The organism is Candidatus Neomicrothrix sp., assembly GCF_035329545.1.
Taxonomy (GTDB): Bacteria; Actinomycetota; Acidimicrobiia; order Acidimicrobiales; family Microtrichaceae; genus Microthrix; species Microthrix subdominans.
Genome location: NZ_DAOLGP010000022.1, coordinates 4,786 through 62,456 on the forward strand (window position 1 = coordinate 4,786; position 57,671 = coordinate 62,456).

Genomic DNA, 57,671 nt, shown 5'->3' on the forward strand with positions numbered 1-57,671 from the left:
CGGCGAGCCGATCGGCGTCGGGGTCGTTGGCCAGCACCAGGTCGGCTCCGCGCTCAGCCGCCAGGGCGATGGCGGCGTCGAGGACGCCCGGCTCCTCCGGGTTGGGGAACGGGACGGTGGGGAAGTCCGGGTCGGGCTCCTGCTGGGAGGCCACCGGCGTGACATCGGTGTACCCGGCGGAGGTCAGCAGCTGAACCAGCGGGGCCCCTCCCACGCCGTGAAGGGCGGTGGTGACCACGCTGAGTTTGGCGTCACCGGTGGTGCCCACCTGGTCGAGCGTGTCGGCCAGGTAACGATCGAGCAGCAGCCGTCGGGTGTCGATGCCGCCCGAACCGGGTTGCGGCGCCACCCGGCGGTCGCGGGCGGCGGCCTCGATGGCGCTGGCGATACGGGCATCGATGGGCGGGATGATCTGGGCGCCGTCGCTCCAGTACACCTTGAGCCCGTTGTCGGCGGCGGGGTTGTGGCTGGCGGTCACCATCAGGCCCGCGCCCAGCGACTGTTTGGCGACCGCCCAGGGGATCACGGGCGTGGGGACCGGCCCGTTGGGCACGGTCACCGTGATGCCGTGCGCCTCCAACACCTCGATGGCGTCGGCGGCAAACTCCGCTGAGCGGTGGCGGGCGTCGTGCCCAACGATTGCGCGTTTGGGCGCCCCCTCCTCGATGATCACCCGGGCGATGCCGGCTGCGCTCTGTCGAACGAGCAGTCGGTTCATGCGGTTGGGCCCCGGGCCCATCGGGGCTCGCAGCCCGGCGGTGCCGAACGCCAGTCGCCGACCGAAGTGATCGGCCAGCGCATCCCCCTGGCCGGGCTGGAGCAGTCGGTTGGTTGCCTCTCGTGTCACCGGATCCGGGTCGAGGGCCATCCAGGTGCGCGCCGCGGCCCGCAAACCGGCGGTGTCGAGTGTGAGAGATGCGTCGCCCATCGGCCACGACGGTACTCACCGGGGCGCTGCCGGGCGTGACAAGGCCCGCAGCGGGGTGGCGGCGACGCGCCTGGATGGCCAAGCTGGACCATGGCGTTTTTCGATCATCACTGCCACCTGTCCGGGCTCGACGACGGCCCGGCCCTGTGGGAGGCCGCCCGTGCCGCAGGCGTCGACGCCATGATCGATGTGGGCGTCAGCGTCGAGTCGTCCCGGGCAGCGCTGGCCTTCGCCGCCGGGCGCGAGGCAACGTGGGCCACTGCGGGTGTCCACCCCCACGATGCGGCCGACCATGGGACCGCCGACGATGCGACCGGGGCCCGCGTACTCGACGATCGTGCCCTCGCCGGGATGGTCGCCGGGTTGGAGGAGCTGGTGGACGCCGGGGCGATCGCGGTGGGGGAGTGCGGCCTAGACTACCACTACGACCATTCCCCCCGCCCCATCCAGCGGGAGGTGTTTGCCGCTCAGGTTCGCCTGGCCCACCGCCGCCGTCTGCCCCTGGTGATCCACACCCGGGAGGCATGGGCAGACACCTTCGCCATCCTCGACGAGGAGGGCTGGCCGACCAGCACCGTGCTGCACTGCTTCACCGGAGGGCCGGAGGAGGCCGAACGGTGCCTTGCCGCCGGGGCGGTGCTGTCATTCTCAGGCATCGTGACGTTCAAGGGTGCGACCGACGTCCGGGCAGCCGCCGGGCTGGTTCCCGCCGGGCGGTATCTAGTCGAGACCGACAGCCCGTATCTGGCGCCGGTGCCGCACCGGGGACGCCCCAACCAGCCGGCGTGGGTGGTCGATGTCGTGGCCGGGCTGGCCGAGGTTCGTGGTGAGGACCCCGCCGAGGTGGAGGCCGCGGCGTGGGCCGCCACCCACTGCGCCTATCGGCTGGAGCTTCCCAACACCTGAGGGACGGTCAGCCCTCTGGCTAGCCCTCGACGTTGATGTCGAAGCTCACGTTGTCGCCGTCGACCTTGGTGACCTTCACCGCCACGTCGTAGTCCTCGCCGTCGGCGGTCAGGGTGCAGGTTTCCTCTTCGCCGACCTCGGCCTTGAGATCGTTGGGACAGTCGACCGAATCAATGGTCTGATCGATCTGCTTGCCGAGTTCGCTGGAGATCTGTTTCTCAACGTCGCTGGACTCGACCGACGAGCCGCCGCACCCGCTCAGGCCGAGCGTGAGCGCAAGGGCGGCCGCGCCCATCGTAAGAGCCGAACGGTGAGTCGACATGGACTACTCCTCTGAATCCGATGGCGGCCGGTGGCCGCCGGGTACCGGGAACCTAGCGCGAGAGGATCGGGCACGTGTGAGCTGCGACCCGGGTGTCTGGGGTTGCTCGACGCCCTCGACCCCCGGCCCCAACGGCGCGCCGCTAGCCTCCTCCGGCTGATGGATACCGCCCGCACCACGCCCACGCGCATCCGGATCGCCGCCATCCTGACCGGGGTGATCGTGGCGCTGCTGGCGTTCAGCTTCGTGCTCAGACTCGGGGGCAATGAGGACGAGGCGGCCACGACGACGACCGCCACCACGACGACCGGCGTCCCGATGCCCCCACCGCTCTTCGAGCTCGACCCGTCCTGGAATCTGCGTGGGCACTCCCGATTCGCCGGGGCGGAGCGCAACAAGCGTCGGGCCGGTGGGTCGGGCAACTTGGTCGAAGGGGTCGAGAACGTGCCTCCCGCTCGGGTGAACATCACGACGACGACCATCGAACAACGGGTGATCAGCCTGGAGGAGTCCGGTGCGGTCACCAGTGCGCCACCCACATCTGCTTCGCGCAGGTCCAGCTCGCCCACCTCGTCGGGGACACGAACGTCGGGTCTGGGCCGCGGGTGAGCGCAACCGCCCCACGTCCACTGCTCACCCGGTCGTCGATCGCCGAGCTGCTCGCCCGCTATCGCCACCTGCCCCGCAAGACCCTGGGTCAGAATTTCGTCGCCGACCCCAACACGATCCGCCGCATCGTGGCGTTGGCCGGGGTCACCGGCTCGTCGTCGGTCGTCGAGATCGGCCCGGGCCTGGGTTCGCTCACCCTCGGCCTGGCGGAGACCGCCCGGCGCGTCGTGGCCATCGAGGCCGACCGTTCGTTGCTCGAGCCGCTGGCCGAGGTCACCGAGGGCACCGGCGTCGAGATCGTCGGTGCCGACGCATTGGAAGTGGACTGGGACGCCACGCTCGATGCCGCCCCGGACGGCTGGGACCTGGTCGCCAACCTGCCCTACTCGGTGGCGACCACGCTGCTGCTCGACGTCGCCCAGCGAGCGCCGATGGTGGAGCGGGGCCTGGTGATGGTGCAGCGGGAGGTCGGCGAGCGCTGGGAGGCCGGGCCGGGATCGCGCACCTACGGTATCCCCACCGTGTTGCTGGCCCGGTGGGGTACGGCGGCCATCGTCGGCGAGGTGCCCCGCGCGGTGTTCGTGCCCGAGCCCCGGGTCGATTCGGTGCTGGTGCGCTTTACCCGCCACACGAGCTCGCCGATCCCAGCCGACGGTGTGGGCGATGCCCGCCTGGAGCGGGTGGTGCGCACCTCCTTCGCCGGCCGCCGCAAGATGCTGCGGCGTTCGCTGGTCGGGCTGATCGATGCCGCCGCCTTCGAAGCGGCGGGCGTGTCGCCCACCGACCGGCCCGAACAGCTCGGGCTGGCCGAGTTCGCCCGCCTCGCCGCCCAGCTCCCCGCCGGCCAGTCCACCGAGGACGCCGCCTCGCACAGGACCGGTCCGTCATGAACGGGCCCGTCGTGCTGGCAGCCCCGGCCAAGCTCACGCTGAGCCTTCGCATTACGGGCGTGCGCCGGGACGGGTTCCATACCCTCGATGCCGAGATGGTCACCCTGTCGCTGGCCGACCGCCTGGAGGTGTCGCCCGGCGATGGTCTCACCGTCGCTGGTCTCAGTATCGATGGCACAGTGGGCAGGGTGGGAGGGACCCACGACAACCTGGTCACCAGGGCGCTGGCGCTCACCGGACGCACCGCTGCGGTGCGTCTCACCAAAAACATCCCGGCCGGGGCCGGGCTGGGGGGCGGTTCGGCCGACGCTGCGGCCATCCTGCGCTGGGCGGGCTGGGCCGACCTGGAGGCGGCCGCCCGCCTGGGCGCCGACGTACCCTTCTGCCTGGTCGGTGGCCGGGCACGGGTGCGGGGCATCGGCGAAGAGATCGACCCGCTGCCGTTTCTCGCTGCGGACCTGACGTTGCTGACGCCGCCGGTCGGGGCATCCACGCCGGCGGTCTACGCCCGTTGGGACGCGCTGGGCGGACCGGTGGGAGAGCATGGCAACGATCTGGAGCCGGCGGCTCTGGCCGAAGTGCCCGAACTCGCGAAATGGCGTCACCGCTTGGGTGACGCCACGGGTCAGCTACCTCGCTTGGCCGGAAGTGGCTCGACCTGGTTTGTCGAGGGCCACCATCCCGGCGATGGCCACCGCTTGGTCAGCACCGTACCTGCCCCGACGAGCTGACGCTCTGAACAGGGCAGGCTGAGGGGCCGATGCGGGGGAAGGTGAGAGCTACTTCTTGGAACGACGCTGGTGGCGCGTCTTCCTCAACAGCTTCTTGTGCTTCTTCTTGCGCATGCGCTTGCGGCGCTTCTTAATCAAAGATCCCATGAGGGAGAACAGCGTAATGGGCCCTGACGATGCGGACCAAGGCGACACCGAACCTAGGCGCCCGGTAGCGTGGGAGCGCCAGAGCGATGGCGGGTAGTTCAATCGGCAGAACGCCTGACTTTGGATCAGGAGGTTGCAGGTTCGATCCCTGCCCCGCCAGCTCATGTGGGTCCCGACCGCCGAACGACCTCGCCAACGACAACCCCAACGACAATGACGGCCCCCCCGGGTCGAAGGGAGACAAACGCGGTGGAGCTGGTCACCAAAAAGAAGCTGTTGCTAGTCGCCGGGCGGGTTCACCCCGAGCTGGCCACCGAAATCTCCGAACGCCTCGGCGTGCCGCTGGGCCAGATCGAACTGGCCAGCTTCCCCAACGGCGAGCGTCACTGCCGCTACGGCGAGTCGATCCGCGGCGCCGACCTGTTCATCCTGCAGACCCACGACACGATCGAGGGCTGCACGATCAATGACGCCATCATGGAACAGCTGATCATGGTCGACGCCGCCCGCCGGGCCTCCGCCAAGCGGATCACGGTGGTGGCGCCGTTCTTCGGATACTCCCGCCAGGACCGTAAGGCGACCGGGCGTGAGCCGATCACCGCCAAGCTGATCGCCAACCTGTTCGCCACCGCCGGCGCCAAGCGCCTGGTGTCGATCGACCTGCACTCCGGTCAGATCCAGGGCTTCTTCGACGGTCCGGTCGACCACCTCACCGCCATGCCGGTGCTCGTCGACTGGATGAAGGCCAACCTGCCCTCCAACGTGGTCGTCGTCAGCCCGGACTCCGGGCGGGTGCGGGTGGCCGAGCGCTACGGCAACCACCTCAACACCGACATCGCCATGGTGCACAAGCGCCGGGTGAAGGTGGAGGGCGCCGGGCCCGACGGCGAGCAGAGCACCGTCGAGGCCAAAGGCGTCGTCGGCCAGGTCGAGGGTCGGCCCTGCGTGATCATCGACGACATGATCGACACCGCCGGCACGATCTGCGCCGCTGCCGAGCAGCTCAAGGCCGAGGGCGCCACCGAGGTCTACGCGGCGGCCACCCACGGGGTGCTGTCCGGCCCGGCGGTCGACCGCCTGAAGAACGCGCCGATCGAAAAGCTGGTGATCACCAACACCCTGCCGATCCCGCCGGAGAAAGACTTCGACAAGCTGGTGGTGCTGTCGGTGGCCGAGATCCTCGCCGACGCCCTCGACGCGGTGTTCGAGGATCAGTCGGTGTCGGACATCTTCGCCGGCCAAAACCACAGCTGACCGGTCTCGACTGGTCATTCACGGCTGATCGGCCTCGGCTGATCAGCACTGCTGACTGGCCCGTCACGGCTGATCGGCGACCGGCGTCGCCCCGGCGGTTCTGCCGGTACGAGACCTGCGAAAGCCTCACCGGTGGCTTATGCATGACTGTCATGCATAACCCTCCGGTGAGGCTTTTGCATGACCGCTTTCGAGCGGTTCTACCGCCGAGCGGCCGGGCTGAGTTGTTCGGGGGCTCGCTGCGAGGCCGGACGCCGGACGCCGGACGCCGCTCAGGTTTCGCCGGTTGGCAGCGCCTGGACCCAGCGGCCGTGGAAGTCGGCGTGGGCGAGCAGCGTGCCCGATCCGCCGGGCCAACGCCGGGCGTGCACGGCCACCCGGTCGCGCCGGAACTCGTCGGGTTCGAAGCTCACCCGGACCAGCCGGGCGGCAGCGCTGGCCCGCTCGCCGGCCGATTCGATCGCCCGGGTGATGTCCCAGCGAGCCCCGGTGGCGACGTACTGCCACATGATCGACTGGAACACCAGCGTCGGCTTGGTGCCTACCCGGTCGGCGAGCACCTGGGTGAGGGTGGCCGCGGTGTCGGCGCTGGCGATCAGCTCGGCGGGCACCTCACCGGCCAGTGCGATCGCCCCGTCCAAGCGCACCCGGCGTTCGTTCTGGTCGGGCCACAGATAGCTGCGCAGGCGCAGGGCAACGGTCTCGTCGGTTGGGTCGGCTGGGTGCGGGTCGATGCCGACCCGGTCGTCGACCTCCCAGCGTTGCAGCGTCGGCGGCCCGCCCAGCCAAGTGGGGTTCAGCCGCACCGGCGAGGCGGGGTCGCCGCCCAGCAACCGGTCGCCGTCGAGGTAGGCGAAGCGGTCGAACCGCAGGTTCAATCCTGCCGAGGTGCCCACCTCGACCAGCGAGATCGGTCCGCACGGGCCGGACGCGGCGTTCGTCGCGGCTGCCCCGGCCAGGGCCGACAGCCCCAGGACGAGCGCGGCGGAGCGACCGGTCTCGTTGGTCTGCACCGCTCGGCGCAGGTAGTCGGCGGTGACGTCGTCGTGACCGAGCAGTTCGTCGAGCAGCGACTCGGCGAGGGCGTCGGTCGGGATCGGGTCGGGCACCGTCCCGCCACACGACGGGTAAGCCGCAGCCAGCGTGGGTGCGGCGCCGGACAGGGCCAGGAAGTGGGCGGCCCCCATCACGCGCAGGGGCATCGCATCACCAAAGCGCCACCGGTCGATCGGCGCCAACAGGGCGTCGTAGCGACCGGCGCGCACGTGCTCGCCCACCGCCGGAAACAGGTTGGCGTAGAGCGGCGAGCCCAGCGCTGCGCAGCTGGTCCCCTGGGCGTCGAACCAGTCGCCGAGCGTCGAGCGGATCTCAGCGGAGGTGGCCATCACCGCATCCTTCCATGAGCGTCCGCTCCCGATGCCGCCAGGGAGCGGGACCGTGATGAGTGCCCGTCGCCGGTGTGCGTCTAGCATGACCGACGGCCCGAGGACGCTCGGGAGTCCCCGGAACCCCCCGGGGAACTACCTGGAGGAGACGTCTCCGCTATGTCACAGCAAGAAGAAACCATCCCGCTCGCCGCCACGGTTCGCACCGAGACCGGGTCGGGTGCCGCCATCCGCGAACGCCTCGAAGGCCGAATCCCCGGCATCCTCTACGGCGCGGACAAGGATCCGGTGGCGATCAGCGTCGAGCGGGCCGACCTCCGCACCGCCCTGTCGACCGAACACGGCGAGAACGCCCTGCTGACGCTGACCGCCGGCGACGAAACCGTTCCGGTCATCGTCAAGGACCTGCAGCGCCACACCGTGCGCCGCACCGTCACCCACATCGACCTCCAGCGGGTGGTGGCCGCCCAGAAGATCACCGTCGACGTGCCGCTGTACCTCGTCGGGACCGCCAAGGACGTCGTCGCCGAGGGCGGCATGGTGGAACGTCACCTGTCCTACATCAAGGTGAAGGTGCGGGCGGACTCGATCCCCGAGCGCATCGAGGCCGACATCTCCGGGCTGAGCATCGGCAAGTCGCTCCAGGTGAAGGACCTCGATCTTGGCGACTCGATCAAGGTGCTGACCGAGGGGCGCAAGGCGGTCGCCTCCGCCGACCTCACCCGTGCGGCGGTCGTTGCGCAGAACGTTACCGAGGGCGATGACGAGGCCGGCGACGCCGAAGGCGCCGACGAGACCTCGGCCTGAGCCGACGCGGCCCGTCCGTGATCCGTCCGGCCCGCCGGGGCACGCCCTCGGAGTTGGTCGTCGTCGGGCTGGGCAACCCCGGGTCCAGATACGAGGGCACGCGGCACAACGTCGGCGCCGACGCTGTGGCCCTGCTGGCCGAGCGGGCCGGCGATCGGTTGCGACCATCGAAGGACGAGGCGCTGGTCAGCGAGTCGCGCCTTGTTGGGCATCGGGTGCTGCTCGCCTTCCCGACCACCTACATGAACGAGTCGGGCCGATCGGTCGTGCGGCTGTGGCGCCGCGGAGGTCAGGACGACCCCACCCGCCTCGTCATCGTCCACGACGAACTGGATCTGCCTCCGGGCCGGGTGAAGGTGAAGGTGGGCGGTGGCCTGGCCGGGCACAACGGCCTGCGCTCGGTCGAAGCCCACCTGCACACCCGGGACTTCACCCGGGTTCGCATCGGGGTGGGGAAACCCCCCGGCGGCAAGGAGCGGGGCGTGGGCCATGTCCTCAGCCGGGTGTCGGGCGCCACCAAGGAGCTGTTGGCGGTGGCGGTCGCCGAGGCAGCCGATGCCGTCGAGCTGATCCTCACCGATGGCGTGGACGCAGCGATGGCCCGAGTGAACGCTCGATCGTGAGTGCTGTGCCGACGTGCTGAGTGCTGCGCCGACGGTCCAGTTGGCTGCTCCGGTGATGAGCACGCGGTGAGTGGCACGGCGTGCTGAGCCGCCGCTGGTACGCATTCGTGATCGTCGTTGCCGTGGCGGCGATCGCGCTCGCGCTCGCAGGCCTGTTGCGAAGCCCCGGGGACCGACGAGCAGATGCCGACCGATGGGGCACCGGGGAGCTGATCGAGACCGACGATGTCCCCGTGGTGACCGACGCCGGCCTGGAGGCGTCGACGACCAACGACGAGGTGATGGAGCGCCGCCTGGTCACCGTCCCCACCGTCGGTGTGGAACCGACCGCCAAGGGGTTCCGGCTGGGCTGGGAGGAACCGGCGGCGTGCCGAGGGGTGAGGATCGTCGTGCACGAGTCGGTGTCGCAGGTGCTGGTCGAGGTGACCGCTGCCGAGCCGTTCGCCACGTCGGAGGGAACCGGCTGCGGTCAGCGCGGGCCTCGGGGCGACGATGTGGTGGGCGTGCTGCCGGTATACGTCACCTCGATCGAGCTGTCACGCCCACTGGGTGACCGTCGTGTCCTCGACGCCGCCCGGGCCCGCCAACTGCTCGTCGTCACCGACTGAGTACCCGGCCTCGGTTCGCCTCACGTCGAACCCAACACGTTCACCGGTGGGAGGTCTTGGGCTGTCCCATACTCCCGCCAGGAGGCTGGGACCGCTGGGTGATTTCTGGAACCCGCCGGTAGTCTCGATCGGTGCCCCTGACAGCTCTGGCCAGTTTGCTTCGTGACGACCCGGCGCTGCGCGACGCTCTCGGCCGGGACGCCGCAACGGTCGCCGTTCCCGAGGCCGGGCGTGCGAGCTACATCGCAGCGGTGGCCGAGACCTCGAGTCGGTCGCCGATCGTGGTGGCGGTGCCCACCGTCGCCGAGGCCGAGACCCTGGCCGACGACCTCGGCACGTGGCTCGGTCCCGACGCGGTCGAGTGGTTTCCCGCCTGGGAGACCCTGCCATTCGAGCGGGTCAGCCCGTCGACCGAGACGATGGGCCGGCGCATGCGGGTGATGTGGCGCCTGGCCGATCCGGCCCGCAGCCCCCGGGTGATCGTCGCCCCCATCCGGGCGCTGCTTCAGCGCCTCGGCCCCCACGTCGAGGACACCGAACCGGTGATCGTCGGCGCCGGCGACACGATCGACTCCACCCAGCTGGTCGACGAGCTGGTCGGGTGGGGGTACCGCCGCGAGTACCAGGTGGAGCATCGCGGTGAGGTGGCGGTGCGGGGCTCGATCGTCGACGTGTTCCCGGCGACCGCCCAGGCGCCGGTGCGCATCGACCTGTGGGGCGACGAGGTGGAGCGGCTCACCGAGTTCTCGGTCAACGACCAGCGTTCGGTGGCCACGATCGCCGAGGTGGAGATTCACCCGGCCCGCGAGGTGCTCGTCACGGCGGAGGTCGCCGGGAGGGCCCGCAAGCTGATCGCCTCCGAACCGTGGGGCGCCGAGCAGTGGCAGCGCCTGGCCGACGGGGAGACCTTTGACGGCATGGAGTCGTGGCTGCCGTGGCTGACCGACTCCGAGCATGTGCTGTTCGACCTGCTCGACGGCGATGCCCAGGTGATGTTGGTCGAGCCCAAGCGACTGGCCGACCGGGCGTCGGACCTGCTCGCCGAGGAGGCCGACCTGGCCGACGCCCTTGCCCGAACCTGGGGCACCGACGGTGCGGCGCTGCGCCGCCTGCACCTGCACTTCGACCGGCTGCTCGCCCACACGGCCGCACCCGCCTGGTCGCTGACCGCCACCGCCTCGGGCCCGTCCGTGCCCGTCCTCGAAACCCACCTGTGGCCCGCAGCGGTGGGCGGGGGCGATGCGCTGACCGCACGGCTCAGCTCGCTGCTCGTCGACGGATACCGGGTGGTGGTCGCCGTCCAAGGTTCGGGCTCGCTCGAGCGGATCGATGCGCTGCTCGGCGACGCCGGCCTGACACTGGGGCGCCACGATGACGTCGGCGACCCGGAGGGCGCCGGTCTGACCACACCCGGGGGTCACCTCACCGTCGCGCCGTTGCACCACGGGTTCATCGCCCCATCGGCCCGCCTGGCGGTGCTGAGCGAGGCCGACCTGACCGGACGTCGCCGTACCCACCGCAAGCCGAAGCAGCGCAAGGCGTCCCAGGACGCCCAAGCCTTCTTTGCCGATCTGGCGCCGGGCTCCTATGTCGTGCACCACCATCACGGCGTCGCCCGGTACGGCGGCATGGTCACCCGGACCCTGCCCGGTCCCAACGGCACCTCGGTGGACCGCGACTACCTGCTGTTGGAGTACCGGGGCGCCGACAAGCTGTACGTACCGTCGGATCAGATCGACGCCGTGCGTCAGTACACCGGCGGCTCGTCACCCACCCTGTCGCGCATGGGCGGCTCGGACTTCGCCCGCGCCAAGGCCAAGGTGCGCAGCCAGGTGGCCGAGGTGGCCCAGGAGCTGGTGGTGCTCTACCAAAAGCGCACCCAGACCGAGGGCCACGCCTACCCGCCGGACACCCCATGGCAGACCGAACTGGAGGACAGCTTCGAGTTCACCGAGACGCCCGACCAGGACCGGGCGATCGACGAGGTGAAGGCGGACATGGAGTCGGAACGCCCGATGGACCGCCTGGTGTGCGGCGACGTCGGCTTCGGCAAGACCGAGATCGCCCTCCGCGCGGTGTTCAAGGCGGTGATGGACGGCCGCCAGGCCGCAGTGCTGGTGCCCACCACCCTGCTGGCCTCCCAGCACTTCACCACCTTTACCGAGCGTTTTGCCGACTACCCGGTGCGGGTCGAGGTGCTCAGCCGGTTCCTCACCTCGGCCCAGGCCAGGCGCGTGCTGGCCGCGCTGGCCGCCGGCGAGGTCGATGTCGTCATCGGTACGCACCGCCTGCTGGGGGCCGACGTGTCGATCCCCAAGCTGGGCCTGCTGGTCGTCGACGAGGAGCAGCGCTTCGGCGTGAGCCACAAGGAGCGCATCAAGGAGATGTCGGTCGGCGTCGACGTGCTCACCCTGTCGGCCACCCCCATCCCCCGAACCCTCGAGATGAGCCTGACCGGCATCCGCGACCTGTCGCTGCTGCACACCCCACCGGCTGAGCGTCAGCCGATCCTCACCTACGTCGGCGAGTTTGACGATGCCCCGGTCGCCGAGGCGATCCGGCGCGAGCTGCTGCGCGAGGGCCAGGTGTTCTACGTTCACAACCGGGTCGAGGACATCGACCGGCGGGCCTCTCAGCTGGCCGAGCTGGTGCCCGAGGCCCGCATCGCCGTTGCCCACGGCCAAATGGATGAGGGCACCCTCGAGCAGGTGATGCTCGACTTCTGGGAGGGCGCCTACGACGTGTTGGTGTGCACGACGATCATCGAGTCGGGCATCGACATGCCGCTGGTCAACACGCTGGTCGTCGAGCGCGCCGACCTGCTCGGGCTGGGCCAGCTGCACCAGATCCGGGGGCGGGTGGGCCGCTCGGGTCAGCGGGCCTACGCCTACCTGTTCTATCCACCCAACCGGGAGCTGACCGAGGAGGCCTACGAGCGCCTGAAGACGATCGGTGAGAGCACCGAGCTGGGCTCGGGCTTTCGCATCGCCATGCGCGACCTGGAGATCCGGGGGGCCGGCAACCTGTTGGGCACCGGCCAGAGCGGCCACATCGCCGCCGTCGGCTACGACCTGTACGTCGAGATGGTCACGCAGGCGATCGCCGAGCTGTCGGGCGAGCCGGTGCGCATCCCCGCCGAGATCAAGCTGGACCTGCCGGTCGACGCCCACCTGCCCGACGACTATGTCGCTCAGGAGGATCTGCGCATCGAGGCCTACCGGCGCCTGGCCACCGTCACCACCCAGGCCGAGGTTGACGACATCACCGCCGAGTGGATCGACCGCTTTGGCGCCATCCCCGACCCGGCCCGCGCTCTGCTGGCGGTGGCCCGGGTGCGGGCGGAGTGTGCCCGCATCGGCATCACCGAGTGCACCGCGACCCGCAACCCGGACTTCGACGGCCCTCCGCTGCGGGCGGTGTTGGCCCCGGTCGAGCTGTCGGCGTCGGCCGAGATGCGCCTCGGCCGCGTGTTCCCCGGCGCGGTGTACAAGTCGACGCCCGCCGCCACGAGCACCCCGGGGATGGGCGGCGCTCAGCTGCAGGTGCCGGTGCGATCCGGGCTGGAACTTACCGAGGACCTGCGCACCCTGTTTGCCCACCTGTGGCCGGCGGACGGGTCCGATCCGCCTCCGTTACCCAACGCTCCGGCGACGCGCGGGCGCACGGGCGTCATCGGGTCTCGGCCATCCGCTCCGGCCGGTCGTCGGCCCGCCCCGTCGCCCCAGGATCCGGCAGCGATCGCCGAGGCCAACGAACGTGCCGCCCGGGTGGCGGCGCGACGGGCCCGTCGAACCGGGCGCTAGCCGAGCCGAGCTGAGCTGGGCGCCCTCCCAGGGCTAGCATCGCTTGCCCACGCAACTTCATCGCATTGGAACCCCCGCACATGAGCTTGTTCCCCGCCGGTAATCGCGCCCGTCCCTTGGCCATCGTCGCCGCCATCGGTGCGCTGGTCTTGAGCGGTTGTGGCGTGGCCGCCGAGTCGACCGCCGCCACCGTCAACGGCAAGACGATCACCGACACCCAGGTTGAACAGGCCGCCCGGGTGCAGGCGATCGGCAACGTGGCACTGGGCGAGGACGACGAGGTGCCCCTCGAGGTTCGGCGCCGGGCGCTCAGCTTTCTCGTCGCCGCCCAGCTGTTGAAAGATGAGCAGGCCCGACTCAACCTCGACGAGCCGGACGGGTTGGCCGATCAGGTGGCCAGCCAGCTCCAGGCCGATCAAGCATTTGCCAGGCTGTCCGACGGCGAGCAGAACGACCTGGTGTCCGCAGCGGTCGTGCTGAGCACCCCGCCCCCCGGACCCGATGACACCCAGGCGGCCGGGCTGCCCCTGCAAATCCAGCAGACGCTGACCAGCGATCCGGCCGCTCGGCGACGGTTCCGCCAGGCCCACCCGCAGATGTTTCGAGAGCTGTGCGCCGACGTGGCTGAAGCCCAGCCCGATCAGGTCGACGAGGTGCGCAAGGCGATGGCCGCGGACCCGGACGCCGCCTTCGAGAAGTTTGGTGCGCTCGACCAGTGCCAGACCGCAGCTGCCAGCAACGGGTTGGTGCCCGTGTCGTCGCCCCAGTGGTCGACGGTCAACGCGGTGGTCTCGGGCGCGATCGGCGAGGTCGACGGTCCGATCACTGCGACGGTTTCCAACCCCGACCCGTCCGGGGCGAGCGGCGGTGAGACCGTTGAACAGACTCGCTGGGTCCGGCCCCAGGGCAGCCGCTCCCTGACCGACGCCGGAGCCGCCGAGTTCGTGTCGTCCCTCGACGCCAACTCGTTGCTGTATCTCCTGGCCCTTCAGACCGATGACGTCCAGATCGACCCCCGATACGGCGACATGTTGACCGTCGGGCCCCCCGATGGGCTGCAGATCGTGCGAGTGCAGCCCAACGGATCCGGCGCCGCGACGCCGGCGGCACCGGCAACCGGCGACCCGACCGCCTAGGTGGGCGCCGCCCCGTCGGGGTCCGCCCCCACGGTCACCGTCGCCGGGCTGGGCCCGGCCGACGCTGCCCTGATGCCCCCGCTGGTGCGGGACCGCCTGGGATCGGGTCGGTGGTGGTTGCGCACCCGCCGCCATCCCGCCGCCTCCGAGGTAAGCGCGCTCGGCTCGTTCGATTCGTTCTATGACGACAGCGACACCTTCGAACACACCTACGAGCGCATCGCTGCTGCGCTGATCGCGGAGGCCACCGAGCACGGGGCGGTTGGCTATGCGGTGCCCGGCTCGGCGCTGGTGCTCGAGCGCACCGTCGAGCTGCTGGGCGAGGCCGCCCGGCGCGGCGAGATCGACCTCGAGGTGCTGCCGGCCATGTCGTTTCTCGATCTGGCATGGGCGGCGGTGGGTGTGGACCCCGTGACCGCTGGGGTGCGGTTGGTCGACGGTCACCGCTTCGCCACCGATGCGGCCGGGGAGCGGGGCCCGCTGCTCGTTGCCCACACCCACGCGCGGGCGGTCCTCTCCGACATCAAGCTGGCCGTGCTCGACCAGCCGACCAGCGACCCGGACGGCGAGGTGCATGTGCTGCACCACCTGGGGCTGGACGATCAGCGGGTGAGCGTCACCACCTGGGCCGATCTCGACCGTGGCGACGAGCCCGACCATCTGACGACGCTGTGGGTGCCGCACCTCAACGTGCCGGTGGCGGCGTCGATTCAGGGCCTGGCCGAGGCGGTTGCCGGTGAGCAACCACATCGGCCCGAGGTCGCCGAGGCGGCTGCCCTCGGCGCCGAGCTGAGGGCGTCGGCCGACGCTGTGAGCCACTCCCTGGCGGCGTTCGACCTCGACTCCGGCGATGGCGCCGACCGGTTGTGCGACGCCCTGGGGCGGGAGCTCGGCGGTGTGGCACGAGCGGCCCGCCTGGCGGAGCGCGCCGGCTGGTTCAGCCTGGCCGAAATCGCCGATGTGGCCGCCGCCCGCGCTTCGGGCGTCGAGCCCGCAGACGATCCACCCGAGTCGACCCACCCGGCCGGTTCCTAGGAGTTTTTGGCGGGGGCGGAATCCTTGGTCGGCGGTGGTGAGCCCATCGCCCGGTCCCAGCCCGTGGCGGCAGCACGTTGGGCGACGACCCGGGCGACCGCACCCCCGATGCTGATCGCCACCACCCAGCTGAGGGCCTCACCCCAGCCGGTGTCCGGATCGGCCGGGTTGGTCGGCGGCTCCCGGTCGGTGGTCCGTGTCCACAGCACGGTCAACAGCTTCTTGGTACCAACGGCCGCCGCCACGCCGGACAGGCCGGAGACCACCGACCAGCCGAGTCGCTGGCCGGGGCCGGTCGACGCTGCGGCGGAGACGGCCATCGCTGCGGGATGGGTCATTCGTAGGGGGAGCATGCTCGCTCATACCCGCCAGCGCCGGTGCGGAAACTCGGGCAGACTCCGAAGATGACTGAATCCAACGCTGGCGCGAGCGTCGCCGTCAATGGCGACATCTCGATCGACTACGCGACGCTGGGCGACAGCGACGCTCCTCCGATCCTCATGATCATGGGCCTCGGCGCCCAGCGGGTCAGCTGGCCGCCGGAGTTCCTGGCGCGGTTGGCCGACCGGGGTCGATTCGTGATCACCTTGGACAACCGGGACGCCGGGCTCTCGACGCACCTGCACGACGCTGCGGTTGCCCTGGACGAGCTGGTCGGCGCCCTGATGGGCGGCGGGCAACTGGCAGAGGTTCCCTACACGCTGTCGGACATGGCCGACGACGCGGTGGCGGTGTTGGACGCCTTGGGCATCGATCGAGCGCACATCGTCGGCGCGTCGATGGGGGGCATGATCGCCCAGATGCTCGTGATCGATCATCCGGAGCGGGCGCTCAGCCTGACGTCGGTGTTCTCGACCACCGGCGAGATGGACGTGGGCGTGCCGACCGATGAGGCGGTCATGGCGCTCATCTCGCCGGTGCCCGAGGATCGGGAGGGCTACATCACCACGATGATGGAGCGCTGGAAGGTGTGGTCGGCCCCCGAGCACTGGGACGACCGCGCGGTGCGGGGTCGCCTCGAGCGTGAGTACGACCGCAGCTTCGATCCGGGCGCCACCCCCCGCCAGCTGGCGGCCATCCTCACCAGCGGGTCGCGAGAGGAGCTGCTGCCCGGCATCAAGGTGCCCACGCTGGTGATCCACGGCCTGCTCGACACCCTGGTGCAGCCCACCGGGGGTCGGCGCACCGCCGAGCTGATCCCCGGCGCCGAGCTGCTCGAGATCCCCGACATGGGCCACGAACTCCCCGAGGCCCACTGGGACACGGTGATCGGGGCGATCGTCGGCCACACCGCCGCCGGGCAGGACTCGGCCTGACGGTCCTCAGTAGCGGAGCGTCGGCTCCGTGCCGGCGGGCAGGTTGATCGTCTTGGACTCCAGGTAGGCGGCCAGGCCCTCGGGACCCAGTTCGCGACCGACTCCCGAGTCCTTGAAGCCGCCGAAGGGCGCCCCCCACTCCATGGCGAACCCGTTGACCGTGTAGGTGCCGGTGCGCACCTTACGGGCGATATCCAGACCCGCCTGGAGGTCGCCGGTCCATACCGTGCCGGAGAGGCCGTAGTCGCTGTCGTTGGCCACGCGAATGGCGTCGTCGGTGTCGTCGACCGGGATCACCGCCAGCACGGGGCCGAAGATCTCCTCCTGGGCGATGCGCATCGAATTGTCGACGTCGGCGAAGACGGTCGGCTCGACGAACCAGCCACGATCCTGCCCGTCGGGGCGACCGCCTCCGGTCGTGATGCGAGCACCCTCGTCCCGACCGATCTGCAGGTAGCCCTCCACCCGGTCGCGCTGGCGCTCGGCGATCAGCGGCCCGCAACCGGTCTCCATGTCGGCCGGATCGCCCACCGGGATGGCGGCCACGGCCTCGGTGAGCGCCTCGACCACCTCGTCGTAGCGGCTCCTGGTGGCCAGGATGCGGGTTTGGGCAACGCAGGCCTGCCCGTTGTTCATCGTGGAGCTGGCGATCAGCTCGGGCATGATTGCGTCCAGGTCGGCGTCGTCACACACGATGGCGGCGGATTTGCCGCCCAACTCGAGCGTGACCCGGCGCAACAGCTCGCCGCAGGCGGCACCGATCTTGCGTCCGGCGGCGGTCGACCCCGTGAAGCTGACTTTGTCGACGTCGGGATGGGTCACCAGATGCTGTCCGGTCTCCCGGCCGGCAGGCACGATGTTGACCACACCGTCGGGCACGCCGGCGTCGGCGCACAGCTCGGCCAGGGCGTAGGCGGACAGCGGTGTCTCCGGTGCGGGCTTGAGCACCATGGTCGAACCGCTGGCCAACGCCGGCGCCAGCTTGAGCATCGAGATGAACAGGGGCACGTTCCACGGCACGATGCCGGCGCTCACGCCCACCGGCTCGTGACGCACGAGGGCCGGGCCCATCATGCCGGGTCGCACCTCCTCAAACTCGAAGCTGCGGGTCAGCTTGGCGAAGTAGTCGAGCACCATGCCGGTGGCCCCCACCTGGCCGAAGTGGCTGAACAACAGTGGGCAGCCCACCTCGGCGGTGATCAGGTTGGCCAGGTCGTCGGACCGCTCCAGGAAGAGGGCATAGAGCCGGTCGATCACGTCGGCCCGCTCGGAGGCCGTGGTGCTTCCCCAGTCGCCGTCGAGGGCGCCACGAGCGGCGACGACGGCGGCGTCGATGTCGGCCGGAGCACCCTCGGGGGTGGATCCCAACTCCTCTTCGGTGAACGGGGAGATCACCGAGATGCGGGCGTCGGTGGCCGGTGCCACCCAGTCTCCGCCGATGTAGAGCCGGTCGTGGTGCAGGTTGGTCATGGTTCCCCTTGTGTCGCGTCCTAGCCGTCTGAGCGTAGTGACCCGAACCCCGGGCGATCGCCGGCACCGGGCCGGGGAATCCGCTTCGCCATGTTCCCCGGCCCGGCGCCGGCGTCCGCCCGGCTGCTGGGTGGGACGTAGCGCCGGTTGGGAGCAAGCGTCGGTCGGCACGCATCATGGACGACCATGAGCACCAAGATCAGGATCGCCATCACCGGCTACGGCAACCTCGGACGAGGAGCCGAGGCGGCCATCACCCAGAGCCCCGACCTCGAACTGGTAGCGATCGTCACCCGGCGGGATCCGGCGACGGTGCGCCCGGCCGACCCGGCCACCCCGGTGTACCGCCTCGACGATGTGGCCGACCTCCGGGGCACCGTCGACGTGATGCTGTGCTGCGGCGGCTCGAAGGAGGACCTGCCGGTGCAGGGGCCCCTGCTGGCATCGATGTTCAACATCGTTGACAGCTACGACACCCACGCCAAGATCCCCGACTACTTCGCGTCGGTCGATGCCCCCGCCCGGGCCAACGGAACCACCGCGGTGATCTCCACGGGCTGGGACCCGGGGCTGTTCTCGCTCAACCGCCTGATGGGCGAGGCCATCCTGCCAGAAGGTGTCACCTACACCTTCTGGGGCCGGGGCCTCAGCCAGGGGCACTCCGACGCCGTGCGCCGGGTGCCCGGCGTGGCCGCCGGCGTGCAGTACACCATCCCCTCGCCCGAGGCGCTCGAACGTGCCGGCAGCGGCGAACGCCCGGAGCTGACCACCAGGGAGAAGCACACCCGCCACTGCTACGTGGTGCTGGCCGAGGGCGCCGATGCCGACACGGTCGAGCAGGCCATCATCACCATGCCCGACTACTTCGTCGGGTACGACACCACGGTCACCTTCATTGACGCCGACACGTTGGCCGCCGACCACGACGCCATGCCCCACGGCGGGTTTGTGATCCGCAGCGCCTCCACCGCCGACGGACACAACCACACCATGCAGTTCTCGTTGGAACTCGACCACAACCCGGCATTCACCGCCAGCGTGCTGGTGGCCTACGCCCGGGCCGCTCACCGGATGAACCAGGCCGGTGCCGTCGGGGCAAACACCCCCTTCGATGTGGCCCCCGGGCTGCTGTCACCTCGGTCACCGGAGGACCTCCGCCGAGACCTGCTCTGATCCGAGCCTCGGATGACCGGGTGTGCCGGTGATGGTCGGTTCACGCTGATGGCGGTTCCATCGCCGGCACCTTGGCGTCGGCGAGACCGCTTCTAGGGTGAACGGATGGCCGATTCGCTGTTCACCGTTCTCGACCACGATCACGCCCACGGGCGCTACCAGCCCACCGGGTTCAGCCGGGGACCATGGTCTCCCCATGCGCTGCACGGCGGACCGACGGCGGCACTGGTGGCCCACGCCGCCGAGCAGGTCTTGACCGACAGCGGCGCCGACGCACGTCTGCCCGTCCGGTTGACACTCGACCTCGAACGGCCCGTGCCGCTCGCTCCGCTGACCGTTCACGCCGAAATCGTGCGGCCCGGCCGCAAGGTGCAGGTGGCCGAGGTCATCGTCGTCGATGACGACGGGCGCAGGTTGGTGCGGGCCTCGGTGCTGGCCATCCGCCGCCGTGAGGTGACACTGGCGGACGACCTCATTCGGCCGGTCGACCGACAACCGACCGATCAACAACAGGGCGGCGGTGACATCGACTGGGCGTTCCCCGATGACGAGGTCGCCTTCCACTCCGACGGGACCGAGCACAGCCTCGTGCAGGGATCGTTCGGCAAGCTCGGCCCGGCCACCGACTGGATTCGCCTCGCCGTTCCCGTCCTGCCCGACGTGGAGCCCAGCCCGTTCCAACGGGTGGTGGCCGCCGCCGACTTCCTCAACGGCATCTCGAGCGTGGTCGACCCGATGCAGGCCACCTACATCAACCCCGATCTCACCGTGACCGTCCACCGGTTGCCGGTGGGGGAATGGGTGGCCGTCGATGCGGTGACCCGTTTCGAGGACCTGGGCATCGGCACGGCCGAGGCCGACCTCTACGACGAACAGGGTCGCCTCGGGCGCGCCGTCCAGACCCTGCTGCTCGATCCGGTCTGACCAGCGCGGAGCCGGCTCCACACGCGACCTACCAGCGGCCAGCGATCGGGGCTGTTTCTCAGCTCTGAATCGAGCTGAGAAACAGTTCGGTACGCGGGTCGGCAGGTGCTCCGGCTCGGGCGACCGCCACCAGCGTCCGGCGGACCAATTGCTCCCCGATCGCCAGGCCGTCGCCCCGCTGGCGCTTCACCGGGCGGGGCCCGCCCATGTGGTCGGGCAGCACGGCCCAGCCCAGGCCCAGGGTCACCATCGACTGCAACACGGTGGGGTTGGCGCTCTCCAACGTGGTGAACGGGTCGGCCCCCCGGGAGCGCAGCGCGCCCTCGATCAACACCCGGGTGGTCGAGCCCTCCGGCGGCATCACCCACGGGCCCCAGCGCTGCGGATCGGCGAGGTCGTCGGCGCTCACGCCGCCCGGGGCGACGACCACCATCGGCTCATCGGCGATCGTGGTCGTCGTCACCGTGCTTTCCGACGGGCCGCCCCGTCCGCCGGTGCGCAAAGCGATGTTGTCGCCGACCACCACCGCCAGGTCGAGCTCTCCCCGCTGGACGGCTCGGGTGAGCGGAACCGACGTGTCGACCGTGACGTGGAGGGCGTCGCCGGCCAGCTCGCGCACGGCGGCCAGAGCGGGGCGACACGTGGCCACCGCTGCCGAGTCGATCAACCCCAGCCGGTAGGCGCCGCGGGCACCCGAACGAAGCCGGTTGGCGATTCGGCCGAGATCGGCGGCCTGGGCGACGACCCCGTTGGCGTGGGGTAGCAGGACGGCCCCGGCCGAAGTCAGCACACGCCTGCGGCCGAGCCGTTCGAACAGCGTGATCCCCAGTCGTCGCTCCAGCTCGGCGATGCCCTGGCTGAGCGCCGACTGCGTCACCCCGAGCTGGGCAGCGGCCTCGGTCCAGCTGGGCGCACGCGCTGCGGCGCGGAGGTACAAGAGCTGCTGGGTGGAGAGCGCCGGGACGGTGGTGTCGGCGCTCGCACCGGGTCTCACGCGACCTCAATCATAAGTAACACTGATGAAACATTGGGTTGACTATAGGGTTACTGTCAACAACACTCGGATCACGTCGGTCCGACGCAGCGCTAGCGCGCTCCGCATCATCCCGCATTCGCCCCTACCGAGGACACCCCCTGTGACCCAGCCTTCCCAGAACCCCGCCACCCCGCCAGCGCTCGACATCGCCCCAGCCACCGGCCGATTGGGCATGCTCACGCCCGGGATGGGTGCGGTGGCCACCACGGCCATCGCCGGCATCATGGCGGCCCGCCAAGGTCAGGCCGTGCCGATCGGCAGCCTGACCCAGATGGCCCACATCCGTCTCGGAAGCCGCGACGAGGGCCGCAACCCGATGATCAAGGACTTCGCTCCACTGGCGACGCTCGACGACCTGGCCTTCGGCGGCTGGGACCCGATCTCGGCCAACGCGCTGGAAGCGGCGCACACCGCCGGGGTGCTCAAGGACTCCGACCTGGCGCCCATCTCCGGGGAACTCGAGGGCGTGGCATCGATGCCGGCGGTGTTCGACCAGCGCTGGGTATCGAAGCTGGACGGCATTCGCGTGAAGGAGGGTGCCAGCAAATGGGACCTGGCCCGGCAACTCGTCGAGGACATCGAGCGCTTCAAGGAGGAGGAGAACTGCGAGCGCATGGTGATGGTGTGGACCGGCTCGACCGAGGCCTACCAGGTGAAGGCCGACGTCCACTCCGACCCCGATGCGTTCGAGGCGGGGATGAAGGCCAACGACGAGAACATCGCACCCTCGCAGATGTACGCGTGGGCGGCGCTCAGCTCGGGCGTGCCCTTTGCCAACGGTGCCCCCAACCTGGCGGTCGACACGCCATGGGCGGCCACGCTGGCGGCCGAACGGGGCGTGCCCTTCGCCGGCAAGGACTTCAAGACCGGCCAGACGCTGATCAAGACCATCCTGGCGCCCGGGTTCAAGGCCCGCATGTTGGGCCTTCGCGGCTGGTACTCCACCAACATCCTGGGCAACCGGGACGGTGAGGTGCTCGACGACCCCGAGAACTTCAAGACGAAGGAAATGTCCAAGCTGGGAGTGCTCGACACGATCCTCCAACCCGAGGTGTATCCCGATCTGTACGGCAACATCGATCACGTCGTACGCATCAACTACTACCCGCCGCGGGGCGACAACAAGGAGGGTTGGGACGCCATCGACATCTTCGGATGGATGGGGTACCCGATGGAGATCAAGGTCGACTTCCTGTGCCGCGACTCGATCCTGGCCGCCCCGATCGTGTTGGACCTGGCGCTGTTCTTGGACCTGGCCCAGCGGGCGGGGCAATCGGGCCTGCAGGAGTGGCTGAGCTTCTACTGGAAGGCGCCCGACGCGCTCGGCGGTGTGCCGCCCGAACACGACATCTTCATCCAACAGCTCAAGTTGAAGAACACGCTGCGCTCGTGGATGGGCGAGGATCCAATCACCCACGCCGAGGGCGAGTAGCGCTCCGCTACGGGAGCACCTGCACGTCGAACTGGTTGAGGTGCACCTCGACGGTCACCTCGCCGGCCGATGGCGGTGCCAGTTCGACCGAGCCGGACAACAGCCTGCCCACGACCTCGATGCCGAGGTGTTCGTCGGCCGCGCCGACGGGCACCTCGGTGAAAACGATGCCGGCGGTTCCGGCGGACGGGGTGGCCCCCCCGCAGCGACGGGCCCCCTCCCCCCCGCCGTAGCGAACGACGACCGTGTCGCGGGCGAACCCGTTGCCCAACACGACCCGAAAGCGCCCGGGCTGGAGTCTGCCGGGATCGGCACCGCCACCGATCGGGATCTCCGAGCGGGCGGTGGCATCGATGGCGTGCTGATCGAGTTCGTTGGAATCCACGATGGCATGGGACATGGGGACCTTGAGCCTGCCGATGGTCGAAGTGCCGGCGGGCGAATGTGCCCCCGGGTGGTGTTGGTGGTGCATGTCTCCGACGACCCGGATATCCCGGGTGAGGCGAATGACATTCCTCCTAGCGTGCACGATGGCGCTCAACGGTGTCTCTCCATCGGTGAACGCACACTTAATCTCTGCTTAAAACCGTCGAAAAGGCCGTCAACAGAGTGGATCGGGCCGGCTTGGAGGTTGGATTATGAGGTCATCGATGCCCCCGATGAACCCACCGCGATCCACAGCGGCCCCCGACGGCTGAAGAAGCGCTACGACGTGGTCGTCATCGGCAGCGGTCCGGCGGGATCGGTGCTGAGCTATCGATTGGCCCGCGCCGGGCTGCGGGTGGCGGTGCTCGAGCGCGGCACGGAACACCGACCAGGGTCGTTTCCCGAAGCCCCGGGCGAGTTGGTCACCAACAGCCAGCTGTGGCGCAACGGCCTCCGCATCGGCGCGGCTGACGCCCTCTTCGACCTGCGGGTGTTCGACGACGTGATGGTCCTCACCGGCTGCGGCGTGGGCGGCACGTCGTTGATCAACGCCTCAGTGTCGGTGATGCCCGATGCCGAGGTGATGGACGACCGGCGCTGGCCGGCCGAGTTGCGCAACGACCCCGGGTGGGCCGACGACATCGGCCGGGTGGGTGACCTGACGGGCACCGCAACCCTGCCGGCCGACCGGACCCCTCCCAAGTTGAGCGCTCTCGAGGCGATGGCCGGCGCCCGGGGGATCGACGCCAGCGCCGAGCGTGCTCCGCTGAACGTGTCCTTTTGTGATGGCCCCAACCCGGCCGGCCTCGAGGTGGCGGCATGCAACGGATGCGGTAATTGCATCACCGGCTGCAACATCGGGGCCAAGGGCAGCTACGACCGCAACTACCTTCATCGAGCCCGCTCGTGCGGCGCCCAGGTGTTTGCATCGTGCTCGGTGTCCCACGTCGAAGCGACCGCCCACGGCTGGGCGGTCGTGGTGACCGACACCGGCCAACCATCGGTGCGTCGTCGGGTGGAGGCCGACCGGGTGGTGCTGGCCGCCGGGGCCCTGGGCTCGACCGAGGTGTTGTTGCGGTCCCGGGAGGCCGGCCTGGAGACCTCTCCGATGCTCGGGCACCGCTTCTCGGGCAACGGCGACCTGATCGCCTGGGGCTTCGATACCGACGAGCCCGTCGGCGGGGTGGGAGTGCGCAGCGACAGCGACCCTTCCGACACCGCCGAACCCGATGGCGACGACCGCTGGCTTGGCGTCGGCCCCACGATCAGCGGGCTGATCCGGTCGGGTCCCGCCGCGGACGGAACCCCGCCCGTCGGCGGCGCAGACGGGCCCGAAACCCCCCTGAGCCGGGACGATCATTGGATGATCGAGGACGGCGCCGTGCCGCGTGTCTTCGCGGTGTTGACGCCGCTGTTGCTGGCGGCCTCGGCGCTGCTCGACCGCCTGCCCCTGCACGAGGGCCCGGAGCGCGTCGCCGGCTGGCTGCGGTCCTTCCTCGACGGTCCCTACGACGGCGCGGTCTCGCGGACGACGACCACGCTGTACATGGCCGCCGACGACAGCGAGGGGCAGGTGCAGCTGGCCGGGGCCGGCGTCGAGGTGACCTGGCCCGGCGCCGGCCTGCAGCGCTCACTGACCGAGGGCGGCCAGCGACTGGCCGACGCCGCCCGCCAGCTCGGGGGCCGCCCGGTGCGCAACCCGGGCCATCGCGGCTGGCTCGGAAACCGACCGGTGTCGGTTCACCCGCTGGGTGGTTGCGTGATGGGCGGTGACGCCGGCGACGGCGTCGTCGATCACCGGGGTCGGGTGTTCGCCGGTGCGGCCGGTCGGCACACCTACGTCGGCCTGTATGTCACCGATGGGTCGATCGTTCCCCGGTCGCTGGGAGCCAACCCGTCCCTGACGATCGCCGCCCTGGCCGAGCGCACCGCCCGGCTGATGCTGGCCGAGATGGGCCTCGACGCCGACCCGATCGACTCGGTCCCACAGGGCGACGTGGCGCCGGACGACGCCGCCCCGGCACCCGACGTGCCGGGACCCAGGGTGCGCTTCACCGAACGCCTGGGCGGCCACGTGATCGTCGGCGGTCAGGCCAGCCCGATCGCCCTTGGCCTGCGGGTGGCGGTCGAGGACCCCGCGGCGGTGCGGCGCAACCCCGAGCAGACCGAGCTGCGGGTGACCGGCACGGTCGATGCGCCGTTGCTGCATCCGGCGCCGATGACCGTCACGTGGGGAACCCTCCGGTTGGTCGCCGAGGATCCCGACCAACCGGTCGGACACCGGATGGAGTATCGCCTGGGGCTGCGCGACGCCGACGGTGCGCGCTACCGGCTGGACGCCGACAAGCTGATCCTCGATCAGCCCGGCATCGATTGGCTGTGGGACGCCACCGAGGTGGCGGTCTCGATCCGCCCGGTCGCACCCGACGGAGAAGCCGCCCCCGACCGGCCGGTCGAACGCGCCTACGGGCTGGCCCGGCTGGCACCGTTCGACGCGGTGCGGATGGGGTTGTCGCTTCGAGGCCCGGAGGGTGGGGCGCCGGCCGAGCAGGCCCGCGCCATCGGCTCGTTCCTGGGGGCGTTCGCGCTCCCGATGACCCGCACCTTCGGCAAGGCTGCTGTGGGCGGCGCCGAACTTCGGGCCGCACAAGGCGGCGTCCAGCGTCGCCGCCAGCTGGCGCTCCCCCCGATGGAGCAGCATTGGCTGGGCCGGGACCGACGCTGGAGCGTCCTCCCACCCGACGATCCGATCGTGGGGCTGCGCCGCTTCCGGGGTGGCTCGGCCGGGCCGGTGTTGTTGGCGCCCGGCTTCGGCATGTCGAGCGACCACTACCTGCTCGACAGCGCCGCGCCCAACCTGACCGAGGTGCTCGTCGAGGCCGGCTACGACGTGTGGCTGTTCGACTACCGATCGTCGATCCGCTTTCCCGGGGCCGGGCGCCCCTCCGACCTGGACGAGGTTGCCACCATCGATTGGCCGGCCGCCGTCGGCCGGGTGCGGGCGATCACCGAAGCCGACGAGGTGTCGGTCGTAGCCCACTGCGTTGGTGCAGCCACCGTGCTGATGGCGCTGCTCGACGGCATGGACGGCGTCGGCGCGGTCGTGTGCTCGCAGATGGCGGCCCACTTCGACGTGCCGGCGTTCACCCGCTTGAGGGCGAGGCTTCGGCCCGGGCCCAAGCTGGAGGCGCTGGGGTTGACCTCGGTGTTCCCCGACCGGGGCACCGGCCTGGCCGCCCGCTTGGCCGACCTGGCTGCCCGGCCCACGCCGCTGGCGCACGGCGAGCGCTGCGATTCGCCGGTGTGCCGGTGGGTGTTCTTTTTCTACGGGCCAACCCACCACCACGCCAACCTCGACCGCTACACCCACAGCCGCATCGCCGAACTGTTCGGCGAAGGCTCCCTGCGCGGCATGGACCATGTCGGGTCGATGTTCACCGCCGGTCGGCTGGTCGGTGCCGACGGGAGCGACGCCTACCTGCCCCACGTCGAGCGGTTGAACCTCCCCATCTTGTTTCTGGCCGGCACCCGCAACCGCCTGGTGCTGCCCTCGAGTTCGGCGCGCACCCTGGCGTGGCTGCGCTCCCACCATGGGCCGGAGCTGCACCAGCGGCGGGAGTTGCCCGGCTACGCCCACCTCGACGGTTTGATCGGCCGCCGGGTCGACCGAGACGTGTTCCCGCACATCCTCGAGTTTCTCGACGCCCGGTAGGCGTCACCGCCGGGACGGGCATTCTGTGGCCGTCAGCAGGCGGTCTACGCTCCGGCCATGGCCGATCTCAGCTTTCCGATCACCGGCGATCCCGACGACGACGCCCTGTTGCTCGAGAATCCCTTCGCTCTGCTGCTGGGCATGTTGTTGGATCAGCAGGTGCCGATGGAGTGGGCTTTCAGGTCGCCGGCCCGGCTGCGGGAGCGCATGGAGGCTGCCGAGCCCAATTCGTTTTCCCCCGAGGGGCTTGCCGCCCTGGACGAGGAGGACGTGATCGCACTGTTCGCCGAGAAGCCGGCCCTGCACCGCTATCCCAAGTCGATGGCCAAGCGCGCCCACGGGGTGGCCCGGATTCTGGTCGACGAATACGGCGGTGATGCGGCCACGCTCTGGCAGACCGCCGACGACGGAGCGGAGCTCTACGGGCGGCTCCGGACCCTGCCCGGGTACGGCGAGGAGAAGGCGAAGATCTTCGTCGCCCTGCTGGCCAAGCGTTTGGACGTGCGCCTGGATGGCTGGCAAAAGGCGGCCGGAGCCTTCGGCGACGACACGCCGCGATCCGCCGCCGATGTGGGTAGCGCCGACGAGCTGACGCTGGTGCGCCAGTGGAAGCAGGCCCAGAAGCAGCGCGGCAAGTCAAAACAGGAGTAGCGATCGGCCCAGGCGATGCAGGCGGGCGGTTCAGCGCGTCCGGTTCACGACACCACGGTCGGTGACAGGGCCCGGGCCTGGCCGGCCAACCAGTTGAGCCCAAGGAGGTCGGCTCGCGCTGCGAGCGCCTCGGGGGCCTCCGCCCGACGGTCGTCGTCGGTCCCGGCGCCAAGCCGGGCCAGCTCGATGTCGGCGAGCAACTTCCAAGGTTCGGCGCCCACCCGCGCAGACCGCCGGCTGGCGTGGCGGAGGGCGTCGACCGCGCCTCGTTGTGGTCGGCCCCGCCCAGCGTCGCCTCGGCCATGCCGAGGTAGTGCCAGCCGAACCCCATGAAGACCGTTTGTCCGAGGATGATGCCCGCATCGGCGTGGTCGGCGAACCAGTCGACGAGGAGTGCGGCCCAATCGGCCCGGCCGGTGGCGTGGGCCACCATGGCTGCCGCAGCGGCTATCACCGAGCCGTTGTAGCGAGCGTCGCCCTCGAGGAACGAGGCCAGGTCGAAGCCGTCGATGAGGCGATCTGCCCCGTCGACATCGCCGGAGATGGCCAACAGCCAGGCATCGAGGAAGGTCCACATGTCGGCCCTGGTGGTGAACCCGGAGATGGCGACGACGAACTGCCGGGCCTCCTCGTGGTCCCCCCGAAAGATCTGCCATGGCAGCCGGACCAGGTGGTCGACCACCTCGGCATGTAGCTCCCGGCCGGTGGAAACCAACAGCCGCTTGGATTCATCGGCCAGCGCTTCGGCCCGATCGAAATCGCCCTGTGAACCGGCGCGCATGGCGTGATAGAGGCGATCGAGGCGGGCCAGATCTGCGCCTCCAACCTCGTTGGCCGAGGCTCCGAAGCGTGCGGCGATGTCGTCGGCCGCCTCCAGATCGCCGGAGGTCAGCGTGGCGTGCAGCCGGCACTTGATCACCTGCAGGGCCAGCATCTGGTCGCCCGCTTGGGCGACCAGATCGTCGAGACGCTCGATCAGCCGCCACGCAGCGATCGGGCCGGCATCGAGCTCGCAGGCCCAGAACCGGTTGATCCCCACCCGCGCCCGAACCTCGGGTGGGGCGGCGTCGCAGAAGCGCTCGGCCTGGTCGCACAAGGCCCGCCGGGCCGACTCGGACAGATCCCAATAGCCGAGTTCGGCCAGGCGTGCGGTCAGCTCGGCCCGCAGGAACGGCTCGTCGTCGACCAGCCAGTCCAGGGCATCGGTGACGAGGGCGGGGATCGACGGGTCGGAAGCGTCGCCCATCGGAAGGACGCCGCCGACGTGGAGTGCCGCGAGGGCGGCGAGGTCGAGGCGGCCGGCTCGCCGGGCCCGGGTGATCGCAGAATGAAGCAGCGCTCGTCCGTCGCCCTCGTGGACGAAGGTCGACCAGACCCGGCCCCGCTCGATCAAGAGCTCCGCCGCCAGCACGTCGTCGTCGGCATCGTCGGAGACCAAAGCCAGCGCAGCGGCCAGCTCGGCATGGGCGCGCTCGTAGGCCGAGTTGCGAACCGCCGAATCGGCCGATGTCCGCAGCCAGTCGATCGCCGGGGCGCGGCCGACCAGCGGCGCAGCCGCGAGGTAGTGCCGGGCGATGTCACCGGCGCCGACGACATCGCCGCCCGCCCGACGATCGGCCAGCAGTTCGGCGGCCCGCCGGTGCATCGCCTGGCGCTTCGCCGGCCCGACCTCCTCCAACATCACACGTCGGATGAGGCCGTGCACGAACCAATACCGATCCGAGACAGCGGCCGGGTCGCTGCGATCGTCCATGCGTTGGGACTTGGCCAGGCGGATGAGCAGTCCGTCGTCGAGCAGCTCGCCGAGGGCCGACGCAGCGGCATCGGCGTCGAGGCCCGACAGCGCAGCGGTCAGCCAGCCGCGGGGCCGCGCGCCGGTGATCGCCGCCGCCTGCAGCATGGTGACCGCCTCGGGCGAACAGCGGGCGATCCGCCGCCGTGCCAACCGGGCGAGCGGTGTGGTGATCGGTGCTCCGTCACGGTCTGCGAGCAGGTGGGCGATGAACATCGGGTTGCCGCCGCTGCCGGACAGCAACTCGGCGCGATCGACGTCGGGTCGGCCCAGAGCCTCGGCGAGCTCACCAACCGCGATTTCGTCGAGCGGCAAGAGGTCGATCTCGACCACCTCGACCTGATGGGGCAGGGTGCCCAGCCAATCGGCCAGGTTGGCGGTCGGGATCAACCCCGATGGTTGGGAGATCAACAGGACGGTCACCGGCGTCGCAGCCATTGGGGCGAGCAGACGGCCGATCACATCGAGCGTGTCGGTGTCGATGTCGTGGACCTGATCGATGATCAGCAACGGCGGGGTGCCGTTACCATCCTGCGACGATCCGGCACGCGCCACCAGGGCGCTGAGCGCCGACACCAGCGCGTTTCTGCCGGTCGCCGGGGGCGCCGCGGCGTCGTCCTCGGGTTCGATCAGCCGGCGCAGCGTCTCCATCGACGCGCTGGACTCCAGGCCGGTGAGCAGGCCGGGGTTGTGGATCTCGGCGTGTTCGGCGATATCGGCCAGCGCGGGAAACGGTCGGCTCAATGAGTCGTCGCATGAGCCGAACAGCACCGTGCGGTGGCGCGGCGCCGCTCGGAGGCCGCGAACCAACTCGGTGACCAACTTGGTCTTGCCGCTGCCGGTCTCGCCGCTCAGCACGATCAGCCGGGCTCGCGCCTCGACGGCGGCGCCGAGGCGGGCCAACTCGACGGTGCGACCCACCGGTGGGGTGGCACCGTCGTCAACCCAACAGCTGCACCCCTCGAGCGGGCTGGTGGGGGCGATGGCGGTTCCCCGGATCAGGCCGGGGTCGTGTCTGAGGATCTGGTGCTCGAGCGCCTTGAGCGCCGGGCCCGGTTCCAGGCCGAACTGGGTGCCCAAGCGCCGGCGTGCGCTCTGGTAGGCGGCGAGGGCATCCTTCTGGTGCCCGGCCCGGTACAGCGCGGTCATCAGCGCCTCCCAGTACCGCTCGTTCTCCGGGTGGGCTTCGCTGAGCACCCGGAGCTCCGAGATCAGGGTGGCGTCATCGCCCGTCTCGAGGCGCAGCTCGATCTCGAGAGCCCGTACGTCCTTGCGCAGCTGATCGAGTCGGACGGCTTCACCGCGGGCCCAGTCCTGGCTGGCGAACTCGCTCAGGGGCGGCCCGCGAAACCGCGCCAGGGCGTCGCGCGTTCGGGTCAGAGCTGCGCCGGGATCGACCGCTGCCAGGCTGCGGGCGGCGTGAAAGGCGTCATCGACCAGCACCGCATCGAGCTCGGTGGGCGCCAGCACCAACCGGTAGGCCCGTCCGCCGATCGTCTCGATCCGATCCAGGCCGGGCAGTGCTCGCAGGTTGTGCACCTGAGTTTGCAGGTTTCGCTTGGCGGAGTCGGGGGCGCGTCCGGGCCAGAGATCGTCCATCAGCGTGTCGAAGCCGACCGCCTCTCCGTGCGCGAGCACCAGACGAGCGAACAGGCCGCACCGGCTGGGCCCGGTGAGCCCGATCGGTTGGCCGTCCATGGTCACGCTCAGTGGGCCCAAGATCTCGACGAACAATCCGGCCGCCGTCGTGCTCGTCGCTTCGGATCCGGCCACGCAAAGTACCGTACCGACCCGAGGCCGCCCGTCCCGAAACGGGTCCGGCGGCGCTGAACGCTGTCGGTGACAGGCGGCGCCCTCCGCGTCGGCGCACCGCTCCGGCGCTAGCGTTGATCACCCCGGTCATGAGCGAAAGGCGTTTCCCACGTGAGCTTCATCGATGACGTACTGGCCCGACAGATCCTCGACTCTCGAGGAAACCCCACCGTCGAGGTGGAGGTGGGCCTGAGCGACGGGTCGGTCGGCCGGGCGGCGGTGCCATCCGGCGCGTCGACCGGTGCGTTCGAGGCGGTCGAGCGACGCGACGGCGGTGACGCGTACGCCGGCAAGGGCGTCCTCGGCGCGGTCGGAGCGGTCAACGGTGAGATCGCCGAGCTGGTGCTGGGCCTCGATGCGCTGGACCAGCGCGGCGTCGATCGGGTGATGTTGGAATGCGACGGCACCGACAACCTGGAACGTCTGGGAGCCAACGCGGTGCTGGGGGTGTCGCTGGCGGTCGCCAAGGCGGCGGCGTCCAGCCTGGAGTTGCCGCTGTACCGCTACGTCGGCGGCGTGTCGGCCTGCGTGTTGCCCCTCCCGATGCTCAACGTGATCAACGGCGGCGAGCACGCCGACAACAACGTCGACCTTCAGGAGTTCATGATCGTGCCCGTCGGGGCGGCCTCGTTCTCCGAGGCGCTGCGCTGGGGCACCGAGTGCTACCACGGCCTCAAGTCGGTGCTGTCCGACCGGGGACTGTCGACGGCGGTCGGCGACGAGGGGGGCTTTGCGCCCAACCTCGGCTCCAACGAGGAAGCGCTGGCCCTGCTGGTCGAAGCGATCGAGGCCGCCGGCCGGACGCCCGGCGAGGACATCGCCCTCGCCCTGGACACCGCGTCCACCGAGTTCTACTCCGACGGGCTCTACCGCCTGGCCGGAGAGGGCCGGGACCTGGCACCGGGCGAGTTCGTCGCCTACCTGAGCGGCCTGTGTGACCGCTACCCGATCGTGTCGATCGAGGACGGCATGGCCGAGGAGGACTGGGATGGCTGGGCGCAGCTCACCGCCAGCCTCGGCGACCGCATCCAGTTGGTCGGCGACGACCTGTTCGTCACCAACCCGGCCCGCCTCCAGCGGGGGATCGACTCCGGCGTCGCCAACTCGATCCTGGTCAAGGTCAACCAAATCGGCACCCTCACCCAGACCCTCGAAGCGGTGCAGCTGGCCACCCGCAACGCCTATACGTCGGTGATGAGCCACCGCTCGGGCGAGACCGAGGACGCGACGATCGCCGACCTGGCGGTGGCGACCAACTGCGCTCAGATCAAGACCGGTGCGCCAGCGCGAAGCGATCGCGTCGCCAAGTACAACCAGCTGTTGCGCATCGAGGAGCAGCTGGGCGATGAGGCGGTCTTCGAGGGCGGGGCGGCGCTGGGCCCGCGACCGGTGATGCGACGTGGCGCCCCGTCCTAAAAGGGCCGCAACGGCCCGACCTGGCGACGGAGCCGCCACCAAGGCTGCCCGCCTGCCCACCCGTCGCCGTTGGTTTTGGGTGGTTGCGTTGGCCGTCGTGTCGCTGTTTCTTGCCCTGCTCGCCCTTCCGGTGCGCAACCTGTTCAGCCAGAGCTCGGAGCTGAGCCTGGCCCGCGCCGAACTGGCCGAGCTCCAGGGCGACACGACCGAGCTCGAGCGGCGCCAGGCCGAGCTCGAGGATCCCAAGCAGGTCGAGGTGCTCGCCCGCCGAAACCACGGCATGGTCTTTCCCGGCGAGGAGAGCTACGTCGTCTTGCCGCCGACCGAGGGCGGCGAGGTGCCGCCGTGGGTGGCCAAGGGCTGGGACTTCGACCCGGCGGCCCCGGCATCGACGGACCCGTAGGTCCGCTACTCCAAGGTTCCAACGGAGAGATCGCTGACCTAGGGTCGGGATGATTCACAGATCACCTGAGGGGCACACGATGGGAACAGCTCGACGAACGCGCAGTATCGCAGCAGTTTTGGCACTGACCCTGAGCGCCGCCGCCTGCGGTGGTGGGGGAGGGGACGCCTCCAGCGGCGCCGAGGGCGACGGGGACGAGGGCACACCCCAACGGGGCGGCGAGGTGATCTATGCCCTGGAGGGCGAGACCAACTCGGGCTGGTGCCTTCAGGAGGCCCAGTTGGCCATCTCGGGCATCCAGGTGGCCCGGGCGATCTACGACACGCTGCTGCAACCCGATGCGTCCGGCGACATGAAGCCGATGCTGGCCGAGTCGGTCGAGCCGAACGCCACCTTCGACGAGTGGACGATCAACCTGCGCAAAGGCGTGAAGTTTCACGACGGCACCGACCTGACCGCCGAGGTGGTGAAGAACAACCTCGACGCGTACAGGGGTCAGTACCCGGCCCGCCAGCCGCTGTTGTTCGTGTTCGTGCTCGACAACATCGACACGGTCGAGGCCACCGACGACCTGACGGTCAAGGTGACGACCAAGACCCCGTGGCCGTCCTTTCCCAGCTTCCTGTGGAACGACGGCCGCCTGGGCATCGTCGGGCAGGCTCAGCTGGACGACGCCGAAGGCTGCGACGAGAACCTGGTCGGCACCGGTCCGTTCGTGAAGAAGGAGTGGAAGATCAACGACCACTTCACCGCCGAGAAGAACCCCGACTACTGGCAGGAGGGCGAGGACGGCAAGCCACTGCCCTACCTGGACACGATCGAGTTCCGGCCCCAGGCGGAGCTGACCCAGCGCATCGAGGGCATCCAGACCGGCACCTACGACGCCGCCCACATCCAGGGGGGCGTGGCCCTCGCCCAGGCCCAGCCGCTGGCCGAGCAAGGGGTGGTCAACCTGGTGGACAACTCGGACTACGCCGAGGTGAACTACTTCCTGTTCAACGAGTCGAAGCCGCCGTTCGACAATAAGGACGCCCGGCTTGCGGTCGCCCAGGCACTCGACCCGGAGACGGCCAACCAGATCCTCAACGACGGACTGCTCGAGGTGGCTTCGGGACCCTTTGCGCCCGGCACGATGGGGTATCTCAAGGACGCCGGCATGCCGGGCTTCGACCTCGCCGCCGCCAAGAAGCACGTGGCCGCGTACGAGAAGGAGGCGGGCAAGAAGCTCAGCTTCACCGTGCCCTATGCGGGCAGCGCCGACGCCCAGGCCGCCGTCGAGCTGTGGCAGGCCCAGCTGGCAAAGGCCGGCATCGAGATGAAGCTGCAGTCGACCGACCAGTCGGCCGAGATCGACCGTGCCATCTCCGGCGACTTCGGCGCCCTGACCTGGCGCAACCACCCGGGCGGCGACCCGGACCTGCAGTACGTCTGGTGGCACACCGGCTCGCCGGTCAACTTCGGTCGCCTCGACGACCCCGAGATCGACCGGCTGCTCGAGGAGGGCCGGGTCTCCTCCGACCAGGCGGAGCGCACCAAGATCTACGAGGACCTCAACCGTCAGTTTGCCAAGGAGGTCCACAACGTCTGGCTCACCTGGACCAAGTGGGGCGTCATCAGCGCGCCGACCGTTCACGGCGTGATGGGCCCTCCGGTCGACGGAAACCCCCCGTTCCCGGGGTTGGCCACCGGACAGCCGGTTTCGGGACTGTGGATCGAGCAGGGGTAGGCGGTGTCTCGACCTCGGCGCCGGCGGTGGTGGGGACTCCTCCGGCGGCCCTGAAGGCGGTGTCGCCGAAGGCACCCCCCAACGCGGCGGCCAGGTGATCTACGCCGTCGAAAGCGAGACCGCCTCGGGCTGGTGCCTGCCCGAGGCCCAGCTGGCCATCTCGGGCATTCAGGTGGCCCGAGCGATCTACGACACGCTGGTGCAGCCCGACGCGTCGGGCGAGATGGCACCGATGCTGGCCGAGTCGGTCGAGCCGAACGACACCTTCGACTCGTGGACGATTCTGCTGCGCCAGGGCGTGACGTTTCACGACGGCACCGACCTGACCGCCGAGGTGGTGAAAAACAACCTCGACGCCTACCGGGGAGCCTACGAGGGGCGCAGCTCGCTGTTGTTCCTGTTCGTGCTCGACCACATCGACACGGTGGAGGCCACCGATGACCTGACGGTCACGGTCACCACCAAGACCCCGTGGCCGGCCTTTCCCAGCTTTCTGTGGAGCGACGGACGGCTCGGGATCGTCGGGCAGGCGCAGCTGGACGACGCCGAGGAATGCGACGAGAACCTGGTTGGCACCGGCCCCTTCGTGAAGACCGAGTGGAAGGTCAACGACCACTTCAGCGCCGAGAAGAACCCCGACTACTGGCAGGAAGGCGAGGACGGCAAGCCGCTGCCGTACCTCGACGAGATCGAGTTTCGGCCCCAGGGAGAGCAGACCCAACGGATCGAAGGCGTCGCGACCGGCACCTACGACGCCGCCCACATCGAGAACGGCGACGCCATCTCTCAGGGCGAGACCATCGTCGACGAGGGGCTGGCCAACCTGATCACCACCTCCGACTTTGCCGAGGTTGCCTACCTGCTGCTCAACGAGTCCAAGGCGCCCTTCGACAACCTCGATGCACGGCTGGCGGTGGCGTCGGCGCTGGACCGGGAGGCGCTCAACCAAACCCTCAACCAGGGAAAGACGGAGGTGGCGTCGGGGCCGTTTGCGCCCGGCTCGATGGGCTACGTCGAGGACACCCCCATGCCGCCGTTCGACCTGTCGGCCGCCAAGAAACACGTTGCGGCTTACGAGCAGGCCACGGGACAGAAGCTCAGCTTCGTGGCGCCCTCCCCGGGCGGAGGCGGTGACCAGTCGGCCCAGGAGCTGATCCAGTCGCAGCTGGCCGAGGCGGGCATCGAGATGAAGCTGCAGACCATGGAGCAGTCCGCCTCGATCGATCGGGCCATCGCCGGTGACTTCGACATGATGTTGTGGCGTAACCACCCCGGAGGCGACCCCGACCTGCAGTACATCTGGTGGCACAGCGGCTCGCCGGTCAACTTCGGTCGAATCGATGACCCGGAGGTCGATAGGTTGCTCGAAGAGGGCCGGCTGACCACCGACCCGGACGAGCGGGCCAAGATCTACCAGGAGCTCAACCGCCGCTTTGCCGATCAGGCGCACGGTATCTGGACCACCTGGTCCAAATGGGGCGTCATCAGCGCGCCGACCGTTCATGGCGTGCTGGACCCCAAGGTCGACGGCGGGGAGCCGTTCCCGGGGTTGGCCACCGGTCAGCCCGTGTCCGGCCTGTGGGTCGATCCCTAGCGGGCGTCCGAAACCCGAACGGTTTGCACCTTGCGCCACGGGGTTTCGCGTATACAGTGCGCCGTGCGGCAGCCGTCACACGGCGTCGGCACTTGGTGGACCGATCGAATGAGTTGGGGGAGCAGGCATGGGAACGTCTCGACGAACGCGTGGAATCGCAGCGGCACTGGCCATGGGCCTGGTCGCTGCGGCGTGCGGAGGTGGCGGGGACTCGGGGGGCAAGACCGCGAGCGCTTCTGGTGACGAGGGCACCCCGGTACCCGGCGGGCGGGTGATCTACGCCCTCGAGGCCGAGACCAACGCCGGCTGGTGCCTGCCCGAGGGCCAGCTGGCCATCGCCGGCATCCAGGTGGCACGCACGATCTACGACACGCTGGTGCAGCCCGACGAGTCGGGCAAGATGGTGCCGATGCTCGCCGAGTCGATCGAGCCCAACGACGCCTTCGACGAGTGGACCCTGAAAATCCGTGAGGACGTGAAGTTTCACGATGGCACCGACCTGACCGCCGAGGTGGTGAAGAACAACCTCGACGCCTACCGGGGCCAGTACGCAGGGCGCAAGCCGCTGCTGTTCATCTTCGTGCTCGACAACATCGACACGGTGGAGGCCACCGACGCCTCGACGGTCAAGATCACGACCAAGAAGCCGTGGCCCGCGCTGCCCAGCTTCCTGTTCTCCAGTGGTCGTCTGGGCATCATGGCCCAGGCCCAGCTGGACAACGCCGACAACTGCGACAAGGACCTGATCGGCACCGGGCCCTTCAAGCTGAAGGACTGGAAGGTCAACGACAAGTTCGTGGCCGACAAGAACCCCGACTATTGGCAGACGGACGCCGACGGCAACGCGCTGCCGTACCTGGACGAGATCGAGTACCGGCCGGTGCCCGACACCAACAGCCGAGTCGAGGGCCTCCAGACCGGTCAGTTCGACATCATCCACGCATCGGGCGGCGAGGCCGCCCAGCAGCTGGCCCCGCTCGCCGACAGCGGCCAGATCAACGAGATCTCCAACTCGGATGCCGCCGAGGTGAGCTACGGGATGAACAACGAGGCGAAGGCGCCGTTCGACAACCTGGACGCCCGCCTGGCCGTCGCCTACGGCGTCGACCGCGAGGAGTTCACCAAGCTGCGCACCGGTGGTCTTCAGGAGGTCGCCTCCGGCCCGTTTGCGCCGGGCAACATGGGCTACGTCGAGGACACCGGGTTCCCGTCCTACGACGTCGACAAGGCCAAGGAGCACGCAGCGGCCTACAAGAAGGCGACCGGCAAGGACCTGTCGTTCACCCTCTCCTATGCCAGCGATCCGTCGACCAAGACCAACGCCGAACTGATTCAGAGCCAGCTGGCCGACGCCGGCATCGACGTCAAGCTGACCTCGACCGACCAGGCCGCGCTGATCGACCGTGCGATCGGCGGCGACTTCCAGATGATGCTGTTCCGCAACCATCCGGGCGGCGACCCGGACACGCAGTACGTGTGGTGGCACACGGGTTCGCCGGTGAACTTCGGGAAGATCAACGACCCCGAGATCGACAAGGCGCTCGACGAGGGGCGCTCGGAGCCCGACGAGGCGAAGCGGGCCGAGATCTACGAGAACATGAACAAGCGCTTCGCCGAACAGGCCCATAACCTGTGGCTCAACTGGAGCCTGTGGACCATCGCATCGGTCCCCGAAGTCCACGGGATCCTCGGGCCGGACCAAAAGGATATGAAGCCCTACACCGGGCTGGCCACCGGCACCCCGGTCGACGGGATCTGGGTAGAGGGTGGGGGCTCGTGACGACCGAGGAAGGTAGTCGGTGAGGTCGTTGCTGCCCCGGCTGGGGCGTCTCGTCGTGGTGCTGTTCCTGGTGACGCTGTTCGCGTCGCTGCTGGTCAGCTTTCTGCCCGGCGATCCCGCCGCCGTGGTGGCGCCCTTTGCCAGCGATCAGCAACGGGCCGAGATCGCCGACGAGCTCGGCATCTCCGATCCGCTGCCGGTGCGCTACGTCAACTGGCTGGGTGGCTTTGTCACCGGCGACCTGGGCAAGACCTACTCGGGCCCCACGTCGTCCACCGAGGTGTCGACCCAGGTGGCCGACGCCTTGCCGGTCAGCCTGACGCTGATGGTGTATGCCCAGATCATCGCCCTGGGGCTGGCGATCCCGCTCGGCGTCGCCGCGGCCTACAGGGCGGGCGGCTGGCTGGACCGGGTGATCTCGTCCAGCTCGTTCCTGTTCCTGGCCCTGCCCGCCTTCGTGCTCGGCTTCATGTTGTCGTACTACGTGCGCTTCAAGATGGGGCTGTTTCGCACCCGCGGCGGGTATGTCCCGCTGTGGGAGGACCCGGTAACCAACTTCCAGTTCATGTTCCTGCCGGCGGTCAGCCTGGCGCTGGGCCAGGTGGCGATCTACGCCCGGTTGCTGCGGGCCGACATGATCGCCACCCTGCAACAGGACTTCATCACGATGGCCCGGGCCAAGGGCATCAGCACGCAGCGCATCCTGTGGCGCCATGCGTTGCGGCCCAGCTCGATCACGCTGCTGACCGCAGCCGGCCTCAACATCGGCACCCTGATCGGCGGCGCACTCGTGATCGAGGTCGTCTTCCAGCTGCCGGGCATGGGCCTGCTGGCCGCCAGCGCGATCGGTGGTCGCCAGCTGGTGGCGGTGCAGTCGATCGTGGCGATCTTCGCCGTGCTGTACGTGGCGGTGAACGTGTTCGTCGACTTAGCCTACACCGTCGTCGACCCGAGGATACGACGTGCCTGAGCCAACGCCCTCCGAAATCCCGTCCGCCATCGGCAGCATGCCGGCGGTGCTCACCCCGGGGGCGGTCGTACCCGCACCCGACTTTGGGTTTCCGTCCGAGGCGGAGGACATCGTTTCACCCGTCAAGAAGCGCCGGTTCGGGCCGGCGGCCATCCTGGCGATGGCCTGGATCGTCTTCGTCGTCGGCGGGGCGATTCTTGCCCCCTACCTGCCGATCCCGACGACGACCGAGACGGTCGACATCCCGGTCGACGCCGCCGGCCAGCCCTACTTCGGGCCCAGCCTCAGCCACCCGTTCGGGCTGGACAAGATCGGCAAGGACGTCTTCAGCCTCACGCTCTACGGGGGCCGGGTCTCGCTGCTGGTCGGGTTCGTCGCCGTGTCGGTCGGCATGGTGATCGGCGGGACGATGGGCATTTTCGCCGGGTACCTGCGTGGCAAGGTCGATACGGTGTTGTCGATCTTTTTCGATACGTTCCTGGCCATCCCCGCCATCATTTTGGCGCTGGCGCTCGTCGCCGCGTTCGACCCTGCCGACCCCGATCTGGTCAACCCCACGCCGCGCATCTTCGTGCTGGCCGGTGCGCTGGGCGTGGTGTCGATCCCGGTGCTCGGCCGGATCGCGCGCGCCTCGACGCTGGCGGTGGCCGACCGCGAGTTCGTGACGGCGGCCAAGGCGATGGGCGCCAAGCCGTTGCGGATCATGTGGCGGGAAATCCTGCCCAACGTGCTGCCCTCGATGCTGGTGATCGGGCTGCTCGGCGTCGGCGTCGCCATCGTCGCCGAGGGCGGCCTGGCCCTGCTGGGGGCCAGCGTGTCCTCGCCGGCCACGTCGTGGGGTTCGATCATCGCCGCCAACCGCAACGCAATCAACCTCGATCAGCCGTGGATCATCTTCGGACCGTCGCTGTTCATCTTTTTGACCGTGCTGACGTTGAACTACCTGGGGGACGTGATCCGTCGCCGCTTCGATATTCGCGATTCTGTGTTGTAGCCGCCGAAGGCGGTGCTGTTGTGGCCGTCGGCGGTGACGCAGCCTGATCGCCGACCCACTCGACGGAGCCCCCGAGCGGACACGGCCCGGTAGTCTGAGCCTTCCCGCTTCGGAGTAGACGTGGTTGTTTCAGATCCCGAGTTGATTGCCCCATCGCTGTTGCGGCGGGCCCTGGCAACGTCCGGCGTGCTCGCCGTCGTCGCGGCGCTCGTGGCCTACTTCGGCCGACGCGACGACCCCACCCCGGCGCCGTGACGCCCGAGGTCGACCACCCCGCCTCTGGCGATGATGTGGCGGCGGTGGCCGAGCTGCTCGGCCGTCGCCCCCAGGGAGCGTTCGAGGTGGTCGTCCGGCGCCCCGGCGGCACGCCGGCGGTGATTGAAAACGAACCGGTGCTGCCCGACGGCCGCCCCATGCCCACCCGCTGGTGGCTGGTCGACCCGGACCTCAACCGCAGCGTTGGCACGATCGAGGCCGAGGGCGGGGTGCGACAGGCCGAGGACGAAGTGGGTGTGGACGCCATGGCAGTGGCCCACAGTCGCTACGAGGCCCTGCGCGACGCCGCCATGCCGGCGGGCCATGGCGGCCCTCGTCCCAGCGGGGGCGTTGGCGGCACCCGCCGGGGCGGCAAGTGCTTGCACGCCCACCTGGCCTGGTGGTTGGCGGGCGGCGAGGATCCGACGGGCGCCTGGGTGGCCCGGCGGCTGGTCGAGCGAGGCCGGAGCGTGGAGCTGATCGGCCCGTCCGGCCCGGTCGGCTGGCCCGAACCCATGGAAGGTGAACGATGAGCGAGCGAGCAGAGACACCCCGTTGCGTCATGGCCGTCGACATCGGCACCAACACGGTCAACACCTGTCTGTTGGTGCCGGACGCGGCGCCGGTTCGGCGCACCTACTACACGCACCTGGGCGAGGGGCTCGACGTCCGGGGCTCGTTGTCGGAGGAGGCGATCGGTCGGGCGCTCGCCGTGCTTGGCGAGGTCGCCACCGCCGCTGCGGGCGCCGGTGCCGACCTGACCGTGGCCACGGCCACCTCGGCCAGCCGCGATGCGGCCAACGGGGCCGAGTTTCTCAAGCGGGCTGGCGCAGTGCTCGGCGCCCTGCCCCGGGTGATCAGCGGCGACGACGAGGCCTTCCTCACCTTCGAGGGCGCCTTGACGGCGGCGCTCGACCCGGCGGCGGATCGACTGGAGGCCACCCTCGACGGGCCGGTCCTCGTCGTCGACATCGGTGGCGGGTCGACCGAGCTGGCGGTCGGCACCCTGGCACAGCCCGGTCCCGAACTCACCGCCTCGGTGTCGTTGCAGATGGGCTCGGTGCGCTTCACCGAGCGGTACCTGCCGAGCGACCCACCCCTGCCCGAGGAGCTGTCCAACTGCCTGTCGGTCGCCGAGGCCACGCTGGACGAGGCGCTCAGCGACGAGGCGGCACTCGGCGAGGCGGCCACGTTGGTGATCGTCTCCGGCACCGCCGAGACGGTCGGGGCGGTCGAGCTGGGCGGGTGGGACGAGCGGGCGCTGCACGGCCTGCGCCTGTCCAAAGCGCAGGTGGAGGACGTGTTCCGCACGATGGCCACCGAGTCGGCCGACGACCGGCGACACAATCCGGGGCTGCCGGCCGAGCGGGTCGACTTCATCGTCGCCGGGTGCTGCATCCTGGTCACGATCATGCGGCGCATGGGCTTCGCCGACTGCGTCGTGTCGACCGGGTCGGTGCGCGACGCCCTGGCCTCGCGGGCCCTTTCCGGTGACGTGGCCGCCGACAGGGCCTGACCGTGGCCCGTTGGTCGGTGACCGCCAAGCGTCGGGGAACCGCGGTGCTCGTCGGTCGGCACGTCACCCTTCGGGTGTTGACCAACCACGATTTCGAGGCCTGGCGCACCGTGCGCCGTCGCTCCGCAGATTGGCTGACGCCCTGGGAGCCGATCGTTCCGTCGGGCCAGCTGGACCCGACCGAGGATCGGGGGGCCTTCGCCGCCCGCTGTGCCGCCCGGATGCGCGAGATCGAGCTGGGCACCGGTTACGGGTTCGGCCTGTTTCACGAGGATGGCTTTGCCGGCGAGGTCAACCTGTCCAACATTCGGCGCGGGCCGGCCCAGACAGCCCTGCTCGGCTACTGGGTCGATCGGCAGTGCGCCGGGCGGGGGCTGGTGCCCGAGGGCGTGGTGCTCGCGTTGCGTTTCGCGTTCGAGGACCTGGCGTTGCATCGCGTGGAGGCCGGGGTTTTACCCCGCAACGCCGCCAGCCTGCGGGTGATGGAGAAGCTGGACCTCCCGTGCGAGGGCATCACCCGGGGCATGCTGGAGATCAACGGCGCCTGGGAGGACCATCAGCGTTTCGCACTGTTGTCCGAGGACTGGGTCGGTCGGCGCGAGGAGTTGCTCAGCACCTGGGTCTGGTGAGCGCCCCCTCGGATCGTCGGGTCAGTCGGCTGCTGTCGGGTCGACCCGGATCCGTTTCGACAGCGCGGCCAGCCGCTCGGCGAAGTCGCCCTGGTCCATCGACCACAGCTGGGTGACCAGCTCGCGTTCGACCGCCTCGCCGTGGGTGGCGGCGGTGTCGATCGTGCGCAGCGTGTCGGTGGCGCGGATCAGCAGCTCCCGGGGGGCGGCGCCCGCACCTGCGGCGAACTCGACGGCGGCGTCGGTCAGGCTGCCCGCCTCGACGCAGTGGTACGCCAGCCCTCGCCGTTCGGCCTCCTCGCCCTCAAGTACCTGGCCGAAGAGCATCATTGCCGATGCGTTCTGGTGGCCGACCGCCCTCCGCAGCATCCAGCTGTGGCCTCCGCCGGGGTGGATGCCCAGTGTGAGGAAGCGGGTGTCGAAGCGGGCCGACGGCGACACGATCCGGACGTCGGCGGCCAGCGCCAGGTTCATCCCGGCCCCGACTGCGGCGCCGTTGACTGCGGCCACCGTCGGCAATGAACAGCGGGCGATGCGCAGAAAGCCGTCGTAGATGGCGCGCAGCCCGTGCTCGCGGGAGTCGCCGAGCGACGACAGGTCGGCGCCGGCGCAGAACACGGGCCCGGCCCCGGTGACGACCAGGGCCGACACATCCGGGTCGGACTCCAATGCGTCGACCGCCACGTTGATCTGATCGCACATGGCGAGCGTGAAGGCGTTGGCGCGGCGTGGGTCGTCGAGGGTGAGGACAGCCACGTGATCGCGCCGCTCGACGCGCACCAGCGGGCGAGCCTCGGTGTCGTCCACCTCGCCTACTCCTCGCTTGGGGCCACGCGGTTGCGCAGCACCGCCGGGGAGTGGCGAAAGAACTGCTCGACGTCGCGTTCGTAGCGATACTTCGGCCGGTGACGCCCGATCGTGCGTCGCAAGCGCAGGGCCCGGACGAAGCTGTCGACCGCCTGGGCCGATGTGTAGTCGTAGCCGAATCCGGCTGCTTTCAGCTTGGAGTTGTCGATGCCCCGCCCGTAGCGCAGCAGCGCCAGGTAGGCGGGGGGCAGGTCGAGCAGGTTGAGCCGCTGCAGCGGCCAGGTGGCCAGGTCGGCGCCGATCGCCGGGAGGAAGGCCGGGCGTTTGCCGACCATCGAGATCACCTCGCTCCAGGGCAGCAGGCCGTCGCCGGCCACGTTGTAGGTGCCGGCCAGCCGGTGGTTCATGGCAAACAGGATCGAGCTGACCACATCGTCCTCGTGGGCGAACTGAAGGCGGGGGTCGAAGCCCATGACCGCAGGAACGACGGGCAACTCGAGGGCCCGGGTCAGCGGGGTGCGAATGTCGGCGCCCAGCACGTTGGCGAAGCGCAGCATCGACACCGCCACCTCGGGATTGTCGAGGTTGAAGTCCCGCACGTACCCCTCAACCTGGGCGATCGACCGCTCGACGTTGGATCTCGGGCTGCGGCTGCGGGGCGTGTTCTCGGTGAACCAGGTGGGATCCTCGGGTGCGGTCCCGTAGGCCATGGCGGAGCTCTTGACGACGACGGTGCGCACGGTCGAGCCGGGGGCGCTGGCGGCAGCGAACAGGTTCATCGTGCCGATCACGTTGATCTCGTGCATCAGGCGGCTGGTCGACTGGGTCGGGTCGACGATCAGGAACGTGTGCAGGATCGTGTCGATGCCGCATTCCTCGACGATCCGGGACAGCATCGAATAGTTCTGGTCCGTGCGGACGTATTCGGTCCGCTCCAGCTCGATCGTCGGCTCCTCGACGTCGAGCCCGACGATGTAGTCAACGCGTTCGTCGGCCTCGAGCGCCTTGGCGACGCGTCCGCCCCAGAAGCTGCTCAGGCCGGTGATCAGCACATTGGACGGTCCGGTTCGCTTCGCCACGTCAGCCACCCCACCAGTTCCGTCGTTCGGCCACCATCTCGTAGAGGGCCTCTTGTATTTTGCCTTGGATCTCCTGGGAGCCATCCATGATGCGGGTGCGGGAGTAGCGGTGCTGGGACGGCGGCACGTCGAAGGTGACCGGCGGCAACACCCGCAGTTTGAACTTGGCCGGCAGCGGCACCAACGTGCCGAGCGGCCCGAGCACGAGGCTCTGGGGTGTCACCGGCAGGTACGGCACGCCGAGCATCTTCGCCCCCGGAAGCCTCCAGAGGATCGGGTTGGCCTCCTCGTTGCCCATGACGGCGACCGCCCGCATGGCGATCTCGACAAACCCGCCCCGTCCGAAGCGAGCCAGCTTGTAGCGGTTGGCGATCGTCTTCGACGTGCCTTTGACGCCCTCAGGGAACACCAGCACCAGCTGACCCTGTCCGTTGAGCAGCCGGTAGGCATTGTCCGGGTGGGCGGGCAGTCCCCCCGCCCGCGACCACAGGGTGCCGACGACGGGGATTTTGCGGAAGAAGTTGTCGGCCAGCCCGTAGACCGGGCGTTCGAGCTCGGTCTCGATGCCGTGCATGATCACCGGGGCATCGGAGGGCACAGCGCCGGCGTGGTTGGCCACCAGCAGGGCACCACCATCGGTGGGGATGTGCTCAAGCCCCTCCCACTCCGCCCGGAAGTAGTGGCGGTAGACCGGGTCAAACGCCCGGCGGACCAACCCGCGCATCCGTTCGGAACGGCCCCATTCGTCCACGTCGCCGAGGCGGGGGTCGTCGTCGGGTGCCATCGCCTTCTCGGTCGTCGGCACGTGCACCAGTTCCCGCCCGGCGGTCAGCGGGTCGTCGACATGTTGATGCCGTTTCTCGGCGAGCGACACCACCGGTGCCTCGGGCCGATCGCCGGGGCGCTCAGCCATGATGCGCGCCGGTCGGGCAGCGGTTGAAGTTGGGTCCCGCCGGGAGGGTCATCAGCTCAGCATAGAGGGGGCGCCGCCGTGCCGCGACGTGCTCGGGTCAGCCAGGGGCGCCGGCGAAGTCGCTCCTCAAACAGACCCGCTCGGCGAGACCGAAGCCGCTGACGTTGCGGCCGAAGGCCCCGGGAGCCTCCGCTTCGGCCGCCAGCGACACGGTGCTTGGCGGTGCGGTGGCGCCCAGCCCCACCCAGTCCTCGCCGAAGCCGAGCACCGACAGCCCATCTGGCGGGTTGGACGCATCGATGACCGCACCGACGGTCAGCACCGAGACGCCCGGCCCGGGCGCGACGGCGATGGGGATGGCGCGCTCGGTCGTGGTCAGCGAGGCCCCGGTCACCCAGATGGACCGCAGCTTGTCTTGGGCCAGCCCGAAATAGATCGGTCCGACCTGCAGCACCCGTTCGACGCCGACGAAGCAGGGTGGCACCGCTGGGTACTGCACCTGAGAGACGACCAGCGACAGCGCTTCGGTCAGCTCGCCCTCGGTGGCGCCGAGGCGCAGCGGGCCAAGGCCGGCGGCGGTGAGGTCGAGGCGATCGGGAAACTCGGTGACCGGCAGGGATTCGCCGCCATCGACACTCGTCGGGGGCTTGTCGGACACCAGCTTCAAGCGACCGCCGCCGACGATGGCCTGCACCTGGCGCACGGTCTGTTGGCCCTGCGGATCCTGTGTCTGCGCGTCCGGCGCCAGCACCGACAGGTCGACCCGACGGTCACCGGGCGCATCGGGGATGATCACGGTCGAGGTCCGCTCGATCGGTGCGACCGACACGGCGGAGAGCGTTGGCTGTTTTGCCGAGGCGTGCCAGAAGCTGAGCGACAGCGCCACCTGCTCCTGACCCTCGCTGCATCGATAGGCGGCCGCCAGGTCGTCCAAGCCGTCCCCGTCGAAGTCGTCCAGGCGGGCGGTGCCGGCCCGCTCGATCTGCACGCTCGTGCCGTCGGCCAACTTGGTACCGGCGCCGCCGTCGATCAGCTCGACCTTCCTGGCGCCCTGCCCGCAGTCGACCGCCGCCGTGCCGTCGGTGGCCAGGTCCTCGGTGAGCGGTGGCGCCTTGGGTGTCTTGTTCGTCGTGGTCGATCCTGCGTCGTCCTCGATGAACGTCGTCGAGCTGGCCGAGCTGTCGACCACTCGCCCGTCGGCGTCGAGCTGCACCTGGCGCTCCACCCGTTCGACCCGCACTTTGCTCCTCGAGCACGAGGTCGACAGCAGCAACAGGGTGGTTGCGCCCAGGGCCGCGAGGGTGCGGCCCCGTCGAGCCCGGGGGAGTGCCTGCATCGTCTGTACCGCCCTTGAATCATGAAATCGCGACGCTCACCGCTGGAGCCGCATCGCGCCGACTTCCAAACGCAGAGGATATGCGCGCAGTGTTGTTCAGCACGAGGTCTCGTCCGTGGTCGCAGGCTTGAGTGTCACAGCGGATCGCCATGATGGCTTTCGTGAACGTGACCTCGCTTGATTTCGCCAGAACCAGCCGCCGGGTGGCGGCGGAGGCCCGACGCGGTGGCCTCGCCGTTCCCGTGTTTCGCAGCCCGCCGGCCACGCCCGGCCTCGACCGCACGCTCAAGCGCCGCCCGGACGGCAGCCCGGTGGTGGCCATCCGGCTGGGTGGCCGCCCCGAGGCGGCGGTGTGTGCCGACCTGATCGACGGCGTGTTGGCGGTCAATGCGCTCGATGCCCGCGCCTCCGCCCACTGGCGACGGGTGTTGTGGGCGGCGGCCACCGGTACCGCGACCGACCGGGCCGCCGCCTGAGCGGCGTCTCGCCGGGCGGTACGGTTGGCCGCCTGGCCCGGGTGGCGAAACTGGCAGACGCAGGGGGCTTAAACCCCCTGGGAGTTCACTCTCCGTGCGGGTTCGAATCCCGCCCCGGGCACACTGGCGCACTGCGATGCGTTTTCGGGCGCATGATTCACACGGGGCCTATACAGTCACTCAGTCACACGACATGGGAGGAAGTCACCGTGAGTAAGTCCAAGAAGGGCAAGAAGAGCAAGGACAAGTCCAAGAAGGGCAAGAAGGGTAAGAAGGGCAAGAAGGGCAAGAAGAAGGGCTAGTCGACAGGTCGTCCCGTCCCAGCGGCGGCGACGGCTCCGGTCGTTGCGGTGGCCAGGCCCGTCATTGGGCCTGGCCACCGGCGCGATCGGGCCTACCTGCAGACCGACCGGCTCATCGAGCGCCCCTGACACGCGACCAGGCGTGCGGCGAGGAATGGCCCGGTGACGCTGTTGGAGTCCGACGCGACCCGGCTCGGTAAGCCGGTCGCGATCACCCGACCGTCGGTCGGGAGCTGGGCGATCCACCGCGCTGCCGTACAGCGACCGCCGGCGGGAGGCCGGTGATCTCCTGCACCCGCGGCGCTCCCACCTGCGCCAGCAACCGCCGGGCAGAGGGGGCGACCGACTCAAAGTAGCGGCGCTGCGCCTCGATATGGCGCAACCCTGATCGACCCCACCAGGCCGGCCCTCAGCTTGTACGACGCCGCAAGGAGATGACGCCGTCGACCAGGGTTGCCTCCTGGCCGTTGGGCCCGGTCGCCTGACGCTCGGCGGTGTCGCAGCGCTGCACGTCCCAGTCGGTGGGGTCGACGTCGAGGTCGGCCAGGTCGTCGGCCGGCTCGGGCAGACCTGGCGCATCCTCGGACACCTCGGCCCACGGGGGGAACTCGGCATGGCTCACGATCAGCAGCGTGCCTCCGGGGGCCACTGCGCCGGCGGCTCGGCGCAGGATGTCGGTTCGGGCCAGCGCAACCGCCGAATGGAGGAACTGCGCCGACACCAGGTCGTAGGTGCCCTCGGGGAACGAGTCGCCCAGCTCGTGTCGTTGCCAGTCGATCCGGTCGGCCAGCCCTCGTGCGTCGGCCTGCGCCGCGCCGCGATCGAGGGCGGTCCGGGAGATGTCGACGGCGGTTACGTCCCAGCCCTGTTCAGCAAGCCACAGCGCATCGCCGCCCTCGCCGCATCCCAGGTCGAGCGCCCGCCCGGGCGTCAGCTCGGCGGCGTTTGCGGCCAGCACTGGGTTCACCTTGCCGCTCCACAGCTGGGGGCGTTCGAGATATTTGCCTTCCCAATACTCGGTAGGGCTCTCCGCATCGTCCCACCAGGGGGCGCGCAACGGCGCCTTGAGCAACTTGCCGGCGGCCGAGCGGGGCAGCGCGTCGTGGGTCTCGAAGCTGCGCGGGCACTTGTAGCCGGCCATCCGCTTCCGACACCACGCCACCGCCTCGGCCTCCGTCTCTTCGCTCCACCTCGAACCATCGGTGAGCGACACGGCTGCATGCACCGACTCGCCCATAGCGTCGTCCGGCACGGCGAACACGGCGACGTCGGCGATCGCCGGGTGGTCGGCCAGCACCGCCTCGATCTCGGCGGGGTAGATGTTGACCCCGCCCGACACGATCATGTCGATCGTGCGGCCTGAGAGATACAGGTACCCGTCCTCGTCCACCCAGCCGACGTCGCCCAGGGTGCCGAAGCCGTCGCGGTGCGCCGACGCCGTCTTCTCCGGCGCGTTGTGGTACTCGAAATCGCTACCGAGCAGGCTGCGGAACCACACCTGGCCGGGCTGGCCCTGGGGCACCGGCTCACCCCGGTCATCGAGCAGGGCCAGCTCGAAACTGGGCAGGGCCTTGCCGACGCTGCCCGGCCGCTCGAGCCACTCCTCGGCGGTGATCACCGAGATGAAGCCGCCCTCGGTGCCGCCGTAGTACTCGGTGACGATCGGCCCGACCGCCTCGATCATGTCCCGCTTCAACTGGGGCGGACAGGCGGCGGCGCCGTGGATGATCGAACGCAATGAGGCGCCGGAGAACGCCTCCCACCGGGTGCGGGGCAGCTCGATCAGCCGCATCATCTGCGTCGGCACCAGGTGGGTGTTGGTCACGTGATGCTCGTCGATCAACGCGAGCAACTCTCCGGCGTCGAAGCGGTGCTGGAGCACCACCGTGTCGCCACAGATCAGGGCGAAGTGGGCGAACACCCACTGGGCCGAGTGATAGATCGGCCCGCACACCAATTGCGTGCCGCCGTCGGCGGTCGAGAGTTCCATCGCCGGCGCCAGCGCATGGGCGATCAGCGCCAACACCTCCGGCGGGCCGCCGACTGCGCCGAGCGCGGAGCGGACGCCCTTGGGCCGGCCGGTGGTGCCCGACGTATAGAACATCGGGCCGCCCCGCTCGGCGTCGGCGATCTCGCCCGGTGCGCCCGAGGCAACCACCTGCTCGTACCCTTCGAAGCCGGTCGCATCGGAGGGCTCGACCCCGTCGACGACGACCCGAACCACGGGACGGTTGGAGCTCCCGTCCTCGCCCGCCGCGAGCGCCTCGACGACCACGTCGATCCACCGACGGTCGACGACGGTGGCCGCTGCGGCGGTGTCGCAGAGCACGTAGGTCACCTCGTCGGCCACCCAGTGCCAGTTGACCGGCACGAGCAGCCAGCCGCCGTGGGCGCAGGCGAGCGCCACCTCGATCGCCTCGGCCTGGTTGCCCAGCATCGACATCACGCAGTCGCCCGATGTCAGTCCCCGGTCGCGCAGCGCATGCACCAGCCGCTCGACCCGTTCGTTCAGCTGGCCCCAGGTGGTGGCACCACGGCTGTCGACGATCGCGTTTTCGTCGCGATGCTCCGCAACGATCTGATCCAACAGCACGGCCATGAGCTGCTCCCTTCCCCGTGGTGGACGCTACCTGGCGTTGGCGCGGCGACGGGCCCGATGGTCGGCGGTGTGGGTGCGGCTGGCGCAGCGGGGATCGGAACAGAACCGGCGCGACCGGTTGCGGGTGGTGTCATAGAACAGCCAGTCGCATCCCGAGGCGTCGCATTGGCCGAACCGGGCGGTGCCGCGCTCGCACACCTCCTGGGCCAGTGCCATGACGATGTCGGAGATCACCTGGTCGTCGAACGTCGCCGTGGTGGGAGTCCAGTGAATGTGGGCGGGCAGGCCGTCGTGCTCGGAGATCGACGGGGCGATCGGAAGCTCGGTGAGCTGCTCGTTGATGCGCTTGGACGCAGCGGTTGTCTCCAGCCGGTGGAGTTCGACGAGGAGGGGGGTGAGGTCGTTGAGGCGGGTGATCATGCGATAGATCGAGGCGGCCGAAGCGTCGGCGGCGCGGCTGAAACCGGCGTCGTCCAACGTGCGCCGAACGTCGGGGGCGCCGTCGGCCAGCGCGTTGGCCAGTTGGAAGGCGACCTCGATGGTCAGGCGGATCTCGGACTGGGTGGCTGAAGCGAGTTCCATGATGGGTGTCCCCGGGGAGATGGTCGACGTGAGGCGTGAACCCGTGGTAGACCCTGACGCTATTCTGAGGGCTAACCGTCGTTAGCACCTTACATCTTGACCCCTCCGAGAGGTATGTATGTCGCCCATCGTTTTGTCGTCCATGTTGGTCGTGGCCAACATCATGGGCGCCGGCATGATCGTGCCGCAGGTGGTGCGGCTCCGTCGGTATCGCAACACCCGGGGGATCTCGGCGTCGTGGATCGGGGTGGGCCTGGCGATGAACCTGTGGTGGGTGGCCTACGGCTTGGCCAGCGGGCTGTGGGGCATCATCCCGGTGTCGGCGGTGGCGTTCCTGCTCTACCTGGTGATGACGGCGCAGTACGCCGGGATCAACGGCACGACGTCGCTGCGCGGCTGCGTCACCGGGATGGTCGGCGTCGGCATCGTGCCCCTGCCGGCGCTGATCCTGGACGGATGGGCGACCGCCGGCGTGGTGGTCGGGCTGTGTTACGCCGTGCAGTTCGCACCGGCGGCGCTGACCGCGCTCCGCTCCGACCGGCTCGACGGCGTCTCGCCGACCACCTGGGCGATGGCCGGCACCGAGGCCGCCGTCTGGCTGGTCTACGGCGTCAACCAGGGCGACGCGGCGCTGGTGGTCGGCGGAGGAGGTGGGCTGACGGCTTCCCTCGTCATCCTCATACGCCTCGCCCGGCTCTCCACCCGTCAGCCGACCGTTGTCGACACCGACGCCGAGCTCCTCACGCTGGTCCCCTGAACTCGCTCGTGTGTTCGACCGATCCCCCACCGGGTACGATCCTCCGAACGCGCCGTGAGCAGTTCGCGTGAGGAGACAGCAATGAAGGAGCGGCGCCGGACGTCGACATCCAACTTCGGCTCGGGTGCCCGTGAGGCCCACGATGCGTCGGCCTTTTACGAGCGCTTCAGCACCCCCGAGCTGTCCGACGACGACACCGTGCTCGTCCCCGAGCCGGTGGCCGAGCCCTTCGTCTGCGGCGACGCCCGCAACATGGCCCAGGTGACGGACGGCTCGGTGGCCCTCGTCGTCACCTCGCCGCCGTACTTCGCCGGCAAGCAGTACGAGGAGGAGTTGGAGCGGGACGGTGTGCCCGCCTCGTACCTGGAATACCTCGACATGCTGCGCTCAGTGTTCGCCGAGTGCGTCCGCACCCTCGAGCCCGGAGGTCGCATCGCCGTCAACGTCGCCAACCTCGGTCGCAAGCCCTACCGCAGCCTGTCGGCCGACGTCATCGGCATCCTCTCCGAGCTCGGGCTGCTGCTGCGGGGCGAGCTGATCTGGCAGAAGGCGGAGGGCGCCACCGGTTCGTGCGCCTGGGGGTCGTTTCGCAGCGCCGCCAACCCGGTGCTGCGCGACATCACCGAGCGGGTGATCGTCGCCAGCAAGGGCCGCTTCAGCCGGGCCCGCACCGCCAGCCAGCGCGAGGCCGAAGGCCTGCCCTTCGAAAACACCCTGATGACCGAGGACTTCATGGCCCTTACCCTCGACGTGTGGAACATGCCAACCGAGAGTGCCAAGCGGGTGGGCCACCCGGCGCCGTTCCCGGTCGAGCTACCCGAGCAGCTCATCCGTTTGTACACCTACAAGAACGATCTGGTACTCGACCCGTTCCTGGGCAGCGGGTCGACCGCGGTCGCTGCGGCGGCGCTGGGCCGCCGCTATGTCGGCTACGACCTCGACCCGGCCTACGTTGAGATCGCCCGTAGTCGGGTCGCCGAGCTCGACGGGCAGGCAACGGAGCCGCCACCGACCTCGCCGCCACCCAAGACGGCCACCGCACCCGATGACCCTGCATCCGACAATTTTGCCCGGCGGGCCAGCCAGGAGGGCAAGGCGGCCGCAAAGCTGGCGGCCGAGGTGCTCGAGCGGGCCGGGTTTGAGGTGGTCGCCACCAACAAGCGGATCGCCAGGGCGGGGGTGAGCGTCAGCTTTGTCGTCGCCGATGCGGCCGGCGATGAGTGGTACGTCGACGTTCCCGGCGCCAACACCACCCACCGCGGCGGCCTGTTGCGCCACGACACGGTGTGGAAGACGCTCGGGCGCGCCCACGCCCTGAGGGGGGCGGTCCCCGGGGTTCCCCTGCTGCTGCTGGCCGCCAGCCTGCCCCGGCCCAAAAGCGAGGGCGATCGAGCGCTGCGGGGGGCCGGGCCGGCGGCCTTCTTCGACGCCATTTCGATGCTCGACGACGCCGGTCGGACCCGCCTTGCCCACTACGCAGCCGGTGGCGTCCGCCCAAAGGGACCGCTGCCCGGCTTCTGGACCGCAACGGAGCTGGCCCCGCCGGTTTGAGGCCTGCCCGTTCCGGGCACTCCCGACCGGTGAGCGATGCCGCAGCTGACAGCGATCCCGATCACGAGGTCGACGAGAAGTTCCGATCGCTCATGGAGGGCCTGCGAACCAGCCTGCCGGCGGTGCAGGTGCTGTTTGCCTTTTTGCTGATCGCCCCGTTTCAGCAGCGGTTCAACCGGCTCGACGCGCTCGAGCGCAACACCTTCAGCGTGGCATTTCTGTCCGCCGGGCTCAGCTCGGTGCTGCTGATCGCCCCGAGCATCCATCAGCGGGTTCGCGCGCCCATGACCGGCTTGCGGCGTCACTCGGACCATCACCTGCGCGTCACGATACGGGTGGCGCTGGCGGGCTCGGCGTTCATGGCGATCGCCATCCTGGCCACCATCTTCCTGGTCGCCAGCATCGTCTACTCGACGGTCCCGGCGGCGATCGTGACCGCGACGGTGGGGGTGGTGCTGCTCGGCACCTGGTTGTATCTGCCGCTCGTTGCGTTCCGTCGGTCCGACTAAACCGACCGGTCAGGCGGGTGCGGCCTCGAAGGCGATGGCGTTCGCCTCCCAGAACGCGCGCAGCGCCAGGATCCGGCCGTGATCGTCGACCCGGTACGTGTAGACGCCCTCGACGATCGCCCGGCTGCCGTCGGGCAGGGTGGTGGTGATCGTGCCCACGTTGGCCACCTCGCTACCGCAGGCATAGCTCTCACGGATATCGAAGTCGATCCGGTTCGGGCCGATGACCGTGTCGTAGAAGGCGGCGATGGCTTCGGGCCCGCGGTGGCCCGCGCCCTCGGGGTCGAACATCGAGGGCCCGATCGGATCCTCGACGACGGCGTTGTCGGCGAACAGCGCCAGCCAAGCGCTGCGGTCGCCTGCCGCCACGGCGGCCATCGAGGCCTGTGCCGCCGCCCGAGCGGGGTGTTCAAACGGCTCGCTCATCGCTTTGCCATCGGGGCGATCACCTCGTCGCCAAACCGGGCGACCGCCTCGTCCTGGGCCTTGGGATCCTCGGGGTCGTCGCCGTAGAAGTACCACGGCACGGTGATCACCTCGGTGACGCCCAGCGCCGCCAGCTCCTCCATCGCGTCGACGGTCGGGGCGACGATCGGCGTCAGCTTCACCTCGAAACGCTCCGCCGGCACCCGCACGTCATCGCCCAACTGCTCGCGCAGCTCGCCCAGCCGTCCGATGACCTCCCGCACGGCTGCGAGGTCGCCCTGTGCTCCGATCCAGCCGTCGCCCCGCAGCAGCGCCCGCCGCAGCCCAGCGTTGGAATGGCCCCCGATATGGATCGGGACGCTCGGCTCGGCGGCGGGGTCCATGCGCATCCGGTCAAAGTCGTAGAAGCGGCCGTGGTGTTCCACCCACCCGCCGGCCAGCACCTTGCGCATCACGTCGACCTGCTCGTCGAGTCGGACGCCGCGCGTCGACATGTCCTGGCCGAGCCAGGCGAACTCCTCGGGGATCCAGCTGAGCCCGACGCCGAGCTCGATCCGCCCGGGAAACATGGCAGCGGCCGAGCCGACCGTTTTTGCCATCAGCAGCGGATGGCGCAGCGCCAACTTGGTGACGTTGGTGCCCAGCATGAGGCGCTCCGTGGAGGCGGCGATGGCGGGGATCGCCACCCACGGATCGACCCAGTCGGCGTCGGAGGGCCAGAAGCGCTGGCCGTCGGCGCTGTAGGGGTACTTTGCCGACACCTCCTCCGGATAGAACACCGATTCGGGCATGGTCACCCCGTGCCAGCCAGCGGCCTCGGCCGCCTTGGACAGGGTCAGAATGCGGCCGGGCTGGGTCATGGCAAGGGCGAGGCTGAAGCGCACCGCGCCAGTCTGCCTCAGGCGTCGATCATCGTGCGCCGCGTCGCCTCCCGAGGAATCGTTCCAGGCGGCCCAGCGCGTCGATCAGCGTGTCCTCGGGCGGGAGGGTCACGATGCGAAAATGGTCGGGTGTGACCAGGTTGAACCCGGTGCCGTGCACCAACAGCACGCGTTCGGCCCGCAGAAAGTCGAGCACGAACTGCTCGTCGGACTCGATGCCGTACATCGCCGTGTCGATCCGGGGGAACAGGTACAGCGCCCCCTTGGGCATCGTGCACGATACGCCGGGGATCGACGTCAGCAGGTCGTGGGCCACGTTGCGCTGGCGGGCGAGCCTGCCACCCGGCGCAACGAGCGCTGCGATGCTCTGACGGCCGCCGAGCGCGGTCTGGATGACGTGCTGGGCGGGCACGTTGGCGCACAGTCGCATGTTGGCCAGCATGTCGATGCCCGACAGATAGTCCGTGGCCCGCTCGACCGGCCCCGAGATCGCCAGCCACCCGGATCGGTATCCCGCCACCCGGTACGCCTTGGACAGCCCGTTGAACGTCAGCGTCAACACGTCTGGGGCCATCGCTGCGGCCAGGGTGTGCTTGGCGTCGTCGTAGAGCACCTTGTCGTAGATCTCATCCGCGCACAGCACCAGCCCGTGGCGCGCCGCAATGTCGGCCAGGCCCCGCACCACCTCCTCCGGATACACCGCACCGGTCGGGTTGTTGGGGTTGATGACCACCAGGGCAACCGTGGACGAGGTGATCTTGGATTCGATGTCGGCCAGGTCGGGTGCCCAGTCGGCGCCCTCATCGCACACGTAGTGCACCGGGCGACCGCCCGACAGCGTCACCGCAGCGGTCCACAACGGGTAGTCGGGGGAGGGGATCAGCACCTCGTCGCCGTTGTTCAACAGCGCCGACATCGCCATGGCGATCAGCTCGGATACCCCGTTGCCCAGGTACACCCGGTCGACGTCGAAGCCGCCGAAGCCGCGTTCCTCGTAGTGCTGCACGATCGCTCGCCGGGCGGACAGGATGCCTTTGGAGTCGGAGTACCCCTGCGCATGGGGCAACTCGCGGATGTAGTCCTGTTGGATCTCGTCGGGGGCGTTGAACCCGAACGGGGCCGGGTTGCCGATGTTGAGCTTGAGGATGTGGTGGCCCTCATCCTCCAAGCGCTGGGCCTCGGCGAGGACGGGCCCGCGAATGTCGTAGAGCACGTCGGCCAGCTTGTCGGACTTCTTCCAGCGCAGGTTGGTGTGGGCCATCGCCACCATGCTGCCGGGGGAACGGTGCCCGCGGCTACTCCAATTTCCGCATCGACAGGCGATAGAGCGCGATCGCTGCGGTGGCCGCCACGTTGAGCGAGTCCGAACCGTCGGCGATCGGGATGCTCACCAGCTCGTCGCAGCCCGACCTGCCTTGCTCACCCAGGCCGGGACCCTCCGATCCGACGATCAGCACCGTCGGTTGGGCCGGGCGTTGCGCCAGGTCCTCCAGGGTGGTCGGCCCCTCGGGGGACAGGCCCACCCGGCGCCAGCCGGAGGCTCCCAGCCGTGCGAGGGCGTCGCCGTGTTGATCGCTCACCCACTTCAGCACGGCGCTGGCCCCCGACGACACCCGCACGCAGCGCCGATACAGCGGATCGGCCGTACCAGGCCCGACGATGACGCCGTCGACGCCGAGTGCCGAGGCGCTGCGAAAGATGGCACCGACGTGCTCGGTGTCGGTCAAAGCGTCGAGGTAGACGAGCAGCGCAGCGCCGTCGGCCAGCTCGGCGATGCTGAGCGGAGCCGGGCGCGCCACCACCGCCAGCACACCGCGGTGCACCGGGAATCCGGCCACCTGGGATGCCATCGCCTCGCTGACCACGTATCGCGGACCGGCGTACCCGGCCAGGTAGCTGCGCGCCGCCTCCACCCTGCGGTCGGTGAGCAGCACCGACAGCACCGGAGCGCCGACGGCGATCAGACGCTCGAGCACGTAGTGGCCCTCGGCGAGAAACCGGCCGTGCGGGGCGTCGGCCGCCACCGGCTCGCCCGCGCCGGAGGAACCGCTGCGCAGTGCCCGGTCGGTCAGGCGTCGATAAGGCGCCAAGCGGGGGTCGTCGGCATCGTCGACGCCGATCTCACTCGGCGGCCCCACCGTTAGTTGTTGGCGACGTTTTCGGGGACGGCGCCGGCGGGGTTGTCGTCGACGAGGATCACCTGGTTGTGGTCGCCGACATGCACGACCGTGGCCTCGTAGTTCTCGAGCTCGGCCTCGTCGTATTCGGCGTAGCTGATGATGATCACCTTGTCGCCGGTGTGCACCAGGCGAGCTGCCGCCCCGTTGAGACAGATCGTGCCCGAGCCACGCTCGCCCTCGATCACATAGGTCTCGAGCCGGGCCCCGTTGTCGATGTCGACGATGGCCACCTGCTCCCCGTTGAGCAGGTCGGCCAGCTCCATCAGCTCGACGTCGATCGTGACCGAACCCACGTAGTGCAGGTTGGCGTCGGTCACCGTGGCGCGATGGATCTTGGACTTGAGCATGCGACGGCGCACGGTGGTTCCTCCCGATGGTGGAAACTCAATGGTGGACGCCCGAAGCGGGTCGCCCCCTTGTCCAAACATTGTAGACGTTGGCGCAGTTGCATCCGGGCACGGGCACTCACCACGCTGTCGGCGTGGCCGACGCTGAACATCCCGACCCGGTCGAACGCGAGGTCGGCGTGGGCCCCCACCCGCAGCCGTGGCCGGAGGGGGAGTGGTTCGACCCTGAACTGCTGCGCTACGGCGACCGGCGCAATGTTGTCGATCGCTACCGCTACTGGCGCACCGGAGCGGTGCGCGCCGACCTGGACCGCAGCCGTCACCCGTTTCATGTGGCGATCGAGAACTGGCAGCACGACGCCAATATCGGCTCGATCGTGCGTACGGCCAACGCTTTTCTGGCCGCCGAGGTGCACATCGTCGGCCGCCGCCGCTGGAACCGTCGTGGGGCGATGATGACCGACCGCTACCAGCACGTGCGCCACCATGACGACGTAGGTGAGCTTCTCGTCTGGGCTCGCCGGCACGATCTGCCGGTGGTCGCCGTCGACAACACCCCATCGTCCAAACCGCTGGAATCGTTCGAGTTGCCCGAGCGGGTGGTGTTGCTCTTTGGCCAGGAGGGCCCAGGGCTCAGCGACGAGGCGGTTGCTGGCGCAACGGCGACGTATTCGATCGCCCAGTTCGGCTCGACCCGCTCGATCAACGCTTCGGT

At 69.6% G+C, this 57,671-nt stretch carries 51 protein-coding genes, 2 tRNA genes and 2 pseudogenes (1 of these 55 running past the window's edge); 35 read left to right on the forward strand and 20 right to left on the reverse strand.

What is annotated here, in order from left to right; translation table 11 throughout:
- A pseudogene (locus tag PKD89_RS12515) lies at nucleotides 1–928 on the reverse strand (phospho-sugar mutase); the annotation flags it as partial.
- 90 nt (nucleotides 929–1,018) lie between these two features.
- Between PKD89_RS12515 and PKD89_RS12520 the strand changes: the two are divergent.
- Complete coding sequence (locus PKD89_RS12520; RefSeq protein ID WP_289010514.1) at nucleotides 1,019–1,834, forward strand: TatD family hydrolase; 816 nt, start codon at nucleotides 1,019–1,021, stop codon at nucleotides 1,832–1,834.
- Nucleotides 1,835–1,853: 19 nt separating this feature from the next.
- Here the strand turns inward: PKD89_RS12520 and PKD89_RS12525 are convergent, their stop codons facing one another.
- Complete coding sequence (locus PKD89_RS12525) at nucleotides 1,854–2,156, reverse strand: DUF4333 domain-containing protein (RefSeq protein ID WP_287378353.1); 303 nt, start codon at nucleotides 2,154–2,156, stop codon at nucleotides 1,854–1,856.
- Between the two features lie 159 nt (nucleotides 2,157–2,315).
- Here PKD89_RS12525 and PKD89_RS12530 point away from each other — a divergent pair, with 159 nt between their 5' ends.
- Genes PKD89_RS12530 through PKD89_RS12540 form a run of 3 tightly spaced genes read left to right on the forward strand, consistent with a single transcriptional unit; the run spans nucleotide 2,316 to nucleotide 4,386 of the window.
- Entirely contained in the window at nucleotides 2,316–2,765 is a 450-nt protein-coding gene (locus tag PKD89_RS12530) for a hypothetical protein (RefSeq protein WP_289010515.1), read from the forward strand.
- A complete protein-coding gene (rsmA, locus tag PKD89_RS12535; protein WP_289010516.1) occupies nucleotides 2,762–3,655 on the forward strand; it encodes a 16S rRNA (adenine(1518)-N(6)/adenine(1519)-N(6))-dimethyltransferase RsmA in 894 nt (297 codons plus the stop codon). The genes PKD89_RS12530 and rsmA overlap by 4 nt, the downstream gene beginning before the upstream one ends.
- The gene (locus PKD89_RS12540; protein WP_289010517.1) at nucleotides 3,652–4,386 is read left to right on the forward strand and encodes a 4-(cytidine 5'-diphospho)-2-C-methyl-D-erythritol kinase; all 735 of its coding nucleotides are present in this window, start codon (nucleotides 3,652–3,654) and stop codon (nucleotides 4,384–4,386) included. The genes rsmA and PKD89_RS12540 overlap by 4 nt, the downstream gene beginning before the upstream one ends.
- A 48-nt stretch (nucleotides 4,387–4,434) precedes the next feature.
- Here PKD89_RS12540 and PKD89_RS12545 read toward each other — a convergent pair whose 3' ends face one another.
- A complete protein-coding gene (locus PKD89_RS12545) occupies nucleotides 4,435–4,533 on the reverse strand; it encodes a 30S ribosomal protein bS22 (RefSeq protein ID WP_012225623.1) in 99 nt (32 codons plus the stop codon).
- A gap of 87 nt (nucleotides 4,534–4,620) precedes the next feature.
- On the opposite strand from PKD89_RS12545, the gene PKD89_RS12550 reads away from it, so the two are divergent.
- Nucleotides 4,621–4,693: transfer RNA gene (locus PKD89_RS12550), tRNA-Gln, on the forward strand.
- Nucleotides 4,694–4,782: 89 nt separating this feature from the next.
- Nucleotides 4,783–5,787, forward strand: a complete 1,005-nt coding sequence (locus tag PKD89_RS12555; RefSeq protein ID WP_289010518.1) for a ribose-phosphate diphosphokinase — start codon at nucleotides 4,783–4,785, stop codon at nucleotides 5,785–5,787.
- A 272-nt stretch (nucleotides 5,788–6,059) separates the two neighbouring features.
- Here the strand turns inward: PKD89_RS12555 and PKD89_RS12560 are convergent, their stop codons facing one another.
- Complete coding sequence (locus PKD89_RS12560; RefSeq protein ID WP_289010519.1) at nucleotides 6,060–7,172, reverse strand: DUF2332 domain-containing protein; 1,113 nt, start codon at nucleotides 7,170–7,172, stop codon at nucleotides 6,060–6,062.
- A gap of 159 nt (nucleotides 7,173–7,331) precedes the next feature.
- Between PKD89_RS12560 and PKD89_RS12565 the strand changes: the two genes are divergently transcribed.
- From PKD89_RS12565 to PKD89_RS12590, 6 genes are all read left to right on the forward strand, one after another.
- A complete protein-coding gene (locus PKD89_RS12565) occupies nucleotides 7,332–7,979 on the forward strand; it encodes a 50S ribosomal protein L25 (protein ID WP_287378343.1) in 648 nt (215 codons plus the stop codon).
- Between the two features lie 17 nt (nucleotides 7,980–7,996).
- On the forward strand, nucleotides 7,997–8,602 hold the full coding sequence (pth, locus tag PKD89_RS12570) for an aminoacyl-tRNA hydrolase (RefSeq protein WP_287378342.1): 606 nt from the start codon (nucleotides 7,997–7,999) through the stop codon (nucleotides 8,600–8,602).
- 80 nt (nucleotides 8,603–8,682) lie between these two features.
- Nucleotides 8,683–9,210 (forward strand): hypothetical protein, encoded by a 528-nt coding sequence (locus PKD89_RS12575; protein WP_287378341.1) that lies wholly within the window; start codon nucleotides 8,683–8,685, stop codon nucleotides 9,208–9,210.
- 131 nt (nucleotides 9,211–9,341) lie between these two features.
- Nucleotides 9,342–13,013 (forward strand): transcription-repair coupling factor, encoded by a 3,672-nt coding sequence (gene mfd / locus PKD89_RS12580; RefSeq protein ID WP_289010520.1) that lies wholly within the window; start codon nucleotides 9,342–9,344, stop codon nucleotides 13,011–13,013.
- Nucleotides 13,014–13,093: 80 nt separating this feature from the next.
- Complete coding sequence (locus PKD89_RS12585; RefSeq protein ID WP_289010521.1) at nucleotides 13,094–14,149, forward strand: SurA N-terminal domain-containing protein; 1,056 nt, start codon at nucleotides 13,094–13,096, stop codon at nucleotides 14,147–14,149.
- Nucleotides 14,150–15,184, forward strand: coding sequence for an SAM-dependent methyltransferase (locus PKD89_RS12590; protein WP_289010522.1), 1,035 nt, complete (start codon nucleotides 14,150–14,152; stop codon nucleotides 15,182–15,184).
- Here PKD89_RS12590 and PKD89_RS12595 read toward each other — a convergent pair.
- Nucleotides 15,181–15,522: a DUF4235 domain-containing protein gene (locus PKD89_RS12595; RefSeq protein ID WP_289010523.1), complete on the reverse strand. Its 342-nt coding sequence runs from the start codon at nucleotides 15,520–15,522 to the stop codon at nucleotides 15,181–15,183. The two genes, PKD89_RS12590 and PKD89_RS12595, sit on opposite strands and share 4 nt — an antisense overlap.
- Before the next feature lie 66 nt (nucleotides 15,523–15,588).
- Between PKD89_RS12595 and PKD89_RS12600 the strand changes: the two genes are divergently transcribed.
- The gene (locus PKD89_RS12600; RefSeq protein ID WP_289010524.1) at nucleotides 15,589–16,500 is read left to right on the forward strand and encodes an alpha/beta fold hydrolase; all 912 of its coding nucleotides are present in this window, start codon (nucleotides 15,589–15,591) and stop codon (nucleotides 16,498–16,500) included.
- Between the two features lie 6 nt (nucleotides 16,501–16,506).
- On the opposite strand, the gene PKD89_RS12605 is transcribed toward PKD89_RS12600, so the two are convergent.
- The gene (locus tag PKD89_RS12605) at nucleotides 16,507–17,970 is read right to left on the reverse strand and encodes an aldehyde dehydrogenase (RefSeq protein ID WP_287378330.1); all 1,464 of its coding nucleotides are present in this window, start codon (nucleotides 17,968–17,970) and stop codon (nucleotides 16,507–16,509) included.
- 186 nt (nucleotides 17,971–18,156) lie between these two features.
- Here PKD89_RS12605 and PKD89_RS12610 point away from each other — a divergent pair, with 186 nt between their 5' ends.
- Entirely contained in the window at nucleotides 18,157–19,143 is a 987-nt protein-coding gene (locus PKD89_RS12610; protein ID WP_289010525.1) for a diaminopimelate dehydrogenase, read from the forward strand.
- A gap of 105 nt (nucleotides 19,144–19,248) precedes the next feature.
- Nucleotides 19,249–20,067 (forward strand): thioesterase family protein, encoded by an 819-nt coding sequence (locus PKD89_RS12615; protein ID WP_289010526.1) that lies wholly within the window; start codon nucleotides 19,249–19,251, stop codon nucleotides 20,065–20,067.
- A 58-nt stretch (nucleotides 20,068–20,125) separates the two neighbouring features.
- Here PKD89_RS12615 and PKD89_RS12620 read toward each other — a convergent pair whose 3' ends face one another.
- Entirely contained in the window at nucleotides 20,126–21,061 is a 936-nt protein-coding gene (locus tag PKD89_RS12620; protein WP_289010527.1) for a LysR family transcriptional regulator, read from the reverse strand.
- A 142-nt stretch (nucleotides 21,062–21,203) separates the two neighbouring features.
- Between PKD89_RS12620 and PKD89_RS12625 the strand changes: the two genes are divergently transcribed.
- Entirely contained in the window at nucleotides 21,204–22,535 is a 1,332-nt protein-coding gene (locus PKD89_RS12625) for an inositol-3-phosphate synthase (RefSeq protein ID WP_287378324.1), read from the forward strand.
- A gap of 7 nt (nucleotides 22,536–22,542) precedes the next feature.
- Here the strand turns inward: PKD89_RS12625 and PKD89_RS12630 are convergent, their stop codons facing one another.
- Complete coding sequence (locus tag PKD89_RS12630) at nucleotides 22,543–22,920, reverse strand: hypothetical protein (protein ID WP_324332478.1); 378 nt, start codon at nucleotides 22,918–22,920, stop codon at nucleotides 22,543–22,545.
- A gap of 246 nt (nucleotides 22,921–23,166) precedes the next feature.
- Here PKD89_RS12630 and PKD89_RS12635 point away from each other — a divergent pair, with 246 nt between their 5' ends.
- Together PKD89_RS12635 and PKD89_RS12640 are read left to right on the forward strand one after the other, a co-directional pair.
- On the forward strand, nucleotides 23,167–26,673 hold the full coding sequence (locus tag PKD89_RS12635; protein WP_289010529.1) for an alpha/beta fold hydrolase: 3,507 nt from the start codon (nucleotides 23,167–23,169) through the stop codon (nucleotides 26,671–26,673).
- A gap of 57 nt (nucleotides 26,674–26,730) precedes the next feature.
- On the forward strand, nucleotides 26,731–27,324 hold the full coding sequence (locus PKD89_RS12640) for an HhH-GPD-type base excision DNA repair protein (protein ID WP_287378319.1): 594 nt from the start codon (nucleotides 26,731–26,733) through the stop codon (nucleotides 27,322–27,324).
- 2,200 nt (nucleotides 27,325–29,524) lie between these two features.
- Here PKD89_RS12640 and PKD89_RS12645 read toward each other — a convergent pair.
- Nucleotides 29,525–30,814, reverse strand: a pseudogene (locus PKD89_RS12645) (BTAD domain-containing putative transcriptional regulator); the annotation flags it as partial.
- Nucleotides 30,815–31,039: 225 nt separating this feature from the next.
- Here PKD89_RS12645 and eno point away from each other — a divergent pair.
- The 11 genes from eno (at nucleotide 31,040) to PKD89_RS12700 (ending at nucleotide 42,211) form a co-directional block, all read left to right on the forward strand.
- Complete coding sequence (eno, locus tag PKD89_RS12650) at nucleotides 31,040–32,344, forward strand: phosphopyruvate hydratase (RefSeq protein ID WP_287391547.1); 1,305 nt, start codon at nucleotides 31,040–31,042, stop codon at nucleotides 32,342–32,344.
- Entirely contained in the window at nucleotides 32,328–32,747 is a 420-nt protein-coding gene (locus PKD89_RS12655) for an FtsB family cell division protein (protein WP_287378314.1), read from the forward strand. The genes eno and PKD89_RS12655 overlap by 17 nt, the downstream gene beginning before the upstream one ends.
- A gap of 118 nt (nucleotides 32,748–32,865) precedes the next feature.
- Nucleotides 32,866–34,473: an ABC transporter substrate-binding protein gene (locus PKD89_RS12660; protein WP_289010530.1), complete on the forward strand. Its 1,608-nt coding sequence runs from the start codon at nucleotides 32,866–32,868 to the stop codon at nucleotides 34,471–34,473.
- Between the two features lie 94 nt (nucleotides 34,474–34,567).
- Entirely contained in the window at nucleotides 34,568–36,067 is a 1,500-nt protein-coding gene (locus tag PKD89_RS12665; RefSeq protein ID WP_289010531.1) for an ABC transporter substrate-binding protein, read from the forward strand.
- 127 nt (nucleotides 36,068–36,194) lie between these two features.
- Nucleotides 36,195–37,847: an ABC transporter substrate-binding protein gene (locus PKD89_RS12670; RefSeq protein ID WP_287391550.1), complete on the forward strand. Its 1,653-nt coding sequence runs from the start codon at nucleotides 36,195–36,197 to the stop codon at nucleotides 37,845–37,847.
- A gap of 19 nt (nucleotides 37,848–37,866) precedes the next feature.
- Nucleotides 37,867–38,817 carry an ABC transporter permease gene (locus PKD89_RS12675; RefSeq protein WP_287378307.1) on the forward strand — a complete coding sequence of 317 codons (951 nt, stop codon included), beginning with the start codon at nucleotides 37,867–37,869 and terminating at the stop codon, nucleotides 38,815–38,817.
- Nucleotides 38,810–39,811 (forward strand): ABC transporter permease, encoded by a 1,002-nt coding sequence (locus PKD89_RS12680; RefSeq protein WP_287378305.1) that lies wholly within the window; start codon nucleotides 38,810–38,812, stop codon nucleotides 39,809–39,811. The genes PKD89_RS12675 and PKD89_RS12680 overlap by 8 nt, the downstream gene beginning before the upstream one ends.
- Nucleotides 39,812–39,931: 120 nt before the next feature.
- Nucleotides 39,932–40,066 carry a hypothetical protein gene (locus tag PKD89_RS12685; protein ID WP_289010532.1) on the forward strand — a complete coding sequence of 45 codons (135 nt, stop codon included), beginning with the start codon at nucleotides 39,932–39,934 and terminating at the stop codon, nucleotides 40,064–40,066.
- Nucleotides 40,063–40,599 (forward strand): DUF501 domain-containing protein, encoded by a 537-nt coding sequence (locus tag PKD89_RS12690; protein WP_289010533.1) that lies wholly within the window; start codon nucleotides 40,063–40,065, stop codon nucleotides 40,597–40,599. Before PKD89_RS12685 ends, PKD89_RS12690 begins: the two co-directional genes overlap by 4 nt.
- A complete protein-coding gene (locus PKD89_RS12695) occupies nucleotides 40,596–41,582 on the forward strand; it encodes a hypothetical protein (RefSeq protein WP_287378300.1) in 987 nt (328 codons plus the stop codon). The genes PKD89_RS12690 and PKD89_RS12695 overlap by 4 nt, the downstream gene beginning before the upstream one ends.
- 17 nt (nucleotides 41,583–41,599) lie before the next feature.
- A complete protein-coding gene (locus PKD89_RS12700) occupies nucleotides 41,600–42,211 on the forward strand; it encodes a GNAT family protein (RefSeq protein ID WP_287378298.1) in 612 nt (203 codons plus the stop codon).
- Between the two features lie 21 nt (nucleotides 42,212–42,232).
- Here the strand turns inward: PKD89_RS12700 and PKD89_RS12705 are convergent, their stop codons facing one another.
- The 4 genes from PKD89_RS12705 to PKD89_RS12720 form a co-directional block, all read right to left on the reverse strand.
- A complete protein-coding gene (locus tag PKD89_RS12705) occupies nucleotides 42,233–43,018 on the reverse strand; it encodes an enoyl-CoA hydratase (RefSeq protein WP_289010534.1) in 786 nt (261 codons plus the stop codon).
- A gap of 5 nt (nucleotides 43,019–43,023) precedes the next feature.
- Nucleotides 43,024–44,097 (reverse strand): NAD-dependent epimerase/dehydratase family protein, encoded by a 1,074-nt coding sequence (locus PKD89_RS12710; protein ID WP_289010535.1) that lies wholly within the window; start codon nucleotides 44,095–44,097, stop codon nucleotides 43,024–43,026.
- Nucleotide 44,098: 1 nt separating this feature from the next.
- Nucleotides 44,099–45,010, reverse strand: a complete 912-nt coding sequence (locus PKD89_RS12715) for a lysophospholipid acyltransferase family protein (protein ID WP_289010536.1) — start codon at nucleotides 45,008–45,010, stop codon at nucleotides 44,099–44,101.
- 97 nt (nucleotides 45,011–45,107) lie between these two features.
- Nucleotides 45,108–46,346 (reverse strand): hypothetical protein, encoded by a 1,239-nt coding sequence (locus PKD89_RS12720; RefSeq protein ID WP_289010537.1) that lies wholly within the window; start codon nucleotides 46,344–46,346, stop codon nucleotides 45,108–45,110.
- Between the two features lie 161 nt (nucleotides 46,347–46,507).
- Here PKD89_RS12720 and PKD89_RS12725 point away from each other — a divergent pair, with 161 nt between their 5' ends.
- The gene (locus PKD89_RS12725) at nucleotides 46,508–46,822 is read left to right on the forward strand and encodes a hypothetical protein (RefSeq protein ID WP_287378288.1); all 315 of its coding nucleotides are present in this window, start codon (nucleotides 46,508–46,510) and stop codon (nucleotides 46,820–46,822) included.
- Between the two features lie 35 nt (nucleotides 46,823–46,857).
- Nucleotides 46,858–46,943 (forward strand) — tRNA-Leu (locus tag PKD89_RS12730).
- A 590-nt stretch (nucleotides 46,944–47,533) separates the two neighbouring features.
- Here the strand turns inward: PKD89_RS12730 and PKD89_RS12735 are convergent.
- Together PKD89_RS12735 and PKD89_RS12740 are read right to left on the reverse strand one after the other, a co-directional pair.
- Nucleotides 47,534–49,723: an AMP-binding protein gene (locus tag PKD89_RS12735; protein ID WP_289010538.1), complete on the reverse strand. Its 2,190-nt coding sequence runs from the start codon at nucleotides 49,721–49,723 to the stop codon at nucleotides 47,534–47,536.
- A 27-nt stretch (nucleotides 49,724–49,750) separates the two neighbouring features.
- Complete coding sequence (locus PKD89_RS12740) at nucleotides 49,751–50,305, reverse strand: CGNR zinc finger domain-containing protein (protein WP_289010539.1); 555 nt, start codon at nucleotides 50,303–50,305, stop codon at nucleotides 49,751–49,753.
- Nucleotides 50,306–50,423: 118 nt separating this feature from the next.
- On the opposite strand from PKD89_RS12740, the gene PKD89_RS12745 reads away from it, so the two are divergent.
- From PKD89_RS12745 to PKD89_RS12755, 3 genes are all read left to right on the forward strand, one after another.
- Nucleotides 50,424–51,062: a hypothetical protein gene (locus PKD89_RS12745; RefSeq protein WP_289010540.1), complete on the forward strand. Its 639-nt coding sequence runs from the start codon at nucleotides 50,424–50,426 to the stop codon at nucleotides 51,060–51,062.
- An 81-nt stretch (nucleotides 51,063–51,143) separates the two neighbouring features.
- The gene (locus PKD89_RS12750) at nucleotides 51,144–52,613 is read left to right on the forward strand and encodes a site-specific DNA-methyltransferase (protein WP_289010541.1); all 1,470 of its coding nucleotides are present in this window, start codon (nucleotides 51,144–51,146) and stop codon (nucleotides 52,611–52,613) included.
- A 29-nt stretch (nucleotides 52,614–52,642) separates the two neighbouring features.
- On the forward strand, nucleotides 52,643–53,122 hold the full coding sequence (locus PKD89_RS12755) for a DUF6328 family protein (protein ID WP_289010542.1): 480 nt from the start codon (nucleotides 52,643–52,645) through the stop codon (nucleotides 53,120–53,122).
- Nucleotides 53,123–53,131: 9 nt separating this feature from the next.
- Here PKD89_RS12755 and PKD89_RS12760 read toward each other — a convergent pair whose 3' ends face one another.
- From PKD89_RS12760 to panD, 5 genes are read right to left on the reverse strand one after another with little or no spacing between them, the layout of a single operon-like run.
- Nucleotides 53,132–53,548: a nuclear transport factor 2 family protein gene (locus PKD89_RS12760; protein ID WP_287378276.1), complete on the reverse strand. Its 417-nt coding sequence runs from the start codon at nucleotides 53,546–53,548 to the stop codon at nucleotides 53,132–53,134.
- Nucleotides 53,545–54,432, reverse strand: coding sequence for a TIGR03619 family F420-dependent LLM class oxidoreductase (locus tag PKD89_RS12765; protein WP_287378274.1), 888 nt, complete (start codon nucleotides 54,430–54,432; stop codon nucleotides 53,545–53,547). Before PKD89_RS12765 ends, PKD89_RS12760 begins: the two co-directional genes overlap by 4 nt.
- A 25-nt stretch (nucleotides 54,433–54,457) precedes the next feature.
- Complete coding sequence (locus PKD89_RS12770; protein WP_287378272.1) at nucleotides 54,458–55,690, reverse strand: pyridoxal phosphate-dependent aminotransferase; 1,233 nt, start codon at nucleotides 55,688–55,690, stop codon at nucleotides 54,458–54,460.
- A gap of 34 nt (nucleotides 55,691–55,724) precedes the next feature.
- Nucleotides 55,725–56,567, reverse strand: a complete 843-nt coding sequence (locus tag PKD89_RS12775) for a TrmH family RNA methyltransferase (RefSeq protein ID WP_289010543.1) — start codon at nucleotides 56,565–56,567, stop codon at nucleotides 55,725–55,727.
- 2 nt (nucleotides 56,568–56,569) lie between these two features.
- Nucleotides 56,570–56,968, reverse strand: coding sequence for an aspartate 1-decarboxylase (gene panD / locus PKD89_RS12780; RefSeq protein WP_287378268.1), 399 nt, complete (start codon nucleotides 56,966–56,968; stop codon nucleotides 56,570–56,572).
- Between the two features lie 122 nt (nucleotides 56,969–57,090).
- Between panD and PKD89_RS12785 the strand changes: the two genes are divergently transcribed.
- On the forward strand, nucleotides 57,091–57,671 hold the 5' portion of the coding sequence (locus tag PKD89_RS12785; protein WP_289010544.1) for a TrmH family RNA methyltransferase. It continues 58 nt past the right edge of the window; 581 of the gene's 639 nt are visible here — the first part of the coding sequence; its start codon is at nucleotides 57,091–57,093; its stop codon lies beyond the right edge, outside the window.

Bases quoted from the DNA above. Each gene is read 5' to 3' on its own strand.
- PKD89_RS12520 (WP_289010514.1), top strand. From the start codon at position 1,019: ATGGCGTTTTTCGATCATCACTGCCACCTGTCCGGGCTCGACGACGGC.
- PKD89_RS12525 (WP_287378353.1), bottom strand. From the start codon at position 2,156: ATGTCGACTCACCGTTCGGCTCTTACGATGGGCGCGGCCGCCCTTGCG.
- PKD89_RS12530 (WP_289010515.1), top strand. From the start codon at position 2,316: ATGGATACCGCCCGCACCACGCCCACGCGCATCCGGATCGCCGCCATC.
- PKD89_RS12540 (WP_289010517.1), top strand. From the start codon at position 3,652: ATGAACGGGCCCGTCGTGCTGGCAGCCCCGGCCAAGCTCACGCTGAGC.
- PKD89_RS12545 (WP_012225623.1), bottom strand. From the start codon at position 4,533: ATGGGATCTTTGATTAAGAAGCGCCGCAAGCGCATGCGCAAGAAGAAG.
- PKD89_RS12560 (WP_289010519.1), bottom strand. From the start codon at position 7,172: ATGGCCACCTCCGCTGAGATCCGCTCGACGCTCGGCGACTGGTTCGAC.
- PKD89_RS12565 (WP_287378343.1), top strand. From the start codon at position 7,332: ATGTCACAGCAAGAAGAAACCATCCCGCTCGCCGCCACGGTTCGCACC.
- PKD89_RS12585 (WP_289010521.1), top strand. From the start codon at position 13,094: ATGAGCTTGTTCCCCGCCGGTAATCGCGCCCGTCCCTTGGCCATCGTC.
- PKD89_RS12595 (WP_289010523.1), bottom strand. From the start codon at position 15,522: ATGACCCATCCCGCAGCGATGGCCGTCTCCGCCGCAGCGTCGACCGGC.
- PKD89_RS12600 (WP_289010524.1), top strand. From the start codon at position 15,589: ATGACTGAATCCAACGCTGGCGCGAGCGTCGCCGTCAATGGCGACATC.
- PKD89_RS12605 (WP_287378330.1), bottom strand. From the start codon at position 17,970: ATGACCAACCTGCACCACGACCGGCTCTACATCGGCGGAGACTGGGTG.
- PKD89_RS12610 (WP_289010525.1), top strand. From the start codon at position 18,157: ATGAGCACCAAGATCAGGATCGCCATCACCGGCTACGGCAACCTCGGA.
- PKD89_RS12615 (WP_289010526.1), top strand. From the start codon at position 19,249: ATGGCCGATTCGCTGTTCACCGTTCTCGACCACGATCACGCCCACGGG.
- PKD89_RS12640 (WP_287378319.1), top strand. From the start codon at position 26,731: ATGGCCGATCTCAGCTTTCCGATCACCGGCGATCCCGACGACGACGCC.
- PKD89_RS12670 (WP_287391550.1), top strand. From the start codon at position 36,195: ATGGGAACGTCTCGACGAACGCGTGGAATCGCAGCGGCACTGGCCATG.
- PKD89_RS12695 (WP_287378300.1), top strand. From the start codon at position 40,596: ATGAGCGAGCGAGCAGAGACACCCCGTTGCGTCATGGCCGTCGACATC.
- PKD89_RS12715 (WP_289010536.1), bottom strand. From the start codon at position 45,010: ATGGCTGAGCGCCCCGGCGATCGGCCCGAGGCACCGGTGGTGTCGCTC.
- PKD89_RS12720 (WP_289010537.1), bottom strand. From the start codon at position 46,346: ATGCAGGCACTCCCCCGGGCTCGACGGGGCCGCACCCTCGCGGCCCTG.
- PKD89_RS12735 (WP_289010538.1), bottom strand. From the start codon at position 49,723: ATGGCCGTGCTGTTGGATCAGATCGTTGCGGAGCATCGCGACGAAAAC.
- PKD89_RS12740 (WP_289010539.1), bottom strand. From the start codon at position 50,305: ATGGAACTCGCTTCAGCCACCCAGTCCGAGATCCGCCTGACCATCGAG.
- PKD89_RS12745 (WP_289010540.1), top strand. From the start codon at position 50,424: ATGTCGCCCATCGTTTTGTCGTCCATGTTGGTCGTGGCCAACATCATG.
- PKD89_RS12750 (WP_289010541.1), top strand. From the start codon at position 51,144: ATGAAGGAGCGGCGCCGGACGTCGACATCCAACTTCGGCTCGGGTGCC.
- PKD89_RS12760 (WP_287378276.1), bottom strand. From the start codon at position 53,548: ATGAGCGAGCCGTTTGAACACCCCGCTCGGGCGGCGGCACAGGCCTCG.
- PKD89_RS12770 (WP_287378272.1), bottom strand. From the start codon at position 55,690: ATGGCCCACACCAACCTGCGCTGGAAGAAGTCCGACAAGCTGGCCGAC.